We start from the raw sequence: 44461 nt of genomic DNA on the forward strand, positions 1-44461 counted from the left end.
AACAGAGCAGTCAACGTTTTCATGAGCTTCTTTCCTTGGGTGAGTTGTTTAAGTGGAATCAGATTAACTGTGGCAACTTAATTCAGCCTTAAATTCCATTTGTCTGGACTAAAGCCATCGCGAGCAGGCTCGCTCCCACAGATTCACGCCAATCCCTGTTGGAGCGAGCCTGCTCGCGAATGCAAACGCCTCGGTCCCGGATCAATACCCGTTGTTCTTCAACACCTGATCAACACTCGCCGCCGGACGTTTATAGAACTTCAACAACTCACTGGTGCGATTGGTAAAGATCCCATCCACCCCCGCATCCATGACTTTCTGAAAATCCACCGCCTCATCGATGGTATAGACGTGCACCAGCAGGCCTTGATCGTGGGTGTACTGGTTCATCCAGGGCTGCACCAGATCCGCGTAACTCTGATCGCCACCCTGGGTCAACGCGGCGGACGGGCCGGTGCCGATCGCGCCCTGGGCCTTGGCGTAGTCGACCCAGCGCTGGAATTCGGCTTTGTCCTTCGGTTGCTGCTTGGCGTAGTACGCAGCCTTGTCCTTCTCGCCGGACTCGGCAAACGTCACCTTGGATGCAGGCTCGATATTGCCTTCGCCGACCCATAGCAACAGGATCTTCGGCACTTGCGGCATTTCCTTTTGCAGCAGTTCGAGGCTGCTCTTCTCGAAGGTTTGCAGGATCACCTTGCCTTTACCCTGACCGACAGCCAGCTCGCTTTTCGCCAGTTTCGAACCGGCAGGGCTAAGCCAGCCACGGTCCTGGAGTTTCGCCTTCAGGTCATGCTCGATGCCGGGAAATTGCTGCGGTTCCTTGGTCTCGATGTACAGCCCCGGCTTGTGCCGTGGATTGGCCTGGGCGATGTCGATGATTTCATCGAGGGTCAGGATTTTCAGACCCGTGTAGGCAGGGCGTGCGCGATCCGGGTAGGCGGTATTGAACCAGCTACCGGCGTCCAGGGTTTTCAGCTCGGCCATGGTAAACGCGTTGGCCGGGCTGTCCTTGCGCTCGGGGAACTTGATCGCGACGTCGGTGGTGCGTTGCAGGTTGTTGTCATGCAGGGCGAACAGCACGCCGTCCTTGCTGCGTTGCAGGTCGAGTTCCAGGTAATCGGCACCCAGATCACGGGCCAGTTTGTAGGCGGCGGCGGTGGACTCCGGTGCATCGAACGACGCGCCACGGTGGGCGATCACTGCCGGGTGGGGAACGCCCAGTCTTGTAGCCAAAGCAGCGGGGCCAGGCTCGATGGCGGCTTGGGCCTGGAGTTGAACTGTGCCGAGCAGCAAACTCAGCATCAGGGCGCTTTTGGTGAAGGTGGCAGGCATGGTCGAGATCCTTTCGCGATGGTTTTCAAAGACGTCCCTTTTAACAACTGAGCGTTGCCAACGCTATCGCGAGACCGACATAAACCTGTTTAAAGCTGATGTTCGTCAGCGTTTTTGTGCGCTCGTTTGCAGTACCCTTGGCCCCGGCAACTTCCCCGGCAGAGGGAAAACCGCTCGCTGGCCCTGCGTGTAAACCAACGATCACTTTTTGTGAGGTTTACCATGCGCGTCACATCCCAGCTCATTTGCCAGGCTGCCGACCAACTCAAAGGCTTCGTCGGCCTCAATCGCAAGACCGGCCATTACATCGTCCGCTTCAGCGAAGATGCCTTCGGCATGGACGTGGCGGACGACGGCATCATCCCCACCAGCGAATTCGTCTGGGCACCCGGCCCCGAACACATCATGACCCTCAAGCGCGAGTTGATTCAGTTGCTGCTGGATCAGAACATCGACGACAGGATCAACATCAGCGATCCGTTGCGGGTGTACATGAACAGGCGGGACGTGCCGGAGATTTCGGCGGTGCGCAGTTTGGTGCGGGGCTGATGGTTTTGGCCCGAAAAACACGCTCGGTGGTGACCTTGTTTGATGAGTTGGGGCGTGCGCTGAAGTTGCCGTAAAATTTCAGCGCCAGTTTCATCCTGAAACACATTGCGGTGATCGATTTGGGGCTATCTGCCTGACCGATATTGTCATTTATGGCACCTGATAACAGGCCAGAAACATATCCAGTGCCGACTCCACCACAGAGCCCTGCATCTCGGCCGCCAAGGCGGGCATACCCATGGAAATCTGCGGCCAGAACGCGAAGGACTTGAGCAGGCCCTGGACTTGCTGTGCGGCAAAGTCGGGGGCGACCGCTTTCAAGCGACCATCGGCCTGGGCGGAGCGAATCCACAGGGTCAAACCTTCTTCATGCTCACCCATGCGCGCCACCATGCTCTGCGCACGTTCCGGGGAATGGATGGCCGCCGCAATCGCCACCCGTGCCAGGTCGAGGAAATTGTCATCGCCCAGCATGTGCATCTTTGCCGCCAGTATCGGGCGTAACTGATCGCGTAGCGGCAAGTCTGGGCGGTAGGGCGTTTCCTGCTCTGCCGTCACCCGCGCCCATAATTGATTAAGGATCTCGGCGAACAACTCTTCTTTGCTGGGGAAGTGGTTGTACACCGTGCGCTTCGACACGCCAGCGGTGGCGGCAATTTTGTCCATGCTGGTGATTTCGAAACCGTTGGCCCGAAATTCGGCAATGGCCGCCTGAATGATGGCTTCACGTTTTCGGTCGGTCAGGCGCTGGGGAGCTGTCATAAATGCGGCTTCGGCAGAATGAAGGGAAATTACACTCGGTAGTTTACTTGCGATCGGCTTTGATGCAACCTAGAAACTACACTGTGCAGTGTAATGTGTTGTTAATCCTGCACGGTCATAAATAGAGTGTTCGGCTGATGCGTGCGTGCCTTGGCCATTTATCGTCCCAAGCGACGGTTTTTTGGAGTTATTTCAGTCATGGCCAACTCAACTTCCCCGGCGGATATCGCCGACACCTCTGAAGCTTCCCGTCAGACACAAGGGCAATACCGCAACCATGCACCGTTCAAGCGCGAGGGCTTTCGCAAGACCCTGCGCATTCTCTGGAACGTGATCTTCCACAAACCGCACGATACACGCCCGAACGCCCCGGTCCCGGTGCAACCCCTGACGCAAGCGGCGCTGATCGCTGCGCCGAACCACAGCATCTATCGCCTCGGACATTCCACGGTATTGCTCAAGCTGCGGGACAAGTTCTGGATCACCGACCCGGTCTTCGCCGAACGCGCCTCGCCGGTGCAGTGGGCCGGACCCAAGCGCTTTCATCAGCCGCCCATCAGCCTCGATCAACTGCCGCCGATTGAAGCGGTGATCCTGTCCCACGATCACTACGATCATCTGGACCATCAGGCGGTGCTGAAGCTAGCCGACAAGACCCGTTATTTCCTGACACCGCTGGGCGTAGGCGACACCCTGATCAAATGGGGTATCGACGCCAGCAAGGTCCGGCAACTGGACTGGTGGGAAGGCACCGAGGTCGAAGGCATTCGCTTCATCGCCACACCGTCGCAACACTTTTCCGGGCGCGGCCTGTTCGACGGCAACAGCACCCTCTGGGCCTCGTGGGTGATGATCGACGGTGACACGCGCATCTTTTTCAGTGGCGATAGCGGCTACTTCGACGGCTTCAAACGCATCGGCGAGCAATACGGCCCGTTCGACCTGACCCTGATGGAAACCGGCGCCTACAACGTCGAGTGGCCGCACGTGCACATGCAACCTGAACAAACCCTGCAAGCCCACCTTGACCTCAAAGGTCGCTGGCTGTTACCGATCCACAACGGCACCTTCGACCTGTCGATGCACGCCTGGTACGAACCCTTCGACCGTATCCTGGCCCTGGCCTGGGAACGCAGCGTTTCGATCACCACGCCGCAGATGGGTGAGGCTTTCAACCTGAAGCATCCGCAGCGGGGCGGAGCCTGGTGGCTGGAGGTTGAACAGCAGATGTCCGAGATCAACAAAGCGTCGGGTGGGGCGACTACAAACAGAGGCGAACATTCGTACGAGAAGCTGTGAGCCGTGATGACGGACAATTCCGGCCGCTTCTGTAGGCTGAAAAGCGGGTGAAATCATTCATCCGCCATCAGTCAGAAGGATTTTTACATGGACGTAACGTTAAACGGCTGCATGAAGCGGCTGGCCGGAATTGCCCTGTTTTCAATGGCGGCGGGCGTCGCGAGCGCCAGTGCGCAGACCTCCGCGCCCGAAACGGGGCTGGAGTACTTAAATGTCGATGAAGTCAACCAGTGGATGGATCGCGGCCAGCTGAATTCCGTGATGCTGGTCCGGCATCTGTTGGAGCGGATCGACAAGCTGGATAAAAACGGGCCGGCAATCAACGCCATCATCGAACTCAATCCCGATGCCTTGGTGATTGCCGAGGCAATGGATCGGGAGCGAAAGGGCGGCTATACCCGAGGTCCATTGCATGGCATTCCGGTGTTGTTGAAGGACAATATCGACACCTCCGATCAAATGCAGACCAGTGCCGGCTCACTGGCCTTGGTCGGGCAACCCGCCGCGCACGACGCCTTTATCGTGCAACGCCTCAGGGCGGCCGGCGCGGTGATTCTTGGAAAAACCAATCTCAGCGAATGGGCACATTTTCGCGACCCCGATCTCCCCAGCGGCTGGAGTGGGCGGGGCGGGCAAACCAAAAATCCGCACGTGCTCAGTGGCGATCCCTGTGGTTCCAGTTCCGGCTCCGCCGCAGCCGTCGCCGCAGGTTTTGCACCCCTGACCGTCGGAACGGAAACGTCTGGCTCGATCAGTTGCCCGGCGTCCATGAATGGTGTGGTGGGCATCAAGCCCACGGTGGGACTGCTAAGCCGTAGCGGCATTATCCCGGTGACTCACAAACTGGATACGCCCGGGCCGATGGCGCGCACGGTTCGCGACGCTGCACTCCTGCTGAATGCCATGATGGGCAACGATGTCGCTGATCCGGTCCAGAAGCCGCATAACCTGGAAGCGGTGGACTTCACCACGTTGTTGCGTCCAGACGCGCTGGTCGGACGGCGAATCGGCTACCCCGCGAAATTTGATCGCGGTAATTTGCCGCTTCTGACCGATCCGCATTTTTCCCAAGCGTTGGAACTCATGCAGGCAGCAGGTGCAACCTTGATCCCCGTGGAGCTGATTGACCCGCTTTCAGAAAAGGTAGGGGAAGCACTGCAAATGGGTCTCAAGCGAGACTTGCCTCGCTACCTGACCACGCGAACCGGTGTTCCTGCCCTGACACTGGAGGATCTACTGCTGTTCAATGCCGGCAGCGTTGAATGTCATAACCAGGACAACTTGATTGCGGCCAGCAAAATTGTCTTTGACGAGCAAACCTACAATCAGCTCTGGCAGAAAATCCAAAGCGAAAACGCCGCAGCCATCGATCAGTTGCTAACAACCCATCAACTGGACGCCCTCGTATCAGACGTCGAATCACCCGCCATGAACGTCGTACCGCTGGCGGGTTATCCCGGCATCATGGTGCCTTCCGGATTAGACGATGACGGCGTGCCCACTTCGGTCTACTTCTTCGGACCTCGCTGGAGCGATGCCAGGTTGCTGGCGTTGGCGTATGGGTATGAACAGGTCTCCCATGCACGGCGGGTACCTGTGTTCAAGCCGTAGCGAAAGGGCGACAACGTGTCCGATCAAGGCAAATTGCGCATCAGGTAAAGACCACTTCAAGTCGGCCCTCTTTTCGTGATCGAGGGGCCGACTTGACCACGATCTGCACGTCACGCCCGAGCAGCAACAGACACTCCATCATCTTGGCTTCACTGATCCCCCGAAACTTCCCACGCAACATCTCGGAAAGCTTGGGTTGCGACAGACCCAAAATTTCTGATGCCTGAACCTGGGTCAAATGGCGAGCCTTGATGATTTCACCGATTTTTGCAGCCAACTGGGATTTGACCCGCATTTCACTGGCGTTGGGCGTTCCGAGGTCTTCGTAGACGTTCCCGCTGCTTTCTTCGATTTCAACCATTTTTAAATCCTTTCGCATAAATCGGTCCTACCAAAAAACGCTGCCTACGCCGTCTTTTGATTTATGCGAAATATACCTATATGGGAATAATCGTCAATCGATGGTTTGGCTCACTCAACCATCGCAAAATCCGCCCGCCCCACCGGATTCGGCGTCGACCCTTTCACATTCATCCCACGCCCCGGCGCAAACCCCGGGAAGAACACCAGCCCCTGCGACTCAAACCGATACGCCAACGCCAACCGCGTGACATCCAGTACCTCGCGCCTGGCCTCGAAACGCTGAATGGCCTCCACCGAAACCCCGGCTTCCCGAGACAATTCCTCCACACTCCAACCCAGCATCGCTCGGGCTTGGGCGCAATGGGCCGGGGTGAATTGGAAAAGGGCGATACGCTCCAGGGTGATTTTCATCGCTTGAGAGGCCATGGTGTTCTCCGGGCTCGAGAGTGTTGATCAAAATATACTGTGTTTTTGTACAGTTGTTTTGAGCGCGGATCAAATTGATTTTTTGATTTTTTCTATTCCATGCCTTCCAGCCGGACGGACGGTGACCCCCTTGCCGTGCAGGCGCAATGGAGGTTCAACTACTGATCCATCGATTTTGAAGATTGGTGCGGATCGTTTTTTTCGCAACAATCTAATATTCGCCATTCAATTGTTTGCAGGAGGACATCATGTCGATCGCTGAAAGTGACTGGAAGAAGTTCAAGGAGCTGCGCAGGATTGCGCTCGATCGTTTTTGTCAGGGCGTTCTGGCCGATGCCAAGGCAATTGCCCAACACGGGGCGCTCTCGGCTCACGCTCGGTATGGCATGCTCTATGGCTTGATTCGGGATCGAAACAAGGACATGTACGATGCCTTTGATGCGAACAGCCAATCCCGTTCCAGTGCACTCAGAGGCTTGGCTTTGATGGTGATGCATGACTTGCTGACCGAGGCGGAGTTATCGACTCTCAGTGAAGACGCACGGGCTTACATCTCGCATGTTGTTCGCCAGCCCTATGAGCTGGAGTGGGTTGATGAGATCGTGCGACAGGACTGAGAACTGCTACCACCAGCCTTCTACCAGAGAACCAGGATGTTGATCTTTAACTGTACCGAAGCCGCCAGCAATTTCTTCAGTCGTGTCCACAAGGGCAAGAAAATCACCCCGGTGGACAAACCACCATCGTCCATTATTGAAGACGATAAGCCTGATGAGTCAGCCGAACAGTGGCTGGTCCACGCCATCAGCGTTCAACGCAAACACGTGCTGTTCGTCATCCATGTGCAAACCCGGTATTGCATGATTTTCGCGGACGCGAAAAAGGCCGATGTGGAGGGCTTTGTTAAACGCTTTACTGATCGCTGGCTTAATGGAGTGATGCGTGACGCGATGAACCACGACGCTTTGCAATGGATCGCTCCTGACGTCATGCAGGAGCGATTCGACGAAGGCTGTCATGACTATCAGTTGTACAAGCGCGGTCACCGTAGCGCGCAAGGCCATATTAATGAAATCGCCTGGATCTTTGAGGACTACGCGGCTGAGTGGGGATGTTTACCACCTGATGAAATCATGGCGAGCCGCTTTGATGCCAGGATCAATGGCTTCGTCAGAGGCAACAGCGTCAAAGGTTATGCCTTGCCGGATGAAGAAATGATGGCTCACTGGCTACGCCAATATTGCGGTCTTGATGAGTCCGGCGTTCAGAAAGCCCGCAACCGACGTCAAGACGTCAGGCGAGAAATCCGGGCGTTCGAAGAGGCTGGCGCGAGTCATTGATTCGAGTCACTTGCCCTCCAACCCCGGCGCCTCCCGCACAATAAAGTGATCCAGATTCTCAATGTCGGCACTGAACACCCCGAACGTCTGCTCGGGGTTTTTCTTGCTCGGCACCTGCTTCAACGCCGGCGTCACCCCGTAAAAGAAGCAGTACAACTCGCGCCCACTCTCGATGGCATGCTTGATCTCTTCCAGGAACGCCTTGCGCTTGCGGTAGCTGTCGATCAGCTTCTTGCTCAAGTAAACATTGACCGAATACGGCTTCTTTTCGAACCAGACCTTCTTCTCGAAATCGATGCGAAAGCTCTGGGTGTAGTCCTTGATTTCCTTGACCTTGCCCCAGTAAATCAGCCCCTTATTGTCCTGCAGATACTCGATCTTCTTGAAAAACGCCCCGTAGGTCGCCGCATGCTCACCGATCTTCAGCGGCATGCGCTTAAGCAGCTCCCTGTCCTCGAAATTCGAGACAAAACACTCCACGGGGTGGGCGAAGACACTGGTCTTGTCCGGTGCCGAATCCTGGGCTGAAGGCTCGACGCCAGTGTCTGCTGAGGACGCAATCGCCTCATCCCGCGCAACGTTCACCACCCCCTTCGGACTGTGCGGCTTGCGCACATACTGACGCCGCGTCAGCAACAACTCCGACGGAAAATGCTCCTCACGACCGTCATCCGCTTCCGTACCATCCGCCTCCGACGCGGGCGTCTTCAGGCTCACATAAGGACAACCCTCGACATGCCGCGTACTCGGCAAATTCTTGAAATGCGGCGTGCGCACGTAATTCACGTTCTTGGCATTAAACGTCCCCAACCCATTCGCCGCATCGAACGCCAAACGACAGGCATCGTTGGGGCACTGGAAATGCTCCTGGGCGGAATCGAACGCCATGGTCTCGTCGAAATTGAGATCGCGCACGTCATAAATCGACAACTTGTCGTCGAGGCTGAGGCAGTAGGCGAGGTCGAATTTCATGGGGCTCGGGTCCGTGAGAGGGAAGGGTATTAATAGCGGGACGCGAGACCCGTTGCACTCACTGTTTTCAACACACTACAAAATCAACGGCAACCCACCAAACCCGTGGGAGCGAGCCTGCTCGCGAATCCCAAACTCACAACCGACACCAAGTCGAACACCCACCTGTGGCGAGGGAGCTTGCTCCCGCTGGGTCGCGAAGCGACCCCAAAACCAGCAAACGCGGAGCATCAGGCAGACCACGTTGCCTGGATTGGCGACTGCTACGCAGCCGAGCGCGACGGTGCGTCAATCCGACAAGCTCCCTCGCCACAGATTTATATACTTGAACAGTGAGTTGGTGCGGCTGCATTCAAGCGTTGCAGCTAAGTTGAAATAGGTATGCTGGGTCATAAATCTTTTTCCCCAACAAGTTCTCCAGAGCTCCAAGCTGCTCGATAGTGAGGTTGTATCCCTCCCATCCTTGTTGGTCAGCGGTCCATCCCATAATCCGTTTTACTTCCTGATCCTTCCCAGTCGGAAGCTCCTCTTCGAAGGCCAGGAGCTCGCTATCTCTGTAAAACGCTTCAATTACATAAATCATGGTTCCACGACATCACTGATAAATTTGAGCGCAGTTTTTGAGGCGATTGCAGTGAGCCATCCCTTTTCAAACCACTAATCGTCTGTATTCAGGATTAGGGGAAAGTCCAGTAAGCGAAAAAGAACTGTTTTCACCAAGTATTCCTGTATCGAAAAGATATCTGGTAGTCGAATGTATTTGGCTCGATTTTGTGACCAAACAAGGGTTGAATTTTGGGTATCCAGTCATTTTTTACATCGTACCCTCCGTCATAAATCTCAAGCTCTTCCATGAGGCCCAAAGCATCAATGATCGAGCCGTCGTCACCAAGATCGGCCGAGTATTCTTTTCCCTCTAATGCTTCGGTTTTTTTGTCATACCAATTCAATCGGACTTTTAGCCCCATCCTAGCCTCACAAGTACTTACTTATGTTGCGGTTTTTCTTGGGGGGATCTATCTGTTCACCCGTTAAATGATCAAAGCTCGCTCACTTCAGGTTTTTGTTCAATACGCTCACTTGGGTTTCAACCATTTCACTATCCCATGAGGCCAAAATGGTGACGGTAGAGAAGCAAAAAACTGATCAGATGATTGTTTTTTTACTTGAGCGGCGAGTTTGTGCGGCTGCATTCAAGCGTTGCAGTTAAGTTGAAATAAATATGCTGGGTCATCAATCTTTTTTCCCAACAAGTTTTCCAGGGCTTCAAGCTGCTCGTTCGTCAGGTCGTATCCTTCCCAGCCTTGTTGTTCAGCGGTCCATGCCATGATCCGTTTTATTTCCTGAACATTTCCAGTCGGGAGCTCTTCTTCGAATGCAAGGAGCTCGTTATCTCTGTAAAAGGCTTCGATTACATAAACCATGGTTCCACGACATCACTGATAAATTTGAGGGTGGTTTCTGAGGCGATTGCTGTGGGAAAGTCAAACGGGTGTGCGGCCCATAAACATCCTCATTTACCATTTGTCACGATAGATGAATGCCACCTGATAGTCATAGGAGGACAAGCGAATGACATGGAGGAAATGGGGTTGCAGCGTACTGACCCAATGGGGGGCAACGTCAAAGCCACCGTTGTTTATGTTGTTTTCGATAGGCATGCCCAGTGCTTCAATCACAGAACCGTCATCACCAAAATCTTGCGACAACTCCTCTCCTTCGCCCAATTCGGTTTCCTTGTCGTACCATTCAAGTCTAATTTTCAGTCCCATAGAGCCCTCATAGGTATTTCTTAATACTGCGATTTTTTTTGGGTGGATCCAGTTGCTCGCCGGTTTTATGATCGAATGAGCCAAGGTGGCTGCCATCACTTGCGCGATACGCCTCCAGTTCACCGTGTAGAAAATCCCACTCGTATATGGTTCTACCCTTTACATCAATCCAGCGATCCCGGAGACCACCCTTGTAAGGCGTTTTCTTCTTTGCTCTCTTCAAGTTGGGGAAGGCAGCTATGTCCTCTGTCTCTGGAGCAGGGTGGTACGAATGGCCAGCTTCAGCGGTGCCTTTGCCGCGGACACTCACCACAATATAAACCGGCCTCACCCCCGACCCCACCGGAAACACAAGAATGAAATCCTTGTACTCAGGCGGATAAATCGGATTCACGATGATGCTGTCCGCCTGCTTTGTCGGCGGAAAAACCCAGATATGCGGCGCCTGCGGGGCAGCCTCCAGTTTGGGAATACCGAGGATGTCGGAGTCGTCGACGGCCGGGGTCCAGATCAGTTCGACACCTTCACCGAGGTCGGCAACGTACTGGCTGCCGCGCATAACGATCTGCACGACATCGACCATCTCCCAATCGCGATTGTTGCCTGTGTAGAAGCCGTAACCCTTGAGGCTGCCGTCAGCCTGTTGCTCAATTTGCAGGCGCACGCGGGTGCGGGCTTGTTTGAGGGCGCGCAGTTGGTCTTCGGAATAGAGGGCGCTGTCGCCCAAGGTGGGTGACCAAAACACCGCGACCAGGCCGGCCAATGCAGCGCTTGCAGTTGCACCCACGGCGGGCAGAGCGCGTAAAACCGGCTTGCGCAGTTCGAGTTGCCCAACACCAAGCGAAAGAGTGGCGCCGCTGATCGTTTCCAGATTCAGCAGCCCGCCATCGCCTACCTCACGCGTTCCAAGCCAGGCGATTTCGCCGTAATCCTCAAGGCTGTCGGTGGGCACCATCCCCGAAGGATTCGAGTAGTTGATGACCGCGTCCGGCAACTTGCAGGACTTGGCGAAGACGCAGCCCACTTGAAAAGTTTCTTGTTCGACCTCGACGATCTGGCGCTTGCGCATGTATGCGTCTTGCCTGGCGAGCATGGCCTCGTAGTCTTGTTGCCGGGCCTCGCGCTCGGCCAGTTCGTTGGCCGTCATGTAGCGGTAGGTGACGTGATGACCGTCACCGGATGGCGGGTTTCTGACGAGGGGAATGTCCTTGTTGCGAGCCACTGATTGTCCTTGTGTGTTCGTCCATCGGCAGCCCCGAGTAAGGGCTGCGCGACGTTAACGAGCGGGACAGTTTGTGGCTGTAGGGCGGTTCTTTAATGACCGTAGGGGGTGTCTCGAAAATTTGGATATCCGCGGATTTCGACAAGCCCCCTCAAGACATCATTGATGGATTCGAGGCCAGGCAGTAACCCCACCGCAGAAGTCCTGTGGTCGCGATTCCCAAAAACAACAAGTACTCAAGCCCGGCACCCACATTGTGGTGAGGGAGCTTGCTCCCGCTGGGCTGCGAAGCAGCCCCAAAAACCACACTAAGCGGAACACCAGGCAAACCGACCCGTGCGAGTTGACTGTTTGTACCCAGAAACAAAAAAAATCCGCTGCGAATATTTCAGGCAGCGGATTTTAGTAGGGGAGAGCAGTCAGTATCCACGCATCACGCGGGATGCCTTCCGCCACCAGGATTCTCGCCGATTGAAAGGATCATCCGCCAACACGCACGGCATATCCCGCAACCGAATCCACGGTTCATCCTGCCAATGCAGCATGCAGAGCGACATCTTCGGCCAATCAAGCACACTCAGCGTCGGGCGTTCCACCATGCGCGACGGCTGCGCATCACGCAGCGCAGCTGCTTCCGAAAAATTAAGGACACCACTGGGCATTTGACATCAAGCGTTATTTTTCGCGCGCCTCGCGAGCATGCTCGCCGAGCTTGACGCCTCAAAACTAGTGACAGGGTGTTAGTCAAATTAACGCTATTTAGCAGTTTTGCTTAGAAATAGTGGCGTTTCGCCCAGATACGTATTGAAACCCTTTTGTACTTTGGTGACGATAGGAAAATTCCTACAGCCATTGCCGACAAAGGGAAGCACTCGTGGTGATTAAAGCGGTTTCGAAGGAACGAATAGACAAAGCATTGCTGGAGTTTGATCGTAAATTTCGGAGTAAGCGAGAGTGGCAGGGCTGGGAAGATAATCTAGCTCACCGTTACGCCGTTCATGATGGCGGTCAGCTGTATCCGGCAAAGAAAATCGTCTCTTTGGCTACTGGCATTGCCGTAGGAGAGTTCTCCGGTGGGCACCCGACCAACAGTTACCTAATAAAGCGAGGCTTCACTATTGTGGAGTTGCCACGAGGGGAGGGTGAGCCTGTATTGCAGTTCACGAAGGGGGCTGTGTACGACCGAAAAACTGAGATCAATGGACTGTTTGGTGGAAGCTTTCAAGACGGCATTACATCGTCCACTACCTACCCTGCGATTTTTTTGTTCACGGGCGATAGCGGTGAGCAATACGGGTATGCCGACCATTGGGAAGACGGCGCTTTCATTTATACCGGTCAAGGACAACGCGGGCCGATGACTTTGACGCGAGGCAATCGAGCCATTGCGGAGCATGCCAATAATGGCCGAGCGCTGCACTTGTTTAAGGCCCGTGGGAAAGGTAATGGTCACGCATATATGGGCGAGTTTTCTTGCGCCGACATGTTTAACCGGATCCAGCCGGATGTTACTGGCCGGGATCGAATGGCGATTGTTTTTCGGTTAGTTCCTGTGGGAATTCCCGCTGAAATAAGTGAGGTTGAAGTACAGGATGAGGATAAGACTGACCTTTCCGAATCGCTGGCGGCCGCACGGTTGGCTGCACTCGCTGCATGTAAACCTAGCAGAGATGATTTGGGGCAGTCCGCGCCGCGTAAGATCTATCAGCGAAGTCGAAAGGTTTCGCACTACGTGTTGTTGCGTGCGAAGGGCGAGTGCGAAAGCTGCGAGAAGCCAGCTCCTTTCATGAAAAGGGATGGCACGCCCTACTTAGAGCCGCATCACGTAAACCGGGTATCAGATGGCGGGTTAGACCATCCGCGTTACGTGGGGGCTGTATGCCCAAGTTGCCATCGGGAAATCCATTCTGGGGTGCACGGAGCTTTGCTGAATGAGAGGCTGAAACAGCGGTTGGTAGCAATTGAGCCCTGATTGAGCTGGTGCACGGGCAGCTTGGCTAACCACGTCTGAAGCTCAGAATTGCCCAGAGGGCCGCTCATAAGATCGCCGAGGGTCGAACCCTCGGACGATACAGAGTGGTAAAAGTCCACAGAATTAGCGAGTGGGCTTGGGATCGTCTCTATAAATACATCACTCAACCCACCAAATGCTTCGACGACTGAAACACCTGGGCAATCTTCCGCCACCAAGGCTTTTCAACGGGTGCGTGCCGCTGCGTCTGATCGTGCAGTAGATACGGCATATCCCGCAGCCGAATCCAGCCTTCATCCTGCCAATGCAGCAGGCTCAACGACATCTGCGGCCAATCCAACAAACTCAGCATCGGTCGAGCCGAATTTTCCGGCTGTTCCGCATCACGCAGGGCCGGCACTACCTGATGGGTCAACCACTCACGCAACAATCGATTCCCAGGGATGTAGTGATAAACCAACAGCGCATACACACCCGACTCGCTGAGCAAGAGCTGTTTTTCTGGTTGTCGGAAATACTCAATCCACACAATGCGACGCTGATCTTTATCCAGCATGCTGACCATACGATCACTCAGGTGGACACCCATCAAGCGACCAATATCGCGAGCGCAGAACCATGGCTCGTTTTCCAGAAGGAGGGCGTGAAGGGGGAGGTTATGGCGGGTGAAGATTGTCGGAATGAAAAAATCGGGCATATCCATTACCTCTACGTTGGAAGATGGAGAAGGCCGGAGCCCGACGTAGAGGATCTAAGAAATCCCAACAAGCCGATTCTTCCACACAGAGATCGCGCATTCATGGCTATTACCATTATGCGTTCCTATGTGAGGACGTTAGCTTTCTACGTTGGGTGTTTCTTAGGCACCTGCATTAGAGCTTAGAGATGCTCTGAAGCCTCATCAATGCAGACAACGCTGGAAATGCTGTAGGAGCTTTACCGAGTAAGTTTGAGATGAGTAGGAGTTTTCCTACCCAATAAAAAAGGCCCCGATCAGATCGGAGCCTTTTTGCAATTCGATTTGTCGATTTACATCGTCAAATCACGGCAAGCATAGGAATCAATCCCAGCTCAACGCCCCACCCGTCTGATACTCAATAACCCGCGTCTCAAAGAAGTTCTTCTCTTTCTTCAAGTCCATGATCTCGCTCATCCAAGGGAACGGGTTAGTCGTGCCTGGGTACTCTTCTTTCAAACCAATCTGCGACAGACGACGGTTAGCAATGAACTTGAGGTAGTCCTCCATCATCGCCGCGTTCATGCCCAGCACGCCGCGAGGCATGGTGTCGCGGGCGTATTCGATCTCCAGCTGAGTGCCCTGCAGAATCATCTGCGAGGCTTCTTCCTTCATTTCGGCATCCCACAGGTGTGGGTTTTCGATTTTGATCTGGTTGATCACGTCGATGCCGAAGTTCAGGTGCATGGATTCGTCGCGCAGGATGTATTGGAACTGCTCGGCGACGCCGGTCATTTTGTTGCGGCGGCCCATGGAGAGGATTTGGGTGAAGCCGCAGTAGAAGAAGATGCCTTCCAGAACGCAGTAGTAGGCGATCAGGTTGCGCAGCAGTTCCTTGTCGGTTTCGACGGTGCCGGTTTCGAACTTCGGATCGGAGATCGAGCGGGTGTATTTCAGGCCCCAGGTGGCTTTTTTCGCGACCGATGGGATCTCGTGGTACATGTTGAAGATTTCGCCTTCATCCATGGCCAGCGATTCGATGCAGTACTGGTAGGCGTGGGTGTGGATCGCTTCTTCGAACGCCTGGCGCAGGATGTACTGGCGGCATTCCGGGTTGGTGATCAGGCGGTACACGGCCAGGACCAGGTTGTTGGCAACCAGGGAGTCGGCGGTGGAGAAGAAGCCGAGGTTGCGCATCACGATGCGGCGCTCGTCGTCGGTCAGGCCTTCCGGGTTTTTCCAGAGGGCGATGTCGGCGGTCATGTTGACTTCTTGCGGCATCCAGTGGTTTGCGCAGCCGTCCAGGTATTTCTGCCAGGCCCAGTCGTACTTGAAGGGCACGAGTTGGTTGAGGTCGGCGCGGCAGTTGATCATGCGTTTTTCGTCAACGGCGACACGGGCGGAGGCGCCTTCGAGTTCGGCGAGGCCTTCGGCGACGTCGAGAGAGTCCAGGGCGGCTTTGGCGCGGGCCACGGCGGCGGAGTCAGCGGCGGTCACGGCGCGGGCTTCCAGGGCGGCGGCACCACCGGCGCTGTCGAGACGGTCCATATTGGCTTCAGTGGCGTGGCCGGCGTTGGCGCTCTTGGCCGCTACTTCCGTGTCTTCTTTGTCGAATTCGTCCCAGCTCAGCATGACGTGTCGTCTCCTGCGTGAGGGCCAGTGTGCCCGTGTGAAAATGGATGGTCTGGTTTTTCACACGGCCGTACTGGCCGCGTTGATAGCGTTTTTTGCAGCGGTACACGCAGGCAAATAAACATAATTTTGTACGGGTACTGAGAGCCTCTGACGGGCGCAAAAGTCGGTGAGGACTTCGGCGTGGGCTTCAGACTGGCTGTCATCCCTGTAAGGGAATATTGCAGGCCCGTTTAAGGCGGCATTATAAGGAAATTTTTACGGCCGTGGTGGGGCGAATCCGCGCATGGAGCGGTCGATGAGCAGGGTTTTTCGGTCGGAGCTAGGGATTATAGGGCTTTGCCGGGTGCAGATTTTTTTTCAGAAAAAAAGCTTGATATCGGATTTGCTCAAGAAGTGATCAAAAAAGGCCTTTTTTCACTACATCTTGTGTTTCGAAACGCTTTTCGATGACTCCAGACACAACTGAGCCCGACCGAAGCCGGGCTGAAATCGACCCTCGGCGTTGCGCTGAAAAGGGTGCGATCCGGTGCAGTCTGATCAGCCGCTGGAGCAGCCATTGCCCATGACGCTGTAGCGCAGAATATGGCGTTGGCCTTTGGAGTCGTCGTATTCCATTTTCATCGGGACAACTTCACAGACATTGGGCACTTCGCTCATGGAAATAACGTTGGCGATGTCCAGGTGCATTGAGTAGGTGTAATCCTCAATAGGCGGTTGTTGCTGTGCGACATCAGTCTGGACCTCGTCTGCCATGGCGGTTAAGCACAGACTGCCGAGAGCCAGTACCCATAAAGCTTTCATCTGATTTTTACCTTTTTAAGGTCGAATGGGGTCACGCAACCTTTTTGGGGTTGCGTGTGGAACTGCGCTACTTGGTTTGGGTTAACGGCCTTCGTGGGGGCTGTAACTGGGTTAACTCAGGTTGCCGGGTTGGCGAGGCGAATTTTAGGCGCGGGGGATACGTTCATATAGACGTGGTTCTGATAAACACTTTTGACAGATCCTGTAACAATCCCGCTTTCTGGGGAAGCGAGCCTACTCGCGATGGCGCGCCAGGTTAGAAATGGGTGTGTTTGATTGCCTCTTCGCGAGCAGGCTCGCTCCCACAGGAACTGCGGCGATACGGCTATCCACGACATTTTGTAGGGCCTTGTTACTACCATCGTCGAATGGTTCTATGGCGCCGGCCCGGCTAAAACGGGGGCCATACAAAAACAACTATTCCACCGAGGTAAGAAAGATGAGTGCGGCTTCTCTGTATCCCGTTCGTCCCGAGGTTCTGGCCAATACGCTGACTGACGAGGCGACCTACAAGGCCATGTACCAGCAGTCGGTCGTCAACCCGGACGGTTTCTGGCGCGAGCAGGCCAAGCGCCTCGACTGGATCAAGCCTTTCACCACGGTGAAGCAGACTTCCTTCGACGATCACCATGTCGGCATCAAATGGTTCGCCGATGGCACCCTGAACGTTTCCTACAACTGCCTCGACCGTCATCTGGCCGAGCGCGGCGATCAAGTCGCAATTATCTGGGAAGGGGATGACCCTTCCGAAAGCCGCCACATCACCTACCGCGAACTGCATGAACAAGTCTGCAAGTTCGCCAACGCCTTGCGTGGCCAGGATGTGCACCGCGGCGATGTGGTGACTATCTATATGCCGATGATTCCCGAAGCCGTGGTCGCCATGCTGGCCTGCACCCGGATCGGCGCGATTCACTCGGTGGTGTTCGGTGGTTTCTCGCCGGAAGCCCTGGCTGGCCGCATCATCGACTGCCGCTCGAAAGTGGTGATCACCGCCGACGAAGGCATTCGTGCCGGCAAGAAGATCCCGCTCAAGGCTAACGTCGACGACGCGCTGACCAACCCGGAAACCAGCAGCATCCAGAAAGTCATCGTGTGCCAGCGCACCGGTGGCGACATCAAGTGGAACCAGCACCGCGACATCTGGTACGAAGACCTGATGAAAGTGGCCGGCACCGTTTGCGCGCCAAAAGAGATGGGCGCCGAAGAAGCGCTGTTCATCCTTTACACCTCCGGTTCCACCGGCAAGCCCAAGGGCGTGCAGCACACCACCGGCGGCTATCTGTTGTACGCGGCCATGACCCATGAGCGCGTGTTCGACTACCGCCCGGGTGAAATCTACTGGTGCACCGCCGACGTCGGCTGGGTCACCGGCCACAGTTACATCGTCTACGGCCCGCTGGCCAATGGCGCAACCACGCTGCTGTTCGAAGGTGTGCCGAACTATCCGGACATCACCCGTGTGGCGAAGATCGTCGACAAGCACAAGGTCAACATCCTCTACACCGCGCCGACCGCGATCCGCGCGATGATGGCGGCGGGTACTGCCGCTGTTGAAGGCGCCGATGGCAGCAGCCTGCGCCTGCTCGGTTCGGTGGGCGAGCCGATCAACCCGGAAGCCTGGGACTGGTACTACAAGAATGTCGGCCAATCCCGTTGCCCGATCGTCGATACCTGGTGGCAGACCGAGACCGGCGGCAACATGATGAGCCCGCTACCGGGTGCTCATGGCCTCAAGCCGGGCTCTGCGGCACGTCCGTTCTTCGGCGTGGTGCCGGCCCTGGTGGACAACCTGGGCAACATCATTGAGGGCGAGGCCGAGGGCAATCTGGTGATCCTTGATTCGTGGCCAGGTCAGGCGCGTACGCTGTACGGCGACCATGACCGTTTCGTCGATACGTACTTCAAGACTTTCCGCGGCATGTACTTCACCGGTGACGGTGCTCGTCGCGATGCCGATGGTTATTACTGGATCACCGGTCGTGTGGATGACGTACTCAACGTCTCCGGCCACCGCATGGGCACCGCCGAGATCGAAAGTGCGATGGTTGCTCACCCGAAAGTTGCCGAAGCGGCAGTGGTCGGTGTGCCGCACGACATCAAGGGGCAGGGCATTTATGTCTACGTCACCTTGATCGCTGGCGAAGAAACCAGCGAGCAATTGCGCCTGGAGCTGAAAAACTGGGTGCGTAAAGAGATCGGCCCGATTGCTTCGCCGGATGTCATCCAGTGGGCGCCGGGGCTGCCGAAGACTCGCTCGGGCAAGATCATGCGGCGGATTCTGCGCAAGATCGCGACGGCGGAATACGAAGGGTTGGGGGATATTTCCACCCTGGCCGATCCGGGTGTGGTGCAGCATTTGATTGATACGCACAAGACGATGAATGTTGCGTAAGTAGCGTTCGGCGTTATCGAAGCCCTGTCAGGTGTTGCACCTGATGGGGCTTTTTATTGCCTGGGGTTTTGTGTTGTCTGGGCTGGCCTCTTCGCGAGCAGGCTCGCTCCCACATGGGTCGAGTTGAAGCACAAATCTTTCATACCCCACAAATCCCCTGTGGGAGCGAGCCTGCTCGCGAAGGCAGTCGATCAGACACCACATAAACATCAGCCAATAATTATCGGTTTCCCCCGTAGGCCCTTTCCCACTGTTACCTGTCAGTTCTCAAGTAACTCAATGTGTAACCGCTCTTGCCGATACGGGGCATTGGGAAACGCGAAAACCTGTGTGCGGACTGAAAAAACCCTCGAGAAAAATAACACCCCACGCCAAGCTTGCCGGATTAGAAGGGTTTGCCAATAATAGGCCCGCAATTTGCAACATAGATCGGTTTACTGTCTTTTGCTCTTGCATGAATTTGCAAGGCTGTCAACGTGCCCAAACGGCTTTCTCGGTGCTTCTGTAACTAGTTGTCGCATTGAAGAAATATCGGCTTCGGGCCTGTCGTTAGAATGCCGATCATTCGCTCGTCGTTGCCTGTGTTGAAATTTCGCACACGCAATGTAGGACGCAGCAACGCTTTCCGGTTCCACTCATTCGCATATTGGGCTGTCGCTCACTCTGCCGTTTTAGCCCTTTTCCGATGGAGTCCCAAGATGAAGAAACTCGTGCTGCTTGGCGCCCTGGCACTGTCTTCCGTGCTGTCCCTGCCAACCTTCGCCGACGAAAAACCTCTGAAAATCGGCATTGAAGCGGCCTACCCTCCGTTCGCCTCCAAAGCACCGGACGGCAGCATCGTTGGTTTTGACTACGACATCGGCAACGCACTGTGCGAAGAGATGAAGGTCAAGTGCGTGTGGGTCGAGCAAGAGTTCGACGGTCTGATCCCGGCACTCAAAGTGCGCAAGATCGACGCGATCCTGTCGTCCATGTCGATCACTGAAGACCGCAAGAAGTCCGTGGACTTCACCAACAAGTACTACAACACCCCGGCGCGCCTGGTCATGAAGGCCGGCACTCAGGTCAGCGACAACCTGGCCGAGCTCAAAGGCAAGAACATCGGCGTGCAACGTGGTTCGATCCACGAGCGCTTCGCCCGCGAAGTCCTGGCTCCGCTGGGTGCCGAGATCAAGCCATACGGTTCGCAGAACGAAATTTATCTGGACGTGGCCGCCGGCCGCCTCGACGGCACCGTGGCAGACGCTACGCTGCTGGATGACGGTTTCCTGAAAACCGACGCTGGCAAAGGCTTCGCGTTCGTAGGCCCGGCCTTCACCGACGTCAAATACTTCGGCGACGGCGTGGGTATCGCGGTGCGCAAGGGTGACGCGTTGAAAGACAAGATCAACACCGCGATCGCTGCCATCCGCGAGAACGGCAAGTACAAGCAAATCCAGGACAAATACTTCGCCTTCGATATCTACGGCAAGTAACACGTCCGGCGACAAGTCCGAAATGGCGCAAGCAACAGGGTCTCTGCGGTTTGCGCCATTTTTTCATCCCAACTCTCGAGGACCTGAATCATGTTGAAAGGCTACGGGGCTGTCATCCTCGATGGCGTTTGGCTGACGCTTCAGCTCGCCTTGTCGTCCATGGCCCTGGCCATTGTTCTGGGTCTGATCGGCGTGGCACTGCGTCTGTCGCCGGTGCGCTGGCTGGCCTGGCTGGGCGATCTGTACTCCACGGTGATCCGCGGCATTCCCGATCTGGTGCTGATCCTGCTGATTTTCTATGGCGGCCAGGACCTGCTCAACCGCGTCGCGCCGATGCTGGGCTACGACGAATACATCGACCTGAACCCGTTGGCCGCCGGTATCGGCACCCTGGGCTTCATCTTCGGTGCGTACCTGTCGGAAACCTTCCGTGGCGCGTTCATGGCGATTCCCAAAGGTCAGGCCGAAGCCGGCATGGCTTACGGCATGAGTAGTTTTCAGGTGTTCTTCCGGGTGCTGGTGCCGCAGATGATTCGCCTGGCGATTCCGGGTTTCACCAACAACTGGCTGGTACTGACCAAGGCTACCGCGCTGATTTCGGTGGTGGGTCTGCAAGACATGATGTTCAAGGCCAAGCAGGCGGCCGATGCCACCCGTGAGCCTTTCACCTTCTTCCTCGCAGTGGCGGCTTTGTACCTGGTGATCACCAGTGTCTCGTTGCTGGCATTGCGTCACCTTGAGAAGCGCTACTCGGTAGGCGTAAGGGCGGCTGATCTATGATCTTCGACTACAACGTCATTTGGGAGTCCTTGCCGCTGTACTTCGGCGGCCTGGTGACCACCCTCAAACTGCTCGCGCTGTCGCTGTTCTTCGGCCTGCTGTGCGCGCTGCCGCTGGGCTTGATGCGGGTCTCGAAAAACGCCGTGGTCAACATGACCGCGTGGCTCTACACCTACGTGATCCGCGGCACGCCGATGCTGGTGCAGCTGTTCTTGATCTACTACGGTCTGGCGCAATTCCAGGCCGTGCGCGAGAGCTTCCTCTGGCCGTGGCTGTCCAGTGCAACCTTCTGTGCGTGCCTGGCGTTCGCCATCAACACCAGCGCCTACACCGCCGAAATCATCGCCGGCAGCCTGCGTGCCACGCCGAACGGCGAGATCGAAGCGGCCAAGGCCATGGGCATGTCGCGGGTCAAGATGTACAAGCGCATCCTGCTGCCGTCGGCCCTGCGTCGCGCGCTGCCGCAGTACAGCAACGAAGTGATCATGATGCTGCAGACCACCAGTCTGGCGTCCATCGTGACCCTGATCGACATCACCGGTGCCGCGCGTACGGTCAACGCCCAGTTCTACCTGCCGTTCGAGGCGTACATCACCGCCGGCGTGTTCTACCTGTGCCTGACCTTCATTCTGGTGAAGCTGTTCAAGCTGGCCGAGCGCCGCTGGCTGGGCTACCTGGCTCCGCGGAAGCACTGATATGGAACGCATCGATCATGCATTGCCGTGGAGCCATCTGGGCAGCGAGCGCCAGATCTCGGTCTTCCGCTTCGGCAGTGGCGAGCGCAAGGCCTACATCCAGGCCAGCCTCCACGCCGATGAACTGCCAGGCATGCGCACGGCCTGGGCGCTGAAAAAGCGCCTGGCCGAACTCGAAGCCCAGGGCTTGCTCAACGGTGTGATCGAGCTGGTGCCGGTGGCCAACCCGCTGGGCCTTGGTCAGTTGCTGCAGGGCAATCATCAAGGGCGTTTCGAGGCGGGCAGCGGCAAGAATTTCAACCGCGATTTCGTTGAACTCAGTGCGCCAGTGGCCGCCGAGCTCGATGGGCATCTGGGCGATGATCCGCACGCCAACATCCGTTTGATCCGCCAGACCATGAGCGATGTGCTGGCCGCGTTGCCACCGGCCAGCAGCCAATTACAGGGCATGCAGCGTGTCTTGCTCAGCCATGCCTGCACCGCCGATGTGGTGCTGGATTTGCACTGCGATTGCGAAGCGGCGCTGCACATGTACGCCTTGCCGCAGCACTGGCCGCAGTGGCGTTCGCTGGCCGCGCACCTGAATGTGCGGGTCGGCCTGCTGGCGGAAGATTCCGGCGGCAGCTCCTTCGACGAAGCCTGTTCGCTGCCGTGGTTGCGGTTGTCGCGTCTGTTCCCGGACGCGCAGATTCCGCTGGCGTGCCTGGCGACTACCATTGAGCTGGGTGGTCAGGCCGACACCGGTCGCGCTGAGACCGAGGCGCACGCCGAAGGCATTCTGGCGTTCCTCGCCGAGCAAGGCCTGATCAGCGGCGACTGGCCGAATGCAGCGTATGAGCCTTGCGAGGGCATGCCGTTCGAAGGCACTGAGTTGCTGTTCGCGCCGCATCCTGGCGTGGTGAGTTTTCTGCGTAGCCCTGGCGAGTGGATCGAAGCCGGTGATGAGATTTTTGAAGTGATCGATCCGCTGGCGGATCGGGTCAGCACGGTGTGTGCTGGTACGTCCGGGGTGCTGTTTGCCATTGAACGGCTGCGTTATGCCCAACCCGGTTTCTGGCTGGCCAAGGTGGCGGGGCGCGAAGCGCTGCGTCACGGGCGCTTGCTCAACGACTGACTGACTGCTTTTTGTGAGAACCGACCGCATGTACAAACTTGAAGTCCAAGACCTGCATAAACGCTATGGCAGTCACGAAGTGCTCAAGGGCGTGTCCCTGAAAGCGGCGGCTGGCGATGTGATCAGCATCATCGGCTCCAGTGGCTCCGGCAAAAGTACCTTCCTGCGCTGCATCAACCTGCTGGAGCAGCCGCACGCGGGCAAGATCCTGCTCAACAACGAAGAGCTAAAGCTGGTGGCGAACAAGGACGGCGCGCTGAAGGCCGCCGACCCGAAACAGCTGCAACGCATGCGTTCGCGTCTGTCGATGGTGTTCCAGCACTTCAACCTGTGGTCGCACATGACCGCGCTGGAAAACATCATGGAAGCGCCGGTGCACGTACTCGGTGTATCCAAGGCAGAAGCCCGCGAGAAAGCCGAGCACTACCTGAACAAGGTGGGCGTGGCACATCGCAAGGACGCTTACCCGGGCCACATGTCCGGTGGTGAACAACAGCGCGTGGCAATTGCCCGTGCGCTGGCGATGGAGCCCGAGGTGATGCTGTTCGACGAGCCGACCTCGGCGCTGGACCCGGAACTGGTCGGCGACGTGCTGAAAGTCATGCAGGCCCTGGCCCAGGAAGGCCGGACCATGGTGGTGGTGACCCACGAAATGGGCTTCGCCCGTGAAGTGTCGAACCAGTTGGTGTTCCTGCACAAAGGTGTCGTCGAAGAAAGCGGCAACCCGCGTGAAGTGCTGGTGAACCCGCAATCCGAGCGCTTGCAGCAATTCCTCTCGGGCAGCCTCAAGTAATCAAGACTGCCGTTGTGCACCGCGATAGTGCATGCTTCGCAATCCAAGGCCGGCCCCCGATCCCTGTGGGAGCTGGCTTGCCAGCGATAGCGGTGGTTCAGTTTGCATCTCTGGCACAGACAGACCGCCATCGCTGGCAAGCCAGCTCCCACAAGGGATCGCTGTTGGTTTTGAGATTTGTGTTCATTTACGGGCTAGCATTGGCCCATGCCTTCATCACTGTTCTTCGTTTCGGATTGCCCACCCATGACTGCCCATCGAATTGGTTTCCTGATTTGGCCCAGCACTAAAGCACTGACGCTTGCGCTGGCTGAGGAGGCCTTGCGTGTTGCCCAGCGTGTGCATCCGGACGTGGTCTACGAACTGTCGTTCTTGCAAGCTGAACCGCCAACCGAAGGCGCCTGGCAATTGCCCGGCGAAGCCTGGACCGGCAAGCTCGAAAACTTCCAGAAACTGTTCCTGCTTGCCGACGAGCCGCCGACGACTTTGGCGCCGGCGCTCAGCAGTGCGTTGAAGCAACTGGTGCGTTCCGGGTGTGTGATCGGTGGCCTGTCGGCCGGTGTCTATCCGTTGGCGCAACTCGGCTTGCTCGATGGCTATCGCGCGGCCGTGCACTGGCGCTGGCAGGATGATTTTGCCGAACGCTTCCCGAAGGTCATTGCCACCAGTCATCTGTTCGATTGGGACCGCGACCGCCTGACTGCGTGTGGCGGCATGTCGGTACTCGACCTGTTGCTGGCGGTGTTGGCCCGTGATCATGGTGCGGAGCTGGCCGGTGCGGTGTCGGAAGAGCTGGTGGTCGAGCGTATCCGTGAAGGCGGCGAGCGTCAGCGCATTCCATTGCAGAATCGCCTCGGCTCCAGCCATCCGAAGCTCACCCAGGCCGTGTTGCTGATGGAAGCCAACATCGAAGAACCGCTGACCACCGACGAAATCGCCCAGCATGTGTGCGTCTCCCGTCGACAACTGGAGCGGATCTTCAAGCAATACCTCAACCGTGTGCCGAGCCAGTACTACCTGGAGCTGCGCCTGAACAAGGCCCGGCAGATGTTGATGCAAACCAGCAAGTCGATCATTCAGATCGGCCTGTCTTGCGGCTTTTCCTCGGGGCCGCATTTTTCCAGCGCCTACCGCAACTTCTTCGGCGCCACGCCGCGGGAAGATCGCAACCAGCGACGCAGCAGCAGTCCGTTCGAGTTGTCGTCGGTGCCGTCCGAGCGCGGCTGACCGCTGGCGCAGTTTGCGCAAATCAAATCCCCCGCAACCCTGCCGCTAACCCTGTCGGACAGTTAAACTGCGCCTTTGCGACCCTATATGTCGCATTGCCGTAAACCCGGGAAAATCCGGGGTTTGCGCTATAAGAAGTTGTCGCTTGGCGGCAAGGCCGGGCTGAAAACTGTCCTTACAATCCCCCCATCGCTCGCCAGTTTCAGGCGAGTGTTTTCTCTTCAGGAGACTCCGATGTCCGTTGAGCACGCTGCGGTACAACGCGCCGATTTCGACCAGGTTATGGTTCCCAACTACGCGCCTGCCGCCTTCATTCCTGTGCGTGGCGCCGGTTCCCGCGTCTGGGACCAGTCCGGTCGCGAGCTGATCGACTTCGCCGGCGGGATTGCCGTAAACGTATTGGGCCATGCGCACCCGGCGCTGGTCGGTGCCTTGACCGAGCAGGCCAACAAGCTGTGGCACGTGTCCAACGTGTTCACCAATGAGCCGGCCCTGCGCCTGGCCCATAAACTGATCGATGCCACCTTTGCCGAGCGTGCGTTCTTCTGCAACTCCGGCGCCGAAGCCAACGAGGCCGCCTTCAAGCTGGCCCGTCGCGTCGGCCACGATCGTTTCGGCAGCGAGAAGTACGAAATCATCGCCGCCCTCAACAGCTTCCACGGTCGTACCCTGTTCACCGTGAACGTCGGTGGCCAGTCGAAGTATTCCGATGGTTTCGGTCCGAAAATCACCGGTATCACCCACGTGCCGTACAACGACCTGGCCGCGCTGAAAGCTGCCATTTCCGACAAGACTTGCGCGGTGGTGCTGGAGCCGATTCAGGGCGAAAGCGGTGTGATCCCGGCTGAACTCGAATACCTGCAAGGCGCCCGCGAACTCTGCACCGCGCACAACGCGCTGCTGATTTTCGACGAAGTGCAAACCGGCATGGGCCGTACCGGCAAACTGTTTGCGTACCAGCATTACGGCGTGACCCCGGACATCCTGACCAGCGCCAAGAGCCTGGGCGGCGGTTTCCCGATCGCGGCGATGCTGACCACCGAAGACCTGGCCAAGCACCTGGTCGTCGGCACCCACGGCACCACCTACGGCGGCAACCCGCTGGCGTGCGCGGTCGCCGAAGCGGTGATCGACGTGATCAACACCCCTGAAGTGCTGGCCGGCGTCAACGCCAAGCACGACAAGTTCAAGGCACGCCTGGAGCAGATCGGCGAGAAGTACGGCCTGTTCACCAAGGTGCGTGGCCTGGGCCTGTTGATCGGATGCGTGTTGACCGATGCCTGGAAAGGCAAGGCCAAGGACATCTTCAACGCCGCTGAAAAAGAAGGCCTGATGGTGTTGCAAGCGGGCCCGGACGTGGTGCGTTTCGCCCCGAGCCTGGTGGTGGAAGACGCCGATATCGATGCCGGTCTGGACCGCTTCGAACGCGCTGCGGCAAAACTGACGCAAGCCTGATAGCTCCTCGGCGCCTGACCGTTCAGGCGTCGAACCAAATTTTTATGCCGTGCCCGCTCTATCTATATATGTGGGAGCGAGCCCGCTCGCGAAGAGGGCCGACAGCCAACATCGTTGTTGTCTGAAAGGACGCATTCGCGAGCAGGCTCGCTCCCACAGTGTCGCGCTGAGTGGCCCGGCTTATTTCCTCAAAGAGTTTTTAGAAAGGAGTGACACCATGCTGGTGATGCGCCCCGCGCAAATGGCTGATCTGGGCGAGGTACAGCGTCTGGCTGCGGACAGCCCGATTGGTGTCACTTCCTTGCCGGATGACGTTGAACGCCTGAGCGACAAGATCGCCGCGAGCGAAGCGTCATTCGCCGCCGAGGTGAGCTTCAACGGTGAAGAGAGTTATTTCTTCGTCCTCGAAGACACCACCACCGGCAAGCTGGTGGGCTGTTCGGCCATCGTTGCCTCCGCCGGTTATTCCGAGCCGTTCTACAGCTTCCGTAATGAAACCTTCGTTCACGCTTCCCGCGAGCTGAAGATTCATAACAAGATTCATGTGCTCTCCCAGTGCCACGACCTGACCGGTAACAGCCTGCTGACCAGTTTCTACGTGCAGCGCGAGCTGGTGGGTTCGCCTTGGGCCGAACTCAATTCCCGTGGACGCCTGCTGTTCGTGGCCAGCCATCCGGAGCGCTTTGCCGATTCCGTGGTGACCGAGATCGTCGGCTACAGCGATGAAAATGGCGATTCGCCGTTCTGGGATGCCATCGGCCGCAACTTCTTCGACCTCAACTACGCTGAAGCCGAGCGTCTGTGCGGCCTGAAGAGCCGTACGTTCCTGGCCGAACTGATGCCGCATTACCCGATCTACGTGCCGCTGCTGCCGGACTCCGCGCAGGAAGCGATGGGCCAGGTGCACCCGCGGGCACAAATCACCTTCGACATCCTGATGCGCGAAGGCTTCGAGACCGATCACTACATCGATATTTTCGACGGCGGCCCGACCTTGCATGCCCGCGTCTCGGGGATCCGTTCGATTGCCCAGAGCCGCGTGGTACCGGTGAAAATCGGCGAGCCGGTCAAAGGTGTCGGTCGACAGTATCTGGTGGCCAACGCGCAGTTGCAGGATTACCGCGCCGTCATGCTTGAGCTCGATTACGCGCCAGGCAAACCCGTGACCCTGGACCTGGAAGCGGCCGAAGCCCTGGGTGTCGGTGAAGGTGCGAGCGTGCGCCTGGTGGCGGTTTAACGCCTGCTTCAAAAAAATGCCTGAAAAGCAGCGAGTTTCACGGGTGGCGCAAGCGGCCCGTTTGAGGAGATAGCATGATCGTTCGTCCCGTACGCAGCAGCGATTTACCCGCTCTGATCGACCTGGCCCGCAGCACCGGCACCGGCCTGACCACTTTGCCGGCCAACGAAGAGCGTCTGGCCCATCGGGTCGGCTGGGCCGAGAAGACCTTTCGCGGTGAAGCCGGGCGGGGCGATGCGGACTACCTGTTCGTGCTCGAAGATGACGACGGTCGCGTGGTGGGCATTTCCGCCATCGCCGGCGCGGTTGGTCTGCGTGAGCCCTGGTACAACTTCCGCGTCGGTCTGACGGTGAGTGCTTCGCAGGAGCTGAACATCTATCGCGAAATCCCGACGCTGTTCCTGGCCAACGACCTGACCGGCAACTCCGAGCTGTGCTCGCTGTTCCTGCACGCCGATTTCCGCAGTGGCCTTAACGGCCGCATGCTGTCCAAGGCGCGGATGCTGTTCATCGCCGAGTTCCCGCAACTGTTCGGCAACAAGATCATCGCCGAGATGCGCGGTGTGTCCGATGACGCCGGGCGTTCGCCGTTCTGGGAAAGCCTGGGCCGCCACTTCTTCAAGATGGAATTCAGCCAGGCCGATTACCTGACCGGCGTGGGCAACAAGGCGTTCATCGCCGAACTGATGCCCAAATTCCCGCTGTACACCTGCTTCCTGTCGCCGGATGCGCGCAACGTGATCGGTCAGGTGCACCCTGATACCGAGCCTGCGCTGTCGATGCTCAAGAGCGAAGGTTTCAGCTATCAAGGCTACGTCGACATTTTCGACGCAGGCCCCGCGATCGAGTGCGAAACCGGCAAGATCCGCGCCGTACGCGACAGTCAGGCGCTGGTGCTGGCCATCGGCACGCCGGGTGACGACGCCACGCCATTCATTATCCACAACCGCAAGCGCGAAGAGTGCCGGATCACTGCCGCACCCGCACGCTTCGCCGCCGGCACGCTGGTGGTCGACCCGCTGACCGCCAAACGTCTTCAACTCAACGCCGGCGATCAGGTGCGCGCCGTTCCGTTGTCCGCAGCCCGGGAGTCGAAATAATGAAGTCGCTATACATTGCAGGTGAATGGCTGGCCGGTCAGGGCGAAGCCTTTGAGTCGCTGAACCCGGTGACCCAGCAAGTGCTGTGGTCCGGTCAAGGCGCCACGGCCGCTCAGGTTGAATCGGCGGTGCAAGCGGCGCGTCAGGCGTTCCCGGGTTGGGCTCGCCGGACCCTGGAAGAGCGTATCTCGGTGCTGGAGGCCTTTGCCGCTGCACTGAAGAGCCATGCTGACGAACTGGCCCGCACCATCGGTGAGGAAACCGGCAAGCCCCTGTGGGAATCGGCGACCGAAGTCACCAGCATGGTCAACAAGATTGCAATCTCGGTCCAGAGCTACCGCGAGCGCACTGGCGAGAAGAGCGGCCCGCTGGGCGACGCCACCGCCGTATTGCGTCACAAGCCACATGGTGTTGTAGCGGTGTTTGGTCCCTACAATTTCCCTGGCCACTTGCCCAACGGGCATATCGTGCCGGCGTTGCTGGCCGGTAACAGCGTGCTGTTCAAGCCTAGCGAGCTGACGCCCAAAGTCGCCGAGCTGACGGTCAAATGCTGGATCGAGGCCGGTTTGCCGGCCGGTGTGCTGAACCTGCTGCAAGGCGCCCGCGAAACCGGTATCGCTTTGGCGGCGAACCCGGGCATCGACGGTCTGTTCTTCACCGGTTCCAGCCGCACCGGCAATCACCTGCATAATCAATTCGCCGGTCGCCCGGACAAGATCCTCGCGCTGGAGATGGGCGGCAACAACCCGTTGGTGGTCGATCAGGTCGCCGATGTGGATGCTGCTGTTTACACCATTATTCAGTCGGCGTTCATTTCTGCCGGTCAACGCTGCACCTGTGCGCGCCGCTTGCTGGTGCCGCAAGGCGCGTGGGGCGACGCATTGCTGGCGCGATTGGTGGCGGTCAGCTCGACCCTCTCGGTCGGTGCCTTCGATCAGCAACCGGCGCCGTTCATGGGCTCGGTGATTTCCCTTGGCGCGGCCAAAGCATTGATGGAAGCCCAGGAGCATTTGTTGGCCAACGGTGCGCTGGCCTTGCTGGAAATGACTCAACCTCAGGCTCAGGCCGCATTGTTGACCCCTGGCATTCTCGACGTGACCGCCGTGACCGAACGCCCGGACGAAGAGCTGTTCGGCCCGTTGCTGCAAGTGATCCGCTACGCTGATTTTGAAGCGGCGATCGCTGAAGCCAACGACACTGCGTACGGTCTGGCGGCGGGGCTGCTGTCGGATTCCGAGGCGTGCTATCAGCAATTCTGGCTGGAAAGCCGCGCCGGTATCGTCAACTGGAACAAGCAACTGACCGGTGCTGCGAGCAGCGCGCCTTTCGGCGGCGTCGGCGCTTCGGGCAACCATCGCGCCAGTGCCTACTACGCGGCGGATTACTGCGCGTATCCAGTGGCCTCGCTGGAAACCCCTAACCTGGTGTTGCCCGCAGCGCTTACACCTGGTGTGAAGATGGCGTGATGCCCAATCGCGGGCAAGCCCGCTCCCACAAGGTCCGAGTCGTACACAAATTATGTGAACACTGTTGAACCTGTGGGAGCGGGCTTGCCCGCGATGGCCGCGACGCGGTCTTACTCAATTGTTACTAGAAGCCTATAACAAACAGATTCTCGTGGAGCCTCGCTGATGAAATCCTATGAAGTCAATTTTGACGGTCTAGTGGGGCCGACCCATAACTACGGCGGCCTGTCCTACGGCAACGTCGCATCCCAGAGCAACAGCCAGCAGTCTTCGAACCCGAAGGAAGCAGCGCTGCAAGGCCTGGCGAAGATGAAAGCACTGATGGACATGGGCTTTCAGCAAGGCGTGCTGGCGCCACAGGAGCGCCCGGACGTGGCGGCACTGCGTCGCCTGGGCTTTGGCGGCACCGACGCTGAAGTGATCGAACGCGCGGCAAAAGACGCGATGCCGCTGCTGGTCGCCAGCTGCTCGGCGTCGAGCATGTGGGTTGCCAACGCCGCCACCGTCAGCCCGAGTGCCGACACTGCGGATGGCCGCGTGCACTTCACCGCCGCTAACCTCAATTGCAAATACCACCGCAGCATCGAACACCCGACCACCAGCCGCGTGCTGGGGGCAATGTTCGCCGACCAGAAACACTTCGCGCACCACGCGGCCCTGCCGGCCGTGGCCCAGTTCGGTGACGAAGGCGCGGCCAACCACACCCGTTTCTGCCGCGAATACGGCGAAGCCGGTGTCGAGTTCTTCGTGTTCGGTCGCAGTGCGTTCGATAACCGCTACCCGGCTCCGCAGAAGTACCCGGCCCGCCAGACCCTGGAAGCGTCCCAGGCCGTGGCGCGTCTGCATGGCTTGAAGGATGACGGTGTGGTCTATGCCCAGCAGAATCCATCGGTGATCGATCAGGGTGTGTTCCACAATGACGTGATCGCCGTGGGTAACGGTGAGGTGTTGTTCTACCACGAGGACGCGTTCCTCGAGACCGAACAGATGCTCGCTGAACTGCAGAGCAAACTCGCCAAGGTCGGTGGGAAATTTCAGTCAATCTGCGTACCGCGTTCCGCGGTAACCGTGGAAGACGCGGTTCGGTCCTACCTGTTCAATAGCCAACTGCTGTCGCGTCCTGACGGTTCCATGCTGTTGATCGTCCCGGAAGAATGCCATGGCAACGAACGTGTCTGGCAGTATCTGCAGGGTTTGACCAGCTCCGGCGGCCTGATCCGGGAAGTGAAAGTTTTCGATCTCAAGCAAAGCATGCAGAACGGCGGTGGCCCCGCTTGCCTGAGGTTGCGCGTCGCGCTCAACGAAACCGAACTGGCGGCGGTCAATCAAGGCGTTATCATGACGGCACCGTTGTACGGCACATTGACCGAATGGGTTAACAAGCACTACCGCGACCGCATGACCGAAAACGATCTTGCGGACCCGCAATTGCTGCTTGAGTGCCGGACGGCACTGGATGAACTGACGCAAATCCTTAAACTGGGCGCGGTTTATCCATTCCAGATCAATTGATCGACGGCGCGCTTTCGGGCACGACAGCGCGTCGCTTCATCTCCAATGAGAGCGTAATTACATGAGCGACAAACTGCAGCTGATCCTTGAAGACACCGACGGTACGCAACTGGAAACTTCCTGCACCCGCGTCGCGGTCATGTGGCAAGGCAAAGAGCTGTGGATCCAGCAAGACGGCCGCGGCCAATTGCTGATCGGCGTGGACGTCGAAGAAGGTGACGCCGAATACGCCAACCTGCTGTTGCGCCCATTGGCGACTAATCTGGTAAGTCTGCAACTGGAGATGGAACCGGCTGAGCTCGGCGACGACGAGGATCACGTTCACGGCCCGGATTGCAACCACGACCACTAAGGAAACCGCTCTATGCTCGCCCTCGGCAAACTGCTTGAACTGACCCTCGCCGGCCGCGAACCGGCGGAGAAGACTCAACTGACTGTCGAAGGCGTGCGCATGCGCTGGTTGAGCGAGGGCGCGCTGGAAGTCCGGCCGCCCGAAGCGCGCGACAATGGCCTGGATCTGCTGCTGTCAGCGGGGATCCACGGCAACGAAACAGCACCGATCGAATTGCTTGATCGACTGTTGCATGACATCGCTCGCGGCGATCTGAAGCCGCGCGCACGCATTCTGTTCCTGTTCGGCAATCCTGAAGCGATTCGCAAGGGTGAGCGTTTCGTCGAGCAGGACGTCAATCGGCTGTTCAATGGCCGTCACGAACAAAGCAGCGGCTCCGAAGCCTTGCGCGCCTGTGAACTGGAGCGCCTGGCCGCCAGTTTCTTCAGCCTGCCGGATCGCCAGCGCCTGCACTACGACCTGCACACCGCGATCCGCGGTTCGAAAATCGAGCAGTTCGCACTGTACCCATGGAAAGAAGACCGCCAGCATTCGCGCCAGGAGCTGGCTCGTCTGCGCGCCGCCGGCATGGAAGCGGTGTTGCTGCAGAACAAACCGTCCATCGTCTTCAGTTCCTACACCTACGACAAGCTCGGCGCCGAGTCTTTCACCCTCGAGCTGGGCAAGGCGCGACCATTCGGGCAGAACGACGGTGTCAACGTGTCCCGGCTGGAAACCCGCCTCAAACAGATCATCGAAGGCACCGAGCCGGAGTCGACTGAACAAGCGCTTGATGGGTTGCAGCTGTTCAGCGTGGCGCGGGAAATCATCAAGCACAGCGACAGCTTCCGCTTGAACCTGCCGGCGGACATCGAGAACTTTTCCGAATTGGACGTGGGTTATTTGCTGGCTGAGGACATCGCCAATACCCGCTGGATCATCGAGGAAGAGGGCGCCCGGATCATCTTTCCGAACCCCAAGGTGAAGAACGGCCTGCGCGCCGGCATCCTGATCGTGCCGACCACCGACGAAAACCTGGCTTGATTACGATCTCAGGTTTGTCATGGAACCCATGTGGGAGCGAGCCTGCTCGCGAAGACGGATTAACAAACGACATCACCTTTGAATGTTAAACCGCTTTCGCGAGCAGGCTCGCTCCCACAGGTATTTTGGTGGTTAGACGGCTACCGCACGCGGCTCAGTGCGACGCAACGCACGCACCTTGCTCAACGTATCTGCACAAGTCTTCGCCGCTTCCTGGCCTTTATGCACAAAATGCTCGAAGAAGAACTTCTGGTGCTCTTCACCGGCATGGAAGTGGTGCGGGGTCAGGGACACCGAGAACACCGGCACTTCGGTTTCCAGTTGAACCTGCATCAGGCCGCTGACCACAGACTGGGCGACGAATTCGTGACGGTAGATCCCGCCGTCCACCACCAGGGCTGCCGCGACAATGCCGGCATAACGGCCGGTCTTGGCCAGCAACTTGGCATGCAAGGGCATTTCAAAAGCCCCGCCGACTTCGAAGAAGTCGATGTCGGATTCCTGATAACCCTGGGCAATCATTTCCGCGACGAAGCCTTTACGGCTCTGGTCAACGATTTCCTTGTGCCAGCAGGCCTGGATGAACGCAACGCGCTCGCCCTGATGGTGTTTGCTTTTGCTGTCGATTGCGGTGGGTTGCATGTTCTGACTCCTGTTTGTGTGAAAAACAGGGCGTTATGAATCGAATGGGATTTAAGGGTGCGCAGGCACAAGTGCCTGCGGACGGCGCTTTGGCATAGAGCCTTGGCGGCGCCAATCCCGTTCTCTCTTCATCCGGACTATGACCGTCGGCCCCGGGATCACACCGGGTCTGCTGACCTTGCCGCCAGTCACCGCCGAAGCCGTGCCGTCACCAAGCGCTCGCGGGCTATGCGCATTGCGCGCAATTACCGCCGGTGGGGAGTTGCACCCCGCCCTGAGAACGTTTTGCCGCCCGATTGTCGGGCGGCGCAGCGTTTTTAACACATATTTCGCACCTGTGCATTGCTGCTATCTGATGATTGCTATCGACTTTTTCGTCGAATGAATAAGCCTTTTGCTCTTCAAGGGTTGATTATTCGTCGGCATGACCACAGTAATTCCTACCTGAAAGGGATTTTCCCCTGCTAACCGAGGCCAGATTCATGAGCGTTATCGATCTTCGCAGCGACACAGTCACCCAGCCCACCGCCGGCATGCTCGACGCGATGGCCTCAGCGGCCACCGGGGATGACGTTTATGGCGAAGATCCGACAGTCAATCGTCTGGAAGCCGAGTTGGCAAAACGCCTGGGTTTTGCCGCGGCACTGTTTGTCCCGACCGGCACCATGAGCAATCTGCTGGGATTGATGGCCCATTGCGAGCGCGGTGATGAGTACATCGTCGGCCAACAAGCCCATACCTATAAGTACGAAGGGGGTGGGGCGGCAGTGCTGGGTTCGATCCAGCCGCAACCGCTGGAAGTGCAGGCCAATGGTTCGCTGGACCTGGCGCAGGTTGCCGCCGCGATCAAACCGGACGACTTCCACTTCGCCCGCACCCGCCTGCTGGCGCTGGAAAACACCATGCAGGGCAAGGTCCTGCCCCTGGATTACCTGGCCCGAGCCCGCAGCTTTACCCGTGAACACGGGTTACAGCTGCATCTGGACGGTGCCCGGCTGTATAACGCGGCGGTCAAGCTGGGTGTCGATGCCCGGGAGATCGCCCAGCATTTCGATTCCGTCTCGGTCTGCCTGTCCAAAGGCCTGGGCGCGCCGGTCGGTTCGGTGTTGTGCGGTTCGGCGCAGTTGATCGCCAAGGCGCGGCGCTTGCGCAAGATGGTTGGCGGCGGCATGCGCCAGGCCGGGATTCTGGCGGCGGCAGGCTTGTATGCCTTGGATAACAACGTCCAGCGGCTGGCTGTCGACCACGCCAACGCCCAATCGCTGGCCGAAGGCCTGCGCGCGGCGGGTTATGAGGTCGAGCCGGTACAGACCAACATGGTTTACGTGAACATGGGTGACCGTGCCGAGGCGATCAAGGCGTTTGCCGCCGAACGCGGGGTCAAGCTCAGCGCTGCCGCACGCTTGCGGATGGTCACGCACATGGACGTCAGCGCTGGGCAAATCGAGCAGGTCGTCGCGACATTCGTCGACTTTTCCCGTAAGTGATAGCGTTAGCAGTCCAATTGACCGTTTCTATCGTATAAACACGCTGTACCCCGCGCGCAGGGCCGATATAATGCGGCCCTTTGCCGTCGTTTCGTCTGTTGACGTTTCGAACAGGCCTTTGGCCGCAGCCTCCGTGGAAGAACCTAATGAAAAGCGCAGAAATCCGTGAAGCCTTCCTTCGCTTCTTCGAAGAGCAAGGCCACACCCGTGTAGCCTCCAGCTCTTTGATTCCGGGCAACGACCCAACCCTGCTGTTCACCAACGCGGGGATGAACCAGTTCAAGGACTGCTTCCTGGGCCAGGAAAAGCGCGCGTACACCCGCGCCGTCAGCAGCCAGAAATGCGTGCGCGCCGGCGGCAAGCACAACGACCTGGAAAACGTCGGTTATACCGCTCGTCACCACACGTTCTTCGAAATGCTGGGTAACTTCAGCTTCGGTGATTACTTCAAGCGTGATGCAATCACCTACGCCTGGAACTTCCTGACCTCCGAGAAGTGGCTGAACCTGCCGAAGGAAAAGCTCTGGGTCACCGTCTACGCCAGCGATGACGAGGCGTATGACATCTGGACCAAGGAAATCGGCGTTCCGGCCGAGCGCATGGTTCGCATCGGCGACAACAAGGGTGCGCCGTACGCTTCCGACAACTTCTGGACCATGGGCGATACCGGCCCGTGCGGTCCTTGCACCGAGATTTTCTACGATCACGGCGCCGACATCTGGGGTGGCCCACCCGGCTCGCCGGAAGAAGACGGCGACCGTTACATCGAAATCTGGAACAACGTGTTCATGCAGTTCAACCGCACCGCCGACGGCGTGCTGCACCCGCTGCCAGCACCGTCGGTGGATACCGGCATGGGCCTGGAGCGGATCAGTGCCGTGCTGCAGCACGTTCACTCGAACTATGAGATCGACCTGTTCCAGAGCCTGCTGAACGCATCGGCCAAGGCCATCGGTTGCACCAATGACGCCCAGGCTTCCCTGAAAGTCGTGGCTGACCACATTCGCTCCTGCGGTTTCCTGATTGCCGACGGCGTGCTGCCGTCCAATGAAGGCCGTGGCTACGTACTGCGCCGGATCATTCGTCGCGCTTGCCGTCATGGCAACAAGCTGGGCGCCAAGGGCAGCTTCTTCTACCAGATCGTCGCGGCGTTGGTCGCCGAGATGGGCGAAGCCTTCCCTGAGCTGAAGTCCCAGCAGGCACACATCGAACGTGTACTGAAAGCCGAAGAAGAGCAATTCGCCAAGACCCTGGAACAGGGCCTGAAAATCCTCGAGCAGGATCTGGCCGAGCTCAAAGGCGACGTGGTGCCGGGCGATGTCGTGTTCAAGCTCTACGACACCTACGGTTTCCCGATGGACCTGACCGGCGACATCGCCCGTGAGCGCAGCCTGACCATCGACGAAGCAGGTTTTGAGCGCGAAATGGAAGCCCAGCGCGTCCGTGCACGTTCGGCCAGCTCCTTCGGCATGGACTACAACAGCCTGGTCAAGGTCGACGTCGACACCGAGTTCACCGGTTACCACGCGACCAAAGGTTCGGCGAAAGTCGTTGCTCTCTATAAAGACGGGCAGTCGGTCGACGTATTAAGTGAAGGCGAAGAGGGCGTCGTGGTTTTGAACCAGACTCCGTTCTATGCCGAATCCGGTGGCCAGGTTGGCGACTGTGGTTATCTGCAGGCCGGTGCTTCGCGTTTCGACGTACGCGACACCACCAAGACTGGCGGCGCGTTCCTGCACCATGGCGTACTGGCTTCGGGCAGTCTGATCGTTGGTACACCAGTGGAAACCCATGTCGAAGCAGAGGTGCGTCACGCTACCTCGCTGAACCACTCGGCCACTCACTTGCTGCACGCCGCGTTGCGTCAGGTGCTGGGCGATCACGTTCAGCAGAAAGGCTCGCTGGTTGACAGTCAGCGCCTGCGCTTCGACTTCAGCCACTTTGAAGCCGTCAAGCCTGAGCAACTGAAGGCCCTGGAAGAGATCGTCAACGCCGAGATTCGCAAGAACTCCGCTGTTGAAACCGAAGAAACCGATATCGAAACCGCCAAACAGAAAGGCGCCATGGCGCTGTTCGGTGAGAAGTACGGCGACAGCGTGCGCGTGCTGAGCATGGGCGGGGATTTCTCCGTTGAACTGTGCGGTGGTATCCACGCCAGCCGTACCGGCGACATTGGCCTGCTGAAAATCATCAGCGAAGGCGGTGTGGCCTCTGGTGTGCGTCGTATCGAGGCAGTCACCGGTGCTGCGGCACTGGCCTACTTGAATGCGGCTGAAGAACAACTCAAGGAAGCGGCCAACCTGGTCAAGGGCAGCCGCGACAACCTGATCGACAAGCTGTCGGCTGTGCTGGAGCGCAACCGTCTGCTGGAGAAGCAACTCGAGCAGTTGCAAGCCAAGGCGGCCAGCGCGGCCGGTGACGATCTGTCGGCGCAAGCGCAGGACGTCAAGGGCGTGAAAGTGTTGGCCGTGCGTCTGGACGGCCAGGACGGCAAGGCGCTGCTGGGGCTGGTCGATCAGCTGAAAAACAAACTCGGTCGCGCAGTGATCCTGCTCGGCAGTGTCCATGAGGAAAAGGTCGTTCTGGTTGCAGGCGTAACCAAAGACCTGACTGGCCAACTCAAAGCCGGTGATTTGATGAAGCAAGCCGCTGCGGCAGTGGGCGGGAAGGGTGGTGGTCGTCCAGACATGGCGCAGGGCGGCGGTACCGACGCTGGCGCACTGGATGCAGCACTGGCGCTGACCGTTCCATTTGTAGAGCAGGGTTTATAAGGCAGGGTGTCCGGCCCGCAGTCTAGTGGCGGGCCGGTACGCTGTTTGAGTGATTATTTGGGCGCCCTTCATGGGCAGAGGCGGCTTTGAAATGGCTTTGATCGTACAGAAATTTGGAGGCACCTCGGTCGGCACTGTCGAGAGAATCGAGCAGGTCGCCGACAAGGTTAAGAAATTCCGCGATGCCGGCGATGACCTGGTGGTTGTGCTGTCTGCAATGAGCGGCGAAACCAACCGTCTGATCGATCTGGCCAAGCAAATCAGTGGCGACGGCCAACCGGTTCCTCGTGAACTGGATGTGATCGTGTCCACCGGTGAGCAGGTGACGATTGCCCTGTTGGCCATGGCGCTGATGAAGCGTGGTGTGCCCGCGGTGTCCTACACCGGCAATCAGGTACGGATTCTGACGGATAGCGCGCACAATAAAGCGCGTATCTTGCAGATTGATGACCAGAAGATTCGCGGCGACCTGAAGGCCGGTCGCGTGGTGGTTGTCGCCGGTTTCCAGGGCGTCGACGAACACGGCAACATCACCACGCTCGGTCGTGGCGGTTCCGACACCACCGGCGTAGCCCTGGCGGCAGCCCTGAAGGCTGACGAGTGCCAGATCTACACCGACGTCGACGGTGTCTACACCACCGACCCGCGCGTGGTGTCCGTGGCTCAACGCCTGGACAAGATCACCTTCGAAGAGATGCTGGAAATGGCCAGCCTCGGTTCCAAGGTGTTGCAGATCCGTGCGGTGGAATTCGCCGGCAAGTACAACGTTCCGCTGCGCGTATTGCACAGCTTCAAGGAGGGTCCGGGCACCCTCATTACTATTGATGAAGAGGAAACCATGGAACAGCCGATCATTTCCGGCATCGCTTTCAATCGCGATGAAGCCAAGCTGACCATCCGTGGTGTGCCAGACACCCCGGGCGTTGCGTTCAAGATTCTCGGCCCTATCAGCGCCGCGAACATCGAAGTCGACATGATCGTGCAGAACGTTGCGCACGATAACACCACCGACTTCACCTTCACGGTGCACCGCAATGACTATCAGGCGGCACAAGGCGTGCTGGAAAACACCGCTCGTGAGATCGGTGCCCGTGAAGTCGTTGGCGACACCAAGATCGCCAAGGTGTCGATCGTCGGCGTTGGCATGCGCTCTCACGCAGGCGTAGCCAGCCGCATGTTCGAATCCCTGGCCAAGGAAAGCATCAACATCCAGATGATCTCGACTTCGGAAATCAAGGTTTCCGTAGTGATCGAAGAGAAGTATCTGGAACTGGCTGTGCGCGCCCTGCACACGGCTTTCGATCTGGACGCACCGGTCCGCCAGGGCGAGTGATGCGTTCACCAAAGGGCGCGGTCTGACCGCGCCCTTTGTTTTTTTGAATGGCGTGACCCCGAGGCTGTTCTTTTGCTCGCGCTAGTCAATACTCAGGCATGTAGGCCGCGACCGCGTTGGTTGTAGGTCGAGTGCCTTTTTTTTGCAGACTGTTGTCCCTGAAATGTAAGGCGTGAGGAGAAAGGTATGTTGATTCTGACTCGTCGGTGCGCAGAAAGCCTGATTATTGGTGATGGCGAAATCACCGTGACCGTGCTCGGCGTCAAAGGAAATCAGGTGCGTATTGGTGTGAATGCGCCTAAAGAGGTGGCTGTCCACCGTGAGGAAATTTACCTGCGCATCAAGAAAGAGAAGGACGAAGAACCAAGCCATTAATTTTTATCGTTTTTTATGTTTGCAAACGGGGAAGAAGCTGGTTAATATACGCCCCGTGTTGCGGAGAGCTGGCCGAGTGGCCGAAGGCGCTCCCCTGCTAAGGGAGTACACCTCACAAGGGTGTCGGGGGTTCGAATCCCCCGTTCTCCGCCATTATTTGCGTAGTACGTTGTAATCTGGCTTCTTCGGTAAGTTGTTGAAATTACTAGAAAAAAGCGCTTTACAAACAGATTGAACGGCCTATAATGCGCGGCAACAAATGCACTCGTAGCTCAGCTGGATAGAGTACTCGGCTACGAACCGAGCGGTCACAGGTTCGAATCCTGTCGAGTGCACCATTTAAGAGTTGTTTGCAGTAATGTGAGCTACTCTGTTTCAACCAGTTGTGGTCTGGTTTAAAAACACAAATGCACTCGTAGCTCAGCTGGATAGAGTACTCGGCTACGAACCGAGCGGTCACAGGTTCGAATCCTGTCGAGTGCACCATACAACAGAAAGCCCGCATTTAATGCGGGCTTTTTGCCGTCTGGGATTTGGCTTTTCCTTTCGTGCATCCGTTCTCATCGAATTCAATGTTCGCGCCACGGCCTCGTTTGTTTTCGTAGCGATAGCGTGTGCTCGAGTTCCGAATACTGATCTTGTCTGGCTTGCCGAGAGCGCTTTCGACGTCTCGCTGAGTCATGCCCGCGATAATCCGCTGATTGATGATTGCTTCCCGCCGCTCTTTCGCGCTGATCAGATTTCCGCATTTGTCTTGGGCCTTGCCGACAACAGTTGGAACTCTTCTCTGGATTTTAGTGCCGGGTGTATCGCCACGCTCGGTTTCAGGCATTAGAGCTGTCACTGCGCCAGCGGGTGCGGGCGTGCGGACATCCTGGAGCGAAAAGCTTTCGCCTGTCGTGCAGCTCAGCGTGGTAAAGGTGATGTGCCCGTTGTCCGCCTCGCATCGGTGAATGGTCGTGGCAAGTGCCAAGGGCGAGCAGAGCAGGCTGATGAGTAAAGAATAGTGTGCGCTCGGTGGCATCGGGCGTCCTCCATGACGTTGTTCTCAAGCGTAGTCGCCACATTTTTCCGCTGCGGTGTGTTTTCTTTTCAGGATAAGTCGTCGCAGTTTCAAGGATCAGGATGGCGCTCAGGTTTGTCTTGCAAGCGCTTGTTTCAGCCGCGATTTTTTAACATTTAAAACCGTCAGGCGGTGTATCATTGCGCCCGTCAGCCCCGCCGGGGCTTGTGGAATACCTCCATGGACTTACCCAGTAGTTACTCAGTAAAACGTTTTTCCAATCATGAATTGACTGATTGATCCTTCCGGCGTGTTCCACTGCTGGGAGTGGAGTTCGCCTATGTCTGAAGTTGAAGTAAAGAAAACACAGGAAAGCTTGCAGGACCGCCTCGCTCAGGTTGTTGAGCTGTTGCAGCGTCAGCGAGTGGTTGAAGACCTGACCCACCGCCAGGAAGGCCCGCATCACGATCGGGTCGAAAACCTGGTTCACCGGCAGAACCTCGTCGAATTGCAGCGCAAGCTCGACGACCTGCACTCCGCCGACGTCGCCTATATCCTTGAAGCCTTGCCGCTGGACGATCGTCTGACGCTCTGGCAATTGGTCAAGGCTGATCGCGACGGCGACATCCTTCTCGAAGTATCCGACTCGGTCCGTGAAACCCTGATCGCCGACATGGACGATCATGAGCTCCTGGCTGCCGCCAAGGACATGGATGCCGACGAACTTGCTGACCTGGCTTCCGAGCTGCCGCGAGATGTCGTCCACGAGCTGATGGAAACCCTCGATGCCCAGCAGCGCGAGCGCGTGCGGTCTGCGTTGTCTTACGACGAGGAGCAGGTCGGTGCATTGATGGACTTCGAGATGGTGACCATCCGCGAGGATGTCAGTCTCGAAGTGGTTCTGCGTTACCTGCGGCGTCTCAAGGAGCTGCCCGGTCATACAGACAAGCTGTTCGTGGTCGACTATGACGGCGTCCTCAAGGGCGTTCTGCCGATCAAGCGTTTATTGGTCAACGATCCGGAAAAGCAGGTTTCTGAAGTCATGGCCAGTGATCCGGTGAGTTTTCATCCGGACGAAGAAGCCTACGATGCCGCCCAGGCGTTCGAGCGCTACGACCTGATTTCCGCACCTGTGGTCGATAAAAACGGCAAGCTGATTGGTCGTTTGACTATCGATGAGATGGTCGACCTGATTCGTGAAGAGAGCGAAAACGAAGTTCTCAACATGGCGGGTCTGCGTGAAGAAGAAGATATTTTTGCATCGGTCTGGAAGTCGTTGCGCAACCGTTGGGCCTGGCTGGCGGTGAACTTGATCACTGCATTCGTCGCATCTCGGGTGATTGGCCTGTTTGAAGGTTCCATCGAAAAGCTCGTGGCGCTTGCCGCGCTGATGCCGATCGTTGCGGGCATTGGTGGCAATTCCGGTAATCAGACCATCACCATGATCGTTCGGGCCATGGCGCTGGACCAGGTCAGCACCGGTAATACTTCGCGACTCATGCGTAAGGAGTTGGCGGTAGCGCTGATCAATGGTGTGATCTGGGGTGGTGTGATCGGGGTTGTTGCTTACCTGCTTTATGGCAGCTGGTCGTTGGGGGTGGTGATGACTGCTGCCATGACGCTCAACTTGTTGCTTGCTGCGTTGATGGGCGTTTTGATTCCGATGACGCTCGCGCGGCTTGGGCGCGATCCGGCAATGGGGGCCAGTGTGATGATCACGGCCATGACAGATAGTGGTGGGTTCTTTATTTTCCTTGGGCTGGCCACGATCTTCCTGCTCTGAGTTTTATTCCAGTAAGGCCCGCTACCCAGCGGGCTTTTTTTTGCCTGAATTTCAGGCAAAAAAAAGCCAGCGATCAGGCTGGCTTGAGCTTTCAATGTGAGTCAGGAGGCGTCAGTGGCCATCTCGGCATCATGGGCAATGAGTGAGACGAGTGCGTTTTGCTGGCGGTGGGAGAGTTGGCGGAAGCGTTGCAGCAATTCGCGTTCGTGCAATGAAAGCTCTGGGCTGTCCAGGCGCATGCTTAGTTCTTCGCCCAGCGCACCTTCCTGAATAAGGCTCTGCTCAAGGCGCGCGATGATTTCGGAGTTCATGCTGCGGTGATGATTGCGAGCCACCTCGGCAATGCGTTCACGCATTCCGTCTGGCAGACGTACGACGAACTTGTCAGCCGTACGGCTGGAATAAATTGCCTGTTTCAATGGGCGCATATATTTAACCGGTTAGTTCAGGGGAGCGGTTCTCGGGATTGGCCGCAGGATGTCTGATACGACAAGCGCTATGGCCAAATGTTCAACCTGAATTGATAGAGGCGCGCATCATGCCTCAAACTTGCCAGATCATTGGCGTCAATTCTGTGACAAATATTGAACTGGGTAAAGGCGTTATGCCAGCACCAATTATCAGAAATGCGGACTGGTTTGGAAAGCTGTCCAGATCCGTATCGCCGGTTGCGTCCTCTGCCTGACAGTCGACGTCAAGATTTCTGACGGGCATGTCATACGAATCGATCACTGTTCCTTACCCTTTACAGGATAGTGGCAAATGGCCGATTTACTAGAGATGGATAGGCGGTGAGGGCGATTTAGGATGGATGGCAGAGGATTTTGTCATAGGGGGCTTCAGGATCTGGCCGGGAGGGGCTGTCGAGTGGTATTTGTCCGGCGCTTCCGCTGGCGTGAGGAAGGTGTCATGAGTCGCCTCGTGATTTTCCAGGTAAAACTTCGTCGTCTTCTGAAGCATCCTCCTACACTTAAAAAGCCCACGGATGACATGACAAAGGTGGGCTTGCCCGTTAACATGCACGCCGTCTATCGCTCTGCGTATTCTCGCGGGCAATTTGTGTCTCAGTAGCTCAATTGGATAGAGCATCCCCCTCCTAAGGGGAAGGTTGGCAGTTCGAACCTGCCCTGGGACACCACCTTTTCATAACCCTCCAATCTCTCTTTCCTCGCATTTCATTGGCAGTGGCTAAGTGCTTACTGTCCGGATGTGGCTCCTTCTATATAGAAGAAGCGATGTTTCCCCCTTTTTGCACCTTATTAATAGAAAAACCAAATCAGTGCTTGACGGCAGATTTCAGATGTCTATAATTCGCCCCACTTCCGGCGCAGTCGAAACGGAAAACTCCTTGGTAAACAATGAGTTACGCAGTTTTCGGCAGCAGGTTGCTTCAGGTCATCGAAGCCGAAAGGAAGTTGAAAAAGAGGTGTTGACAGCAGCGAGTAACGCTGTAGAATTCGCCTCCCGCTGACGAGAGATCGAAAGCGCAAGTGGTTGAAGTTGTTGAGGAAAACCTTGAAAACTTCTGAAAATAATCACTTGACAGCAAATGAGGCTGCTGTAGAATGCGCGCCTCGGTTGAGACGAAAGCTCTTAACCAACCGCTCTTTAACAACTGAATCAAGCAATTCGTGTGGGTGCTTGTGGTATCAGACTGCTAGTCAACAGATTATCAGCATCACAAGTTACTCCGCGAGAAATCAAAGATGTA

The 44461-nt window shown here is 57.4% G+C and carries 42 protein-coding genes, 4 tRNA genes, 1 pseudogene and 1 riboswitch (1 of these 48 cut by a window edge); of the genes and pseudogenes, 29 read left to right on the forward strand and 18 right to left on the reverse strand.

Annotated elements, in window-relative coordinates; all coding sequences use genetic code 11:
- Together CKW21_RS06900 and CKW21_RS06905 are read right to left on the reverse strand one after the other, a co-directional pair.
- Positions 1–23 carry the start of a PepSY domain-containing protein gene (locus tag CKW21_RS06900; protein ID WP_095193244.1) on the reverse strand. The gene continues 283 nt to the left of window position 1, outside the view, so 23 of the gene's 306 nt are visible here — the first part of the coding sequence; the start codon lies at positions 21–23; the stop codon falls past the left edge of the window.
- Positions 24–201: 178 nt separating this feature from the next.
- Positions 202–1332: a glycerophosphodiester phosphodiesterase gene (locus CKW21_RS06905; RefSeq protein ID WP_095193245.1), complete on the reverse strand. Its 1131-nt coding sequence runs from the start codon at positions 1330–1332 to the stop codon at positions 202–204.
- Between the two features lie 222 nt (positions 1333–1554).
- Between CKW21_RS06905 and CKW21_RS06910 the strand changes: the two genes are divergently transcribed.
- Entirely contained in the window at positions 1555–1881 is a 327-nt protein-coding gene (locus CKW21_RS06910; RefSeq protein WP_095193246.1) for a DUF2025 family protein, read from the forward strand.
- A 150-nt stretch (positions 1882–2031) separates the two neighbouring features.
- Here CKW21_RS06910 and CKW21_RS06915 read toward each other — a convergent pair whose 3' ends face one another.
- Positions 2032–2643, reverse strand: a complete 612-nt coding sequence (locus CKW21_RS06915; protein ID WP_095193247.1) for a TetR/AcrR family transcriptional regulator — start codon at positions 2641–2643, stop codon at positions 2032–2034.
- A 198-nt stretch (positions 2644–2841) separates the two neighbouring features.
- Here CKW21_RS06915 and CKW21_RS06920 point away from each other — a divergent pair, with 198 nt between their 5' ends.
- Both CKW21_RS06920 and CKW21_RS06925 read left to right on the forward strand, forming a co-directional pair.
- Positions 2842–3942 (forward strand): MBL fold metallo-hydrolase, encoded by a 1101-nt coding sequence (locus CKW21_RS06920; RefSeq protein ID WP_095193248.1) that lies wholly within the window; start codon positions 2842–2844, stop codon positions 3940–3942.
- Positions 3943–4029: 87 nt separating this feature from the next.
- Positions 4030–5553 carry an amidase family protein gene (locus CKW21_RS06925; RefSeq protein ID WP_095193249.1) on the forward strand — a complete coding sequence of 508 codons (1524 nt, stop codon included), beginning with the start codon at positions 4030–4032 and terminating at the stop codon, positions 5551–5553.
- Between the two features lie 40 nt (positions 5554–5593).
- Here the strand turns inward: CKW21_RS06925 and CKW21_RS06930 are convergent, their stop codons facing one another.
- Together CKW21_RS06930 and CKW21_RS06935 are read right to left on the reverse strand one after the other, a co-directional pair.
- Complete coding sequence (locus tag CKW21_RS06930) at positions 5594–5914, reverse strand: helix-turn-helix domain-containing protein (protein WP_095193250.1); 321 nt, start codon at positions 5912–5914, stop codon at positions 5594–5596.
- Between the two features lie 110 nt (positions 5915–6024).
- The gene (locus CKW21_RS06935) at positions 6025–6342 is read right to left on the reverse strand and encodes a helix-turn-helix transcriptional regulator (protein WP_095193251.1); all 318 of its coding nucleotides are present in this window, start codon (positions 6340–6342) and stop codon (positions 6025–6027) included.
- 248 nt (positions 6343–6590) lie between these two features.
- On the opposite strand from CKW21_RS06935, the gene CKW21_RS06940 reads away from it, so the two are divergent.
- Complete coding sequence (locus tag CKW21_RS06940; RefSeq protein ID WP_095193252.1) at positions 6591–6959, forward strand: hypothetical protein; 369 nt, start codon at positions 6591–6593, stop codon at positions 6957–6959.
- Positions 6960–6995: 36 nt separating this feature from the next.
- Positions 6996–7682: a hypothetical protein gene (locus CKW21_RS06945; RefSeq protein ID WP_095193253.1), complete on the forward strand. Its 687-nt coding sequence runs from the start codon at positions 6996–6998 to the stop codon at positions 7680–7682.
- Between the two features lie 6 nt (positions 7683–7688).
- Here CKW21_RS06945 and CKW21_RS06950 read toward each other — a convergent pair whose 3' ends face one another.
- The 7 genes and pseudogenes from CKW21_RS06950 to CKW21_RS31720 all read right to left on the reverse strand — a co-directional run.
- Entirely contained in the window at positions 7689–8654 is a 966-nt protein-coding gene (locus CKW21_RS06950; RefSeq protein WP_095193254.1) for a hypothetical protein, read from the reverse strand.
- Positions 8655–9006: 352 nt separating this feature from the next.
- Positions 9007–9237 carry a hypothetical protein gene (locus CKW21_RS06955; protein ID WP_095193255.1) on the reverse strand — a complete coding sequence of 77 codons (231 nt, stop codon included), beginning with the start codon at positions 9235–9237 and terminating at the stop codon, positions 9007–9009.
- Positions 9238–9367: 130 nt separating this feature from the next.
- Positions 9368–9622, reverse strand: a complete 255-nt coding sequence (locus CKW21_RS06960; RefSeq protein ID WP_095193256.1) for a colicin E3-like toxin immunity protein — start codon at positions 9620–9622, stop codon at positions 9368–9370.
- A gap of 225 nt (positions 9623–9847) precedes the next feature.
- Positions 9848–10078 (reverse strand): hypothetical protein, encoded by a 231-nt coding sequence (locus CKW21_RS06965; protein WP_095193257.1) that lies wholly within the window; start codon positions 10076–10078, stop codon positions 9848–9850.
- Between the two features lie 93 nt (positions 10079–10171).
- Positions 10172–10426 (reverse strand): colicin E3-like toxin immunity protein, encoded by a 255-nt coding sequence (locus CKW21_RS06970; protein WP_095193258.1) that lies wholly within the window; start codon positions 10424–10426, stop codon positions 10172–10174.
- Positions 10427–10433: 7 nt separating this feature from the next.
- Complete coding sequence (locus tag CKW21_RS06975; protein WP_095193259.1) at positions 10434–11648, reverse strand: colicin E3/pyocin S6 family cytotoxin; 1215 nt, start codon at positions 11646–11648, stop codon at positions 10434–10436.
- A 419-nt stretch (positions 11649–12067) separates the two neighbouring features.
- Positions 12068–12274 (reverse strand): annotated as a pseudogene (locus CKW21_RS31720) (phage antirepressor protein); the annotation flags it as partial.
- Positions 12275–12522: 248 nt separating this feature from the next.
- Here CKW21_RS31720 and CKW21_RS06985 point away from each other — a divergent pair.
- Positions 12523–13620: an HNH endonuclease signature motif containing protein gene (locus tag CKW21_RS06985; protein WP_095193260.1), complete on the forward strand. Its 1098-nt coding sequence runs from the start codon at positions 12523–12525 to the stop codon at positions 13618–13620.
- Positions 13621–13783: 163 nt separating this feature from the next.
- Here the strand turns inward: CKW21_RS06985 and CKW21_RS06990 are convergent, their stop codons facing one another.
- From CKW21_RS06990 to CKW21_RS07000, 3 genes are all read right to left on the reverse strand, one after another.
- Positions 13784–14317 carry a Bro-N domain-containing protein gene (locus CKW21_RS06990; protein WP_095193261.1) on the reverse strand — a complete coding sequence of 178 codons (534 nt, stop codon included), beginning with the start codon at positions 14315–14317 and terminating at the stop codon, positions 13784–13786.
- Positions 14318–14680: 363 nt separating this feature from the next.
- Complete coding sequence (locus tag CKW21_RS06995; RefSeq protein ID WP_095193262.1) at positions 14681–15928, reverse strand: ribonucleotide-diphosphate reductase subunit beta; 1248 nt, start codon at positions 15926–15928, stop codon at positions 14681–14683.
- A gap of 540 nt (positions 15929–16468) precedes the next feature.
- A complete protein-coding gene (locus CKW21_RS07000; RefSeq protein WP_095193263.1) occupies positions 16469–16732 on the reverse strand; it encodes a DUF2790 domain-containing protein in 264 nt (87 codons plus the stop codon).
- A gap of 439 nt (positions 16733–17171) precedes the next feature.
- Between CKW21_RS07000 and acs the strand changes: the two genes are divergently transcribed.
- The 14 genes from acs (at position 17172) to astE (ending at position 33356) form a co-directional block, all read left to right on the forward strand.
- Positions 17172–19127: an acetate--CoA ligase gene (acs, locus tag CKW21_RS07005; RefSeq protein WP_095193264.1), complete on the forward strand. Its 1956-nt coding sequence runs from the start codon at positions 17172–17174 to the stop codon at positions 19125–19127.
- A 698-nt stretch (positions 19128–19825) separates the two neighbouring features.
- Positions 19826–20602 (forward strand): ABC transporter substrate-binding protein, encoded by a 777-nt coding sequence (locus tag CKW21_RS07010; protein WP_095193265.1) that lies wholly within the window; start codon positions 19826–19828, stop codon positions 20600–20602.
- Between the two features lie 90 nt (positions 20603–20692).
- Positions 20693–21382 carry an ABC transporter permease gene (locus CKW21_RS07015; RefSeq protein ID WP_095193266.1) on the forward strand — a complete coding sequence of 230 codons (690 nt, stop codon included), beginning with the start codon at positions 20693–20695 and terminating at the stop codon, positions 21380–21382.
- A complete protein-coding gene (locus CKW21_RS07020; RefSeq protein WP_095193267.1) occupies positions 21379–22077 on the forward strand; it encodes an ABC transporter permease in 699 nt (232 codons plus the stop codon). The genes CKW21_RS07015 and CKW21_RS07020 overlap by 4 nt, the downstream gene beginning before the upstream one ends.
- A gap of 1 nt (position 22078) precedes the next feature.
- Positions 22079–23191 carry a M14 family metallopeptidase gene (locus tag CKW21_RS07025; RefSeq protein ID WP_095193268.1) on the forward strand — a complete coding sequence of 371 codons (1113 nt, stop codon included), beginning with the start codon at positions 22079–22081 and terminating at the stop codon, positions 23189–23191.
- 28 nt (positions 23192–23219) lie between these two features.
- On the forward strand, positions 23220–23984 hold the full coding sequence (locus CKW21_RS07030) for an ABC transporter ATP-binding protein (protein WP_007971015.1): 765 nt from the start codon (positions 23220–23222) through the stop codon (positions 23982–23984).
- A gap of 246 nt (positions 23985–24230) precedes the next feature.
- A complete protein-coding gene (argR, locus tag CKW21_RS07035; RefSeq protein ID WP_095193269.1) occupies positions 24231–25211 on the forward strand; it encodes a transcriptional regulator ArgR in 981 nt (326 codons plus the stop codon).
- Positions 25212–25445: 234 nt separating this feature from the next.
- Positions 25446–26666, forward strand: a complete 1221-nt coding sequence (locus CKW21_RS07040) for an aspartate aminotransferase family protein (RefSeq protein ID WP_095193270.1) — start codon at positions 25446–25448, stop codon at positions 26664–26666.
- Between the two features lie 217 nt (positions 26667–26883).
- Positions 26884–27903, forward strand: a complete 1020-nt coding sequence (gene aruF / locus CKW21_RS07045; RefSeq protein WP_095193271.1) for an arginine/ornithine succinyltransferase subunit alpha — start codon at positions 26884–26886, stop codon at positions 27901–27903.
- 74 nt (positions 27904–27977) lie between these two features.
- Positions 27978–29003: an arginine N-succinyltransferase gene (gene astA, locus CKW21_RS07050; RefSeq protein ID WP_095193272.1), complete on the forward strand. Its 1026-nt coding sequence runs from the start codon at positions 27978–27980 to the stop codon at positions 29001–29003.
- Complete coding sequence (gene astD, locus CKW21_RS07055) at positions 29000–30469, forward strand: succinylglutamate-semialdehyde dehydrogenase (RefSeq protein ID WP_170948640.1); 1470 nt, start codon at positions 29000–29002, stop codon at positions 30467–30469. The genes astA and astD overlap by 4 nt, the downstream gene beginning before the upstream one ends.
- Before the next feature lie 165 nt (positions 30470–30634).
- Positions 30635–31981, forward strand: a complete 1347-nt coding sequence (astB, locus tag CKW21_RS07060; protein ID WP_095193274.1) for an N-succinylarginine dihydrolase — start codon at positions 30635–30637, stop codon at positions 31979–31981.
- Between the two features lie 61 nt (positions 31982–32042).
- Positions 32043–32333: a topoisomerase II gene (locus tag CKW21_RS07065; RefSeq protein ID WP_095193275.1), complete on the forward strand. Its 291-nt coding sequence runs from the start codon at positions 32043–32045 to the stop codon at positions 32331–32333.
- Between the two features lie 12 nt (positions 32334–32345).
- Positions 32346–33356, forward strand: coding sequence for a succinylglutamate desuccinylase (astE, locus tag CKW21_RS07070; protein ID WP_095193276.1), 1011 nt, complete (start codon positions 32346–32348; stop codon positions 33354–33356).
- A gap of 132 nt (positions 33357–33488) precedes the next feature.
- Here the strand turns inward: astE and CKW21_RS07075 are convergent, their stop codons facing one another.
- Positions 33489–33998: a 6,7-dimethyl-8-ribityllumazine synthase gene (locus CKW21_RS07075; RefSeq protein WP_095193277.1), complete on the reverse strand. Its 510-nt coding sequence runs from the start codon at positions 33996–33998 to the stop codon at positions 33489–33491.
- Positions 33999–34113: 115 nt separating this feature from the next.
- A riboswitch (FMN riboswitch) is annotated at positions 34114–34284 on the reverse strand.
- Positions 34285–34480: 196 nt separating this feature from the next.
- Here CKW21_RS07075 and ltaE point away from each other — a divergent pair.
- From ltaE to CKW21_RS07110, 7 genes are all read left to right on the forward strand, one after another.
- A complete protein-coding gene (ltaE, locus tag CKW21_RS07080; protein ID WP_095193278.1) occupies positions 34481–35485 on the forward strand; it encodes a low-specificity L-threonine aldolase in 1005 nt (334 codons plus the stop codon).
- Positions 35486–35631: 146 nt separating this feature from the next.
- On the forward strand, positions 35632–38256 hold the full coding sequence (gene alaS / locus CKW21_RS07085) for an alanine--tRNA ligase (protein ID WP_095193279.1): 2625 nt from the start codon (positions 35632–35634) through the stop codon (positions 38254–38256).
- A gap of 91 nt (positions 38257–38347) precedes the next feature.
- Complete coding sequence (locus tag CKW21_RS07090; RefSeq protein WP_095193280.1) at positions 38348–39589, forward strand: aspartate kinase; 1242 nt, start codon at positions 38348–38350, stop codon at positions 39587–39589.
- A gap of 186 nt (positions 39590–39775) precedes the next feature.
- Positions 39776–39964 (forward strand): carbon storage regulator CsrA, encoded by a 189-nt coding sequence (gene csrA, locus CKW21_RS07095; RefSeq protein WP_002554426.1) that lies wholly within the window; start codon positions 39776–39778, stop codon positions 39962–39964.
- 62 nt (positions 39965–40026) lie between these two features.
- A tRNA-Ser gene (locus tag CKW21_RS07100) sits at positions 40027–40117 on the forward strand.
- Between the two features lie 108 nt (positions 40118–40225).
- A tRNA-Arg gene (locus tag CKW21_RS07105) sits at positions 40226–40302 on the forward strand.
- 71 nt (positions 40303–40373) lie between these two features.
- Positions 40374–40450: transfer RNA gene (locus CKW21_RS07110), tRNA-Arg, on the forward strand.
- 19 nt (positions 40451–40469) lie between these two features.
- Here CKW21_RS07110 and CKW21_RS07115 read toward each other — a convergent pair.
- The gene (locus CKW21_RS07115) at positions 40470–40988 is read right to left on the reverse strand and encodes a cell envelope protein SmpA (RefSeq protein WP_095193281.1); all 519 of its coding nucleotides are present in this window, start codon (positions 40986–40988) and stop codon (positions 40470–40472) included.
- A gap of 319 nt (positions 40989–41307) precedes the next feature.
- Here CKW21_RS07115 and mgtE point away from each other — a divergent pair, with 319 nt between their 5' ends.
- A complete protein-coding gene (gene mgtE / locus CKW21_RS07120) occupies positions 41308–42750 on the forward strand; it encodes a magnesium transporter (protein ID WP_095193282.1) in 1443 nt (480 codons plus the stop codon).
- Between the two features lie 101 nt (positions 42751–42851).
- Here the strand turns inward: mgtE and CKW21_RS07125 are convergent, their stop codons facing one another.
- Positions 42852–43178, reverse strand: a complete 327-nt coding sequence (locus CKW21_RS07125; RefSeq protein ID WP_008154293.1) for an Arc family DNA-binding protein — start codon at positions 43176–43178, stop codon at positions 42852–42854.
- 633 nt (positions 43179–43811) lie between these two features.
- Here CKW21_RS07125 and CKW21_RS07135 point away from each other — a divergent pair.
- Positions 43812–43888: transfer RNA gene (locus tag CKW21_RS07135), tRNA-Arg, on the forward strand.
- Positions 43889–44461 lie beyond the last annotated feature (573 nt).

This window comes from Pseudomonas sp. Irchel 3A7 (genome assembly GCF_900187565.1).
Lineage (GTDB): Bacteria > Pseudomonadota > Gammaproteobacteria > Pseudomonadales > Pseudomonadaceae > Aquipseudomonas.

Excerpts from the sequence above, each read along its gene's own strand:
- CKW21_RS06905 (WP_095193245.1), bottom strand. The coding sequence starts at position 1,332 with ATGCCTGCCACCTTCACCAAAAGCGCCCTGATGCTGAGTTTGCTGCTC.
- CKW21_RS06910 (WP_095193246.1), top strand. The coding sequence starts at position 1,555 with ATGCGCGTCACATCCCAGCTCATTTGCCAGGCTGCCGACCAACTCAAA.
- CKW21_RS06915 (WP_095193247.1), bottom strand. The coding sequence starts at position 2,643 with ATGACAGCTCCCCAGCGCCTGACCGACCGAAAACGTGAAGCCATCATT.
- CKW21_RS06920 (WP_095193248.1), top strand. The coding sequence starts at position 2,842 with ATGGCCAACTCAACTTCCCCGGCGGATATCGCCGACACCTCTGAAGCT.
- CKW21_RS06925 (WP_095193249.1), top strand. The coding sequence starts at position 4,030 with ATGGACGTAACGTTAAACGGCTGCATGAAGCGGCTGGCCGGAATTGCC.
- CKW21_RS06930 (WP_095193250.1), bottom strand. The coding sequence starts at position 5,914 with ATGGTTGAAATCGAAGAAAGCAGCGGGAACGTCTACGAAGACCTCGGA.
- CKW21_RS06935 (WP_095193251.1), bottom strand. The coding sequence starts at position 6,342 with ATGGCCTCTCAAGCGATGAAAATCACCCTGGAGCGTATCGCCCTTTTC.
- CKW21_RS06940 (WP_095193252.1), top strand. The coding sequence starts at position 6,591 with ATGTCGATCGCTGAAAGTGACTGGAAGAAGTTCAAGGAGCTGCGCAGG.
- CKW21_RS06945 (WP_095193253.1), top strand. The coding sequence starts at position 6,996 with ATGTTGATCTTTAACTGTACCGAAGCCGCCAGCAATTTCTTCAGTCGT.
- CKW21_RS06950 (WP_095193254.1), bottom strand. The coding sequence starts at position 8,654 with ATGAAATTCGACCTCGCCTACTGCCTCAGCCTCGACGACAAGTTGTCG.
- CKW21_RS06955 (WP_095193255.1), bottom strand. The coding sequence starts at position 9,237 with ATGATTTATGTAATTGAAGCGTTTTACAGAGATAGCGAGCTCCTGGCC.
- CKW21_RS06960 (WP_095193256.1), bottom strand. The coding sequence starts at position 9,622 with ATGGGGCTAAAAGTCCGATTGAATTGGTATGACAAAAAAACCGAAGCA.
- CKW21_RS06965 (WP_095193257.1), bottom strand. The coding sequence starts at position 10,078 with ATGGTTTATGTAATCGAAGCCTTTTACAGAGATAACGAGCTCCTTGCA.
- CKW21_RS06970 (WP_095193258.1), bottom strand. The coding sequence starts at position 10,426 with ATGGGACTGAAAATTAGACTTGAATGGTACGACAAGGAAACCGAATTG.
- CKW21_RS06990 (WP_095193261.1), bottom strand. The coding sequence starts at position 14,317 with ATGCCCGATTTTTTCATTCCGACAATCTTCACCCGCCATAACCTCCCC.
- CKW21_RS06995 (WP_095193262.1), bottom strand. The coding sequence starts at position 15,928 with ATGCTGAGCTGGGACGAATTCGACAAAGAAGACACGGAAGTAGCGGCC.
- CKW21_RS07000 (WP_095193263.1), bottom strand. The coding sequence starts at position 16,732 with ATGAAAGCTTTATGGGTACTGGCTCTCGGCAGTCTGTGCTTAACCGCC.
- acs (WP_095193264.1), top strand. The coding sequence starts at position 17,172 with ATGAGTGCGGCTTCTCTGTATCCCGTTCGTCCCGAGGTTCTGGCCAAT.
- CKW21_RS07010 (WP_095193265.1), top strand. The coding sequence starts at position 19,826 with ATGAAGAAACTCGTGCTGCTTGGCGCCCTGGCACTGTCTTCCGTGCTG.
- CKW21_RS07015 (WP_095193266.1), top strand. The coding sequence starts at position 20,693 with ATGTTGAAAGGCTACGGGGCTGTCATCCTCGATGGCGTTTGGCTGACG.
- CKW21_RS07020 (WP_095193267.1), top strand. The coding sequence starts at position 21,379 with ATGATCTTCGACTACAACGTCATTTGGGAGTCCTTGCCGCTGTACTTC.
- CKW21_RS07025 (WP_095193268.1), top strand. The coding sequence starts at position 22,079 with ATGGAACGCATCGATCATGCATTGCCGTGGAGCCATCTGGGCAGCGAG.
- CKW21_RS07030 (WP_007971015.1), top strand. The coding sequence starts at position 23,220 with ATGTACAAACTTGAAGTCCAAGACCTGCATAAACGCTATGGCAGTCAC.
- argR (WP_095193269.1), top strand. The coding sequence starts at position 24,231 with ATGACTGCCCATCGAATTGGTTTCCTGATTTGGCCCAGCACTAAAGCA.
- CKW21_RS07040 (WP_095193270.1), top strand. The coding sequence starts at position 25,446 with ATGTCCGTTGAGCACGCTGCGGTACAACGCGCCGATTTCGACCAGGTT.
- aruF (WP_095193271.1), top strand. The coding sequence starts at position 26,884 with ATGCTGGTGATGCGCCCCGCGCAAATGGCTGATCTGGGCGAGGTACAG.
- astA (WP_095193272.1), top strand. The coding sequence starts at position 27,978 with ATGATCGTTCGTCCCGTACGCAGCAGCGATTTACCCGCTCTGATCGAC.
- astB (WP_095193274.1), top strand. The coding sequence starts at position 30,635 with ATGAAATCCTATGAAGTCAATTTTGACGGTCTAGTGGGGCCGACCCAT.
- CKW21_RS07065 (WP_095193275.1), top strand. The coding sequence starts at position 32,043 with ATGAGCGACAAACTGCAGCTGATCCTTGAAGACACCGACGGTACGCAA.
- astE (WP_095193276.1), top strand. The coding sequence starts at position 32,346 with ATGCTCGCCCTCGGCAAACTGCTTGAACTGACCCTCGCCGGCCGCGAA.
- CKW21_RS07075 (WP_095193277.1), bottom strand. The coding sequence starts at position 33,998 with ATGCAACCCACCGCAATCGACAGCAAAAGCAAACACCATCAGGGCGAG.
- ltaE (WP_095193278.1), top strand. The coding sequence starts at position 34,481 with ATGAGCGTTATCGATCTTCGCAGCGACACAGTCACCCAGCCCACCGCC.
- alaS (WP_095193279.1), top strand. The coding sequence starts at position 35,632 with ATGAAAAGCGCAGAAATCCGTGAAGCCTTCCTTCGCTTCTTCGAAGAG.
- CKW21_RS07090 (WP_095193280.1), top strand. The coding sequence starts at position 38,348 with ATGGCTTTGATCGTACAGAAATTTGGAGGCACCTCGGTCGGCACTGTC.
- csrA (WP_002554426.1), top strand. The coding sequence starts at position 39,776 with ATGTTGATTCTGACTCGTCGGTGCGCAGAAAGCCTGATTATTGGTGAT.
- CKW21_RS07115 (WP_095193281.1), bottom strand. The coding sequence starts at position 40,988 with ATGCCACCGAGCGCACACTATTCTTTACTCATCAGCCTGCTCTGCTCG.
- mgtE (WP_095193282.1), top strand. The coding sequence starts at position 41,308 with ATGTCTGAAGTTGAAGTAAAGAAAACACAGGAAAGCTTGCAGGACCGC.
- CKW21_RS07125 (WP_008154293.1), bottom strand. The coding sequence starts at position 43,178 with ATGCGCCCATTGAAACAGGCAATTTATTCCAGCCGTACGGCTGACAAG.